At 63.7% G+C, this 57671-nt stretch carries 49 protein-coding genes and 1 tRNA gene (2 of these 50 cut by a window edge); 14 read left to right on the top strand and 36 right to left on the bottom strand.

Annotation, left to right across the window (positions count from 1 at the left end; all coding sequences use genetic code 11):
- The 20 genes from AB4118_RS01780 to AB4118_RS01685 all read right to left on the bottom strand — a co-directional run.
- Positions 1–710 carry the 5' portion of a sigma-54-dependent transcriptional regulator gene (locus AB4118_RS01780; protein ID WP_441488106.1) on the bottom strand. 670 nt of this gene lie to the left of the window's left edge, so 710 of the gene's 1380 nt are visible here — the first part of the coding sequence; its start codon is at positions 708–710; its stop codon lies off the left edge, out of view.
- Entirely contained in the window at positions 707–2437 is a 1731-nt protein-coding gene (locus AB4118_RS01775; protein WP_441488105.1) for a sensor histidine kinase, read from the bottom strand. The genes AB4118_RS01780 and AB4118_RS01775 overlap by 4 nt, the downstream gene beginning before the upstream one ends.
- A gap of 54 nt (positions 2438–2491) precedes the next feature.
- Complete coding sequence (locus AB4118_RS01770; RefSeq protein ID WP_441488104.1) at positions 2492–2923, bottom strand: DUF2147 domain-containing protein; 432 nt, start codon at positions 2921–2923, stop codon at positions 2492–2494.
- Positions 2910–3326, bottom strand: a complete 417-nt coding sequence (locus tag AB4118_RS01765; RefSeq protein ID WP_441488103.1) for an EamA family transporter — start codon at positions 3324–3326, stop codon at positions 2910–2912. Before AB4118_RS01765 ends, AB4118_RS01770 begins: the two co-directional genes overlap by 14 nt.
- Positions 3323–4510, bottom strand: coding sequence for a GNAT family N-acetyltransferase (locus AB4118_RS01760; protein WP_441488102.1), 1188 nt, complete (start codon positions 4508–4510; stop codon positions 3323–3325). The genes AB4118_RS01765 and AB4118_RS01760 overlap by 4 nt, the downstream gene beginning before the upstream one ends.
- Positions 4507–5361: an alpha/beta hydrolase gene (locus AB4118_RS01755; RefSeq protein WP_441488101.1), complete on the bottom strand. Its 855-nt coding sequence runs from the start codon at positions 5359–5361 to the stop codon at positions 4507–4509. Before AB4118_RS01755 ends, AB4118_RS01760 begins: the two co-directional genes overlap by 4 nt.
- A gap of 13 nt (positions 5362–5374) precedes the next feature.
- Complete coding sequence (locus AB4118_RS01750; protein ID WP_441488100.1) at positions 5375–5728, bottom strand: EamA family transporter; 354 nt, start codon at positions 5726–5728, stop codon at positions 5375–5377.
- The gene (locus tag AB4118_RS01745; RefSeq protein ID WP_441488099.1) at positions 5725–6648 is read right to left on the bottom strand and encodes an arginase family protein; all 924 of its coding nucleotides are present in this window, start codon (positions 6646–6648) and stop codon (positions 5725–5727) included. The genes AB4118_RS01750 and AB4118_RS01745 overlap by 4 nt, the downstream gene beginning before the upstream one ends.
- A gap of 17 nt (positions 6649–6665) precedes the next feature.
- Positions 6666–8120, bottom strand: a complete 1455-nt coding sequence (locus tag AB4118_RS01740) for an aspartate aminotransferase family protein (protein ID WP_441488098.1) — start codon at positions 8118–8120, stop codon at positions 6666–6668.
- Positions 8113–8805, bottom strand: coding sequence for an MtnX-like HAD-IB family phosphatase (locus tag AB4118_RS01735; protein WP_441488097.1), 693 nt, complete (start codon positions 8803–8805; stop codon positions 8113–8115). Before AB4118_RS01735 ends, AB4118_RS01740 begins: the two co-directional genes overlap by 8 nt.
- A gap of 353 nt (positions 8806–9158) precedes the next feature.
- The gene (locus AB4118_RS01730) at positions 9159–9884 is read right to left on the bottom strand and encodes an HpcH/HpaI aldolase family protein (RefSeq protein WP_441488096.1); all 726 of its coding nucleotides are present in this window, start codon (positions 9882–9884) and stop codon (positions 9159–9161) included.
- 7 nt (positions 9885–9891) lie between these two features.
- Positions 9892–10722 (bottom strand): carbon-nitrogen hydrolase family protein, encoded by an 831-nt coding sequence (locus AB4118_RS01725; RefSeq protein ID WP_441488095.1) that lies wholly within the window; start codon positions 10720–10722, stop codon positions 9892–9894.
- 78 nt (positions 10723–10800) lie between these two features.
- Positions 10801–12351, bottom strand: a complete 1551-nt coding sequence (locus AB4118_RS01720; RefSeq protein WP_441488094.1) for an ABC transporter substrate-binding protein — start codon at positions 12349–12351, stop codon at positions 10801–10803.
- 23 nt (positions 12352–12374) lie between these two features.
- On the bottom strand, positions 12375–13514 hold the full coding sequence (locus AB4118_RS01715) for a C45 family autoproteolytic acyltransferase/hydolase (RefSeq protein ID WP_441488093.1): 1140 nt from the start codon (positions 13512–13514) through the stop codon (positions 12375–12377).
- Between the two features lie 13 nt (positions 13515–13527).
- Positions 13528–15081: an ABC transporter substrate-binding protein gene (locus AB4118_RS01710; RefSeq protein ID WP_441488092.1), complete on the bottom strand. Its 1554-nt coding sequence runs from the start codon at positions 15079–15081 to the stop codon at positions 13528–13530.
- An 85-nt stretch (positions 15082–15166) separates the two neighbouring features.
- A complete protein-coding gene (locus tag AB4118_RS01705) occupies positions 15167–16012 on the bottom strand; it encodes an alpha/beta hydrolase (RefSeq protein ID WP_441488091.1) in 846 nt (281 codons plus the stop codon).
- 22 nt (positions 16013–16034) lie between these two features.
- Positions 16035–17465, bottom strand: a complete 1431-nt coding sequence (locus AB4118_RS01700) for an NAD-dependent succinate-semialdehyde dehydrogenase (protein ID WP_441488090.1) — start codon at positions 17463–17465, stop codon at positions 16035–16037.
- 34 nt (positions 17466–17499) lie between these two features.
- Positions 17500–18828, bottom strand: coding sequence for an omega-aminotransferase AptA (gene aptA, locus AB4118_RS01695; RefSeq protein ID WP_465248503.1), 1329 nt, complete (start codon positions 18826–18828; stop codon positions 17500–17502).
- A gap of 153 nt (positions 18829–18981) precedes the next feature.
- Positions 18982–19881 (bottom strand): GntR family transcriptional regulator, encoded by a 900-nt coding sequence (locus AB4118_RS01690; protein ID WP_441488089.1) that lies wholly within the window; start codon positions 19879–19881, stop codon positions 18982–18984.
- A 359-nt stretch (positions 19882–20240) separates the two neighbouring features.
- Positions 20241–21122, bottom strand: a complete 882-nt coding sequence (locus AB4118_RS01685) for a hypothetical protein (RefSeq protein WP_441488088.1) — start codon at positions 21120–21122, stop codon at positions 20241–20243.
- A 142-nt stretch (positions 21123–21264) separates the two neighbouring features.
- Between AB4118_RS01685 and AB4118_RS01680 the strand changes: the two genes are divergently transcribed.
- The gene (locus AB4118_RS01680) at positions 21265–21918 is read left to right on the top strand and encodes a rhomboid family intramembrane serine protease (RefSeq protein WP_441488087.1); all 654 of its coding nucleotides are present in this window, start codon (positions 21265–21267) and stop codon (positions 21916–21918) included.
- Positions 21919–21984: 66 nt separating this feature from the next.
- Complete coding sequence (locus AB4118_RS01675; protein ID WP_441488086.1) at positions 21985–22146, top strand: hypothetical protein; 162 nt, start codon at positions 21985–21987, stop codon at positions 22144–22146.
- 110 nt (positions 22147–22256) lie between these two features.
- On the opposite strand, the gene AB4118_RS01670 is transcribed toward AB4118_RS01675, so the two are convergent.
- Positions 22257–23192, bottom strand: a complete 936-nt coding sequence (locus AB4118_RS01670; protein ID WP_441488085.1) for an alpha/beta fold hydrolase — start codon at positions 23190–23192, stop codon at positions 22257–22259.
- Positions 23193–23791: 599 nt separating this feature from the next.
- On the opposite strand from AB4118_RS01670, the gene AB4118_RS01665 reads away from it, so the two are divergent.
- The 4 genes from AB4118_RS01665 to AB4118_RS01650 all read left to right on the top strand — a co-directional run bounded on the left by AB4118_RS01665 (position 23792) and on the right by AB4118_RS01650 (position 28462).
- Complete coding sequence (locus tag AB4118_RS01665; RefSeq protein ID WP_441488084.1) at positions 23792–24985, top strand: serine hydrolase domain-containing protein; 1194 nt, start codon at positions 23792–23794, stop codon at positions 24983–24985.
- A gap of 562 nt (positions 24986–25547) precedes the next feature.
- Positions 25548–26441 carry a hypothetical protein gene (locus AB4118_RS01660; protein ID WP_441488083.1) on the top strand — a complete coding sequence of 298 codons (894 nt, stop codon included), beginning with the start codon at positions 25548–25550 and terminating at the stop codon, positions 26439–26441.
- Positions 26442–26542: 101 nt separating this feature from the next.
- A complete protein-coding gene (locus AB4118_RS01655; protein WP_441488082.1) occupies positions 26543–28078 on the top strand; it encodes a serine hydrolase in 1536 nt (511 codons plus the stop codon).
- Between the two features lie 36 nt (positions 28079–28114).
- Positions 28115–28462, top strand: a complete 348-nt coding sequence (locus AB4118_RS01650) for a hypothetical protein (RefSeq protein ID WP_441488081.1) — start codon at positions 28115–28117, stop codon at positions 28460–28462.
- Between the two features lie 306 nt (positions 28463–28768).
- Here the strand turns inward: AB4118_RS01650 and AB4118_RS01645 are convergent, their stop codons facing one another.
- From AB4118_RS01645 to AB4118_RS01625, 5 genes are all read right to left on the bottom strand, one after another.
- Positions 28769–31645, bottom strand: coding sequence for a hypothetical protein (locus AB4118_RS01645; protein ID WP_441488080.1), 2877 nt, complete (start codon positions 31643–31645; stop codon positions 28769–28771).
- 229 nt (positions 31646–31874) lie between these two features.
- Positions 31875–33503 (bottom strand): GMC oxidoreductase, encoded by a 1629-nt coding sequence (locus tag AB4118_RS01640; protein ID WP_441488079.1) that lies wholly within the window; start codon positions 33501–33503, stop codon positions 31875–31877.
- Entirely contained in the window at positions 33490–33858 is a 369-nt protein-coding gene (locus AB4118_RS01635) for a hypothetical protein (RefSeq protein WP_441488078.1), read from the bottom strand. The genes AB4118_RS01640 and AB4118_RS01635 overlap by 14 nt, the downstream gene beginning before the upstream one ends.
- Complete coding sequence (locus AB4118_RS01630; RefSeq protein ID WP_441488077.1) at positions 33855–35231, bottom strand: sugar porter family MFS transporter; 1377 nt, start codon at positions 35229–35231, stop codon at positions 33855–33857. Before AB4118_RS01630 ends, AB4118_RS01635 begins: the two co-directional genes overlap by 4 nt.
- A gap of 31 nt (positions 35232–35262) precedes the next feature.
- The gene (locus AB4118_RS01625; protein WP_441488076.1) at positions 35263–36600 is read right to left on the bottom strand and encodes a DegT/DnrJ/EryC1/StrS family aminotransferase; all 1338 of its coding nucleotides are present in this window, start codon (positions 36598–36600) and stop codon (positions 35263–35265) included.
- Between the two features lie 140 nt (positions 36601–36740).
- Here AB4118_RS01625 and AB4118_RS01620 point away from each other — a divergent pair, with 140 nt between their 5' ends.
- Complete coding sequence (locus tag AB4118_RS01620; RefSeq protein WP_441488075.1) at positions 36741–38096, top strand: sugar porter family MFS transporter; 1356 nt, start codon at positions 36741–36743, stop codon at positions 38094–38096.
- A 155-nt stretch (positions 38097–38251) separates the two neighbouring features.
- Here the strand turns inward: AB4118_RS01620 and AB4118_RS01615 are convergent, their stop codons facing one another.
- Complete coding sequence (locus AB4118_RS01615; protein WP_441488074.1) at positions 38252–38650, bottom strand: universal stress protein; 399 nt, start codon at positions 38648–38650, stop codon at positions 38252–38254.
- A gap of 135 nt (positions 38651–38785) precedes the next feature.
- On the bottom strand, positions 38786–41572 hold the full coding sequence (locus AB4118_RS01610) for a UPF0182 family membrane protein (RefSeq protein WP_441488073.1): 2787 nt from the start codon (positions 41570–41572) through the stop codon (positions 38786–38788).
- A 288-nt stretch (positions 41573–41860) separates the two neighbouring features.
- On the opposite strand from AB4118_RS01610, the gene AB4118_RS01605 reads away from it, so the two are divergent.
- Positions 41861–43264 (top strand): NfeD family protein, encoded by a 1404-nt coding sequence (locus AB4118_RS01605; RefSeq protein WP_441488343.1) that lies wholly within the window; start codon positions 41861–41863, stop codon positions 43262–43264.
- Positions 43261–44025, top strand: a complete 765-nt coding sequence (locus tag AB4118_RS01600; RefSeq protein WP_441488072.1) for a slipin family protein — start codon at positions 43261–43263, stop codon at positions 44023–44025. Before AB4118_RS01605 ends, AB4118_RS01600 begins: the two co-directional genes overlap by 4 nt.
- A 380-nt stretch (positions 44026–44405) precedes the next feature.
- Here the strand turns inward: AB4118_RS01600 and AB4118_RS01595 are convergent, their stop codons facing one another.
- The 6 genes from AB4118_RS01595 to AB4118_RS01570 form a co-directional block, all read right to left on the bottom strand.
- Positions 44406–44657 carry a GCG_CRPN prefix-to-repeats domain-containing protein gene (locus tag AB4118_RS01595; RefSeq protein ID WP_441488342.1) on the bottom strand — a complete coding sequence of 84 codons (252 nt, stop codon included), beginning with the start codon at positions 44655–44657 and terminating at the stop codon, positions 44406–44408.
- A gap of 325 nt (positions 44658–44982) precedes the next feature.
- The gene (locus AB4118_RS01590) at positions 44983–47367 is read right to left on the bottom strand and encodes an arylsulfatase (RefSeq protein WP_441488071.1); all 2385 of its coding nucleotides are present in this window, start codon (positions 47365–47367) and stop codon (positions 44983–44985) included.
- Between the two features lie 393 nt (positions 47368–47760).
- Positions 47761–48318, bottom strand: coding sequence for a pyridoxal-phosphate dependent enzyme (locus AB4118_RS01585; RefSeq protein ID WP_441488070.1), 558 nt, complete (start codon positions 48316–48318; stop codon positions 47761–47763).
- Between the two features lie 325 nt (positions 48319–48643).
- Positions 48644–49666: a helix-turn-helix domain-containing protein gene (locus AB4118_RS01580; protein ID WP_441488069.1), complete on the bottom strand. Its 1023-nt coding sequence runs from the start codon at positions 49664–49666 to the stop codon at positions 48644–48646.
- A gap of 747 nt (positions 49667–50413) precedes the next feature.
- A tRNA-Glu gene (locus AB4118_RS01575) sits at positions 50414–50489 on the bottom strand.
- A gap of 135 nt (positions 50490–50624) precedes the next feature.
- Positions 50625–51734 (bottom strand): alkene reductase, encoded by a 1110-nt coding sequence (locus AB4118_RS01570; protein ID WP_441488068.1) that lies wholly within the window; start codon positions 51732–51734, stop codon positions 50625–50627.
- Positions 51735–52024: 290 nt separating this feature from the next.
- Between AB4118_RS01570 and AB4118_RS01565 the strand changes: the two genes are divergently transcribed.
- From AB4118_RS01565 to AB4118_RS01545, 5 genes are all read left to right on the top strand, one after another.
- Entirely contained in the window at positions 52025–52738 is a 714-nt protein-coding gene (locus tag AB4118_RS01565; protein ID WP_441488341.1) for a ComF family protein, read from the top strand.
- A gap of 44 nt (positions 52739–52782) precedes the next feature.
- Positions 52783–53040, top strand: a complete 258-nt coding sequence (gene grxC, locus AB4118_RS01560) for a glutaredoxin 3 (RefSeq protein WP_113512981.1) — start codon at positions 52783–52785, stop codon at positions 53038–53040.
- Positions 53041–53141: 101 nt separating this feature from the next.
- Complete coding sequence (locus AB4118_RS01555) at positions 53142–53621, top strand: DUF1178 family protein (protein WP_441488067.1); 480 nt, start codon at positions 53142–53144, stop codon at positions 53619–53621.
- Positions 53622–53801: 180 nt separating this feature from the next.
- On the top strand, positions 53802–54200 hold the full coding sequence (locus AB4118_RS01550) for a MarR family winged helix-turn-helix transcriptional regulator (RefSeq protein WP_441488066.1): 399 nt from the start codon (positions 53802–53804) through the stop codon (positions 54198–54200).
- Positions 54201–54245: 45 nt separating this feature from the next.
- Complete coding sequence (locus tag AB4118_RS01545; RefSeq protein WP_441488065.1) at positions 54246–55565, top strand: MFS transporter; 1320 nt, start codon at positions 54246–54248, stop codon at positions 55563–55565.
- A 192-nt stretch (positions 55566–55757) separates the two neighbouring features.
- Here AB4118_RS01545 and AB4118_RS01540 read toward each other — a convergent pair whose 3' ends face one another.
- Positions 55758–56471 carry an RraA family protein gene (locus tag AB4118_RS01540; RefSeq protein ID WP_441488064.1) on the bottom strand — a complete coding sequence of 238 codons (714 nt, stop codon included), beginning with the start codon at positions 56469–56471 and terminating at the stop codon, positions 55758–55760.
- 120 nt (positions 56472–56591) lie between these two features.
- Positions 56592–57671, bottom strand: the 3' portion of a protein-coding gene (locus AB4118_RS01535) for an aminotransferase-like domain-containing protein (protein ID WP_441488063.1). It continues 165 nt past the right edge of the window; 1080 of the gene's 1245 nt are visible here — the last part of the coding sequence; its start codon lies beyond the right edge, outside the window — the gene reads right to left on this strand; its stop codon occupies positions 56592–56594.

Raw genomic sequence — 57671 nt, 5'->3', positions numbered from 1 at the left:
CCGCCATCGGCGGCGGCGAAGCGGCCGACGCGGTTGGCCAGCGCTCCGGTAAAGGCACCTTTCACATGACCAAAGAGCTCGCTTTCGAGCAATGTCTCGGGGATGGCAGCGCAATTGATCGCGACAAAGGGCTTGTTCCGGCGCGGACTGTTGAAATGGATCGCGCGTGCGACGACCTCCTTGCCGGTGCCGCTTTCTCCGTTGAGCATGACCGTGGCGCGCGTCTCACAGACCTCGGTGACCTGCTCGATCACCCTTCTGAAGGGCGGGCTTGTTCCGATCAGATTTTCGAAGCTGTAACGGCCCTCGAGTTCGCCCCGCAGCCGCTCATTGTCGCGCACCACCTCGGCCAGCCGCAAGGCGCGGCGAATGACGGCTGCGACATCCTCCATCTCGAACGGCTTGGCGATGTAGTCGAAGGCGCCCTCCTTCACGAGTTCGACAGCGTCGCGAACCGTGGCAAAGGCGGTGATGACCACGACCGGAACATCCGGCCAGCGCTTGCGCACCTCCTGTAGCAGGGCGCGCCCATCCATCCCGGGCAGGCGCAGATCGGTCAACACGAGGTCGAACCGTTCCTGCTCCAGACTGGAAAGCGCCTCGCGGGCGTTTTCGACGGCGGTCGCGCGATAGCCGAGATCATCCAGCGCAGCCGCCAGAACATCGGCCAGTCGGGTTTCGTCATCGACGACCAGGATGCTGTGGGTCATCCGGGTGCTCCACGCTCCAGCAGAGGCAATGTAATCGTGAACGAGGCGCCCTGCCCCGGCGAGCTCGCATAATGGGCGCGGCCACCATGCGCAGCAGCGACGGATTGCACCTTCGCGAGGCCAAGCCCCGTGCCCTTCGTCTTGGTGGTGAAGAAGGGATTGAAGATCTCGCCCCTGATCTCGTCCGCCACGCCATCCCCCTGATCGCTGATTGTCAGCGAAATCTCTCCATCGGTCGATGTGAGCTCCGCCGTGATCATTCCGCCGGCGGGCATCGCATCGATCGCGTTCAGGACGAGATTCAGGCCCGCCTGATGGAGCTGGTCCGGGTCGCCCGAGATCAGCCCACCCCCGCTATGATCCCTGATGTCGAGGACGACGCCATGACGGTCAAGCTCCGGCATGGCGATCGAGGCCACCCGATCGATCACCGCGCGGAATGGAAAGACCGTCTTGCTCGGCGCCTTGGGCTGAGCGAAGTCGAGAAAGTCCCGCACCAGCGTCTCGATGCGGCGTACCTCCTCAATCACATAACCAAGCATGCGGTCCTCGGCGGCCCCGAGCTTGGCGCGATTGCGCACCACCTCGGTCGAGGTCTTGATGATACCGAGCGGGTTGCGGACTTCATGGGCAATCACCATCGCCGCTTGCCCAAGGGCCGAGAGCCTGTCGCGACGCCGGAGCTCGGTCTCCAGAGCATGCAGCTTGCCGAGCTGCTCCGCCATACCGTTGAAGCCTGCGGCGAGCTGCGCAATCTCGCGCCCGCCGGTTTCAGGAACCCGTTGCTTGAAATCGCCTGCTGCAATCGCCCGGACGCCGCGCGTCAACGCACGCAGCGGCTTGACCAGGATACCCGACATCGCAGCGCCGACGATGATCGAGATGAGGCTACCGAGCAGGAAGATGCCGATGAAGAGCTGGGATGGTCCAAGCTGCTCGAAGAAATCGGCACCGCTCGGCAGCCCGATGAATGCGACAGCCGCCAGCTTGCCATCGATACCGCGGAAGGCGGTGTAGACCGCACGATAGGCGCCGCCATCGGCCTCGCGGTCAAAGATCGTATCCTCGCCCTTCGCCAGGCGCTCACGGATCGCATCGGGTACCGTGCGCGTATCGTCCGGATGGGTCAGCATGACGGATTCGAGGCCCGCGCTGGTCTCGGCGAAGAGCCGGACATCCAGCGAGGTCACCACCTTGATGCTGCCGAGATAGGAATCATCGAGCCAGGTGCCGACAAGAACGTAAGCCGGCTTGTCATTGACCTGGACGCTCTGCACGGCGCCGGCCATGAGGTGCTTTTCATCCCCGGTCGTGATCTTGAAGATGCCCTGGCTCGTTTCGGTGGGCAGGACAGCCGAGGACGTGAAGTCGCGCGAGGTGAACAGCATTTCGCGCCGATCGTCATAGATCGCGATCAGGTCATAGCCGACCGAACTGAGCAGCGCGAACTCCCGCTCGATGGCCTTGGGGCGGCGAAGATCGCCATGGACCGAAGTCTCCAGGCGGTGGCCGATGACGCTGGAGACGCGCTGCGCCTCCTGTGTCGCCTCGGTCACCTCGAGCATGAAGAAGCGCGAGGTCTCGCCGAGCCATTGCTCGACATTCGCCTCAAAGGCGGAGGAGATCAGCCGTGCCGCGACATAGGCAGAGGTCAGCATCGCCGGGACGCTGACGAGCAGGAAGCCGATCACAAGCCTCAACCGCAGCGACGTCTTGCGAATTGGCATCAAGCCGTCTCCAGGACAATGGAAGGCTGCGTTCTGCCCAAGCAGGACGTCCGCTCAGGGTCGCCTCGTCCAGGTGTCGTCATCGCAGATAAAACCACCCAGCACGCACCCCTTTACGACGAGTGTCCTCTGTGACTGCAAGCTGATCGTGGTCTTGTAAGTGCGACCATCCTCCGGATTATACCCCTCCCCTGCAAGCAGCCCCGCCGTACCCTCAGGCCTGAAGCCAGTCAGGACCTGGACACCGAGCAGCGAGCGCCCGCGCAAATTGCTGTTGGGGTTTGATCGGTCGACCCGCTCCTGCTTGAGCCAGACGATCTTGCCGCAGAGCGCCTGCCCGCAGCGCGCGATCGCAATCTCGGACTCGCCATCGGAATCGCGCCAGCGCCCGACGACCTCGCTCATCGGGTCCGCAGCGGCGGCATGCAGTGACGGCATCGCCACCAACGCGGCGAGAACAAGCATTCTAGCGCTAAGTCTGGCCATCGCCATCCTCCTGATCCTCCCAACCCAAAGCAATGACGCCGGCGACGATCAGGGCGATGCCACCGGCTTGAACGGCATCGATCCGTTCGCCGAGCGCAAGCCAGGCGAGCAGAGGCACCGTGACATAGGCGAGCCCGGTCATCGGAAAGGCGCGGCTGAGCGGCATGTCACGCAGGATCAGCATCCAGACGATGAACGTTGCGGCATAGCCGAGCGCCGCCAGCCAGACGCCCGGCAGCGTCGATGCCCTGATCATCATCTGCAGCCCGAAATCCATGTCGGCGAGCCCGTCCGCCCCCCATTTGAAGGCAAGCTGGGTCGCGGTATCGAGCGCAATGAAGACCGTCCAGATCCAAAGCTGGCGCCATGGCACGGGCTGCCGCGAGGTCTCGATCGTGCTCATGCCGCCTGCTCCCTTTCCGCCTGCTCCCTTGCCGGTGTCCGGCGCAGCGCCCGCAGGTCCGGATCGAACCTGTCGAAGGCGAACCAGGGACTGGCCGATTTCAGGGCCCATTGCAGCGCGGCATTCCGGTGCCTGAAGAAGACCGTTGAAGGCACCAGCCGGCTGCCGAAGCGCAGTTTCGACGCATAGGCTGTCTGGCCGGTCTGCAGCCTGGCGATGCCGCGTTCGAGACAGAAACGAACATTCGTCATCCAGCTCACCACATAGAGGTTGTGCTGGCGGGCGAGCGGGTAGCGCATGCCGAGGAACTTATCGATCACCCTGTCATTCTCGATCAGCAGCAGATTGAAGGCGGCGAGCGTCTGGCCCACCCAATAGAGAGCAAAGACGGCGCGCTCGCCGAGCGCCGCCGAGACAGCCTTGAAGTAACCCGGGGGGAGCACCTCCAGATTACCGTAGTCGAGGCCGCTCTCGGCCCGCGTCGACTCGTAGAGCTCGGCGATCTCGCTCTCGATACCCTCGAGCCCATGCCGCATCTCGACCCGGACCTCGCCGGCCTTCGCCAGCTTGCGCCGGATATCCTTGCGCGTGGCAGCCGAGAGCGAGGCGAGATAGTCCGCCTCGCCAGCGAAGGGCAGATCGAGGACCGCGAACGGCAGGCTGCCGACACCAGCAAATCCCCGCGACAGCAGAGCATCACGCAGATCCGATGCACCCTGCGCGGCAACATCCTTCCAGGCCACGACATCGGCCCCCACGCTTCGGGCGTGCTGGTCGAGAATTTCGCCCAGCGCGGCGAATGCGGACGCGGATTGATCCGATCCAAGCCCATTGCGCACGCAGGCATGACAGCGTTCGGCATAGGGCGAGCCGACACAGAGCACCTTGAGGGAGACGAGACGCGGCGCCAGCCTGAACACCGCATCTCCGAAGCGCCGGAGCCCACCCTGAAATGGCGTATCAAGCCGATAGGTGAACAGGAAGAACGGCGCGATGGCACTGATGCCAAGGGCATCCTCGACACAGGCCGCGCCCATGGCGATCCCGCTGCCGCTTCCGGCCAGCGCCTGCTCGCAGGCGCTGTAATAGGCATGGTTTTCGGCTTCGCCGGGGCAGCAGAGATCCCACGCCTCGGGCGCAATCTCGGCGATCCGTTCGAGGATGCGGGCGCGCGGCGCGTTCATTCCGCCGCAACGGCGCAGAGGCTCGCCGGCTCCCGTCGGACCTTGTCTGGAACGGACAGCCGCGCCGCCAGGGCAAGCGAGCGGTCGATCACGACATCGCGCTGCTGGTCGATGGTCACGAGATGATAGCTGTCATTCAGCACGACGGTATCGACGATTCCGCCAAGGCGCCGCTGGATATAGGCCGCATTGGAGAGACCGGAGATGTCGTCCTCGCGCGCCTGCACGACGAGCGCGGGACAGGTGATCTCGCCCATCCGGCGGCGCGTGTCCTTGATCAGCGCCCACATCTGCTGAAGCGAGCCCGCGGGCGTGCCCAGGAGGCCGGCCTGCGAGCTGTCCCCGCCGCCCATCGCCCCCACGATCATCGCGCGGGTGCGCTCATCCTTGACGCCATAGGGCTCGCGCTCGACAAAGCGATAGCGGCGGCCCATGGGCGTGTTGATCAGCAGCTTCAGCAGAAAGCTGTACCAGGGGATCGACCAGCCATCGTACCAGAGCGTCGGGGCGTAGAGGGCAAGCCCCTGCACGTCGTCGCGGTGGCGTGCCGCGATATGCATCGCCATCACCGCCCCCATCGACAGTCCCCCGACGATGACCGTGTCGCAAATCAGCTTCATCCGTGCGAGCTCGGCCTCGACGCTGGCTGTCCAGTCGCGCCAGCCCGTCGCCAGGAGATCGCCCTCGCTGCCGCAATGCCCTGCCAACTGGGGGCAATGAACGGTGTGACCGGCCCGCGCCAGCGCGCGCGCGACGAGCCGCAGCTCAACTGGCGTGCCCCCCAGGCCATGGATCAGGAGGAACCCGGTCCGGCCACCGGCGAAGCGAAGGCTGTTGTCTTTTGCTGCCACGGAAACGGATCCCTCAGGCGGTGCGGGCGACGATGACGACGCCAAGAGTGATGAGACAGGCGCCGAGCCATTGCCGACGCACGACGCGCTCCTTGAGGAACACGGCGCTGGCAAGCGTGACGCCAAGGAAATTCAGGCTGGCGATCGGGAACGCGATCGAAAGCGGCACTTCGGCAAGAATCCGCAGCCAGACCACGACCTCGACGAGGTAGATCAGGATTCCCCAGCAGATCCAGCTGTCGCGCAGCGCGGCCAGGACGAGCGCCCGTCCGTGTACGTCGGGCAAACGATCAGCCCCAAGCTTGAAGCAGAGCTGGCCTGCGACATCGCAGATCACCGACAAGGCGAACCAGAGCACGAGCGTCATGACAGCACCCGGTCGAAGCAATCCAGCAGGACACCGTTCACGCGCGCATTGACCGCCAGCTCGGCGTCCGTGACCTGGCGTCGCGGCGGATGATCGAAATAGGCGAGCGTCGCCCGGAACGGATCGGCGAAGCGTGGCTCGGAATAGTCGCCGCAGATATCGACGCCGACGATCTCGCACTGCCCCGCCAGCCGCTCGATCGCGTGCAGCAGATTCTCGAGCGGCAGCTCGCCCTGATCCCAGTTGGTCGCGGCGTCGCCCGGGCCAAGAACATCCTTGTCGATCGTCAACCAGATCCGACGGGTCGGCAGGTTGCGGATCAGCTCATCGAGGAAGTCGTCCCAGTTCTCATCCGCGAGATTGCGCCAGTGCAGCGCCCCGGCCTTCTGCGTGTGCCCGCGTCCATCACGATAGCGGCGCCAGACGCGAGAGGGCGCATGCCGCCATGGGTAGAGTTCGATCCGCCCGTCGGAGACCGCGTCCAGATTGGCGAATTGCCATTCCGGCCTGACCAGGTCGCTGCTGCACGGGCCGATCGTCACGACCCGTTTGACGTGTTCGAGTTCGAGGGCGCGGTTGACCCAGGCGCCGCAATTCACGGTCGCCGGAAACCGCACCCAGTCGGGGTGATTGTCGAAATGCACGACCGTCAGCGGCCGACCGGTCTGCGCAAGCAGGCCGGCCGTCAGATGATGGAAGTCGCCTGATCCGTAGAATGTCACGGAAGCCTCGCCTTCGCGCATGGGTTTCGCGCGCAGTCGCTCGTGCAGCAGGCTCAGCGCCCGCCTGCTTGCGACGATACGCAATGCGCTTCCAAGATCGGTCGCATCGATGCGGGTGGCGGCTCCCGCATCGATGCGCCGGTGCAGCGGCTCCTGAACCGCCGCACTGCCGTCGAGGTCGATCACACGCAACTGCACGTCCGACCTCGCCGTTTTCAAACCCTGGCGACGCGCGTGAACAACTGATCGAGCAGCGCAAGCGCCAGATCGATCTCCGCGTGGGTCATTGTCAGCGCCGGAGCCAGTGTAATGACGTTCTTGTGGTAGCCGCCGATGTCGAGGACGAGCCCGTAGCGCTGGCCGTCGACCACCAGATCGGCCTTCATGCCTTCGTCGCACATCAGGTCGACCAACCGCTTCGACGGGGTGTAGCTGTCATGCGGCTCGCAGATCTCGATGCGCAGCGCCATGCCGAGACCATCGACGTCGCCAACGATCCGGTGCCGGCGCTTCAGTTCCTGGAGGCCTTCGAGGAAATAGGCCCCCTTCTCCATCACCATGGTCTCGTAGTCGTCCTCCTCCATCATCTTCATCGCCTCGAGCGCGACGGCGGTGCCGAGCGGGTTCGCGTTGAAGGTCGAGTGGGTCGAACCTGGCGGGAAGATGGTGGGGTTGATCAGCTCTTCCTTGGCCCAGATGCCGGAGAGCGGGTTCAGCCCGTTGGTGACCGCCTTGCCGAAGACGATCACATCCGGCTGCACGCCGAAATGCTCGATCGACCACAGCTTTCCGGTCCGGTAGAAGCCCATCTGGATCTCGTCGACGACGAGCAGGATGCCGTGCTGATCGAGGACCTTCTTCAGCTCGATGAAGAAATTCGGAGGCGGAATGACGTAGCCGCCGGTGCCCTGGAGCGGCTCGACATAGAAGGCCGCATATTCCGACTGGCCGGCCTTGGGATCCCAAACGCCGTTATACTCGCTCTCGAACAGGCGCGCGAACTGCTTCACGCAATGCACGCCGTATTCTTCCTTGCTCATGCCCTTGGGCGCGCGGAAATGGTAGGGAAACGGCACGAACTGGGCCCGCTCGCCGAAATGGCCGAAGCGCCGGCGATAACGGTAGGACGAGGTGATGGCGGAGGCACCGAGCGTGCGGCCGTGATAGCCGCCCTCGAAGGCGAACATCAGGCTCTTGCCGTTGCTCGCATTGCGCACGAGCTTCAGTGAATCCTCGACCGCCTGTGCGCCGCCGACATTGAAATGCACCCGGCCCTTGCTGCCGAATTTCGCCTGCGCATCACGGGCGATCATCGCGGCGAGTTCGATCTTCTCGCGGTGGAGATACTGGCTCGCAACTTGCGGCAGAGTGTCGATCTGGCGCTTCAGCGCCGCGTTCAGGCGCGGATTGGCGTAGCCGAAATTGACCGCCGAATACCACATCTGCAGATCGAGGAAGCGATTGCCCTCGGCATCGAACATGTAGGAGCCATCGCAGCCCGAGAAGATCTTCGGGAACTGCGTGTAATGGACCGTGTCGCCATGGGAGCAGTATTCCGCTTCGAGGGCGAGCAGGCGCGCCTCCTCCTCGGCATGGAGGCTCGTCGGCCGGGATTGCAGACCAGCCAGTACCGGGGAAGCCGGCTCAAGCAAGGCGTATCCGTCATCCATCGATCATATCCTTGAGTTGGTTCTGGGCTCCGCTCGTCACCGGGCTGGCCAGCAGTTCTTCCAGCAGGCCGACGGCCTCGGAAAAATCGGAGAAGGGGTGATGAGGCAGAGCGTTGTCGTGGCAATGCCCGATGAGGCTTTTCTTGGCGAAGACGAGATCCGCCTGGCCGGCGAGACAGAAATCCGAGCGGCCGTCACCGACGAGCAGGGTCAGCGGTCGTCCGAAGCCGTCGGCCACTCGGCATTTGCAGGTGCCGCTCGCGCAATCGCCGGATAGTGCAGCATGCGGCGACGTCAACTGCCAGCGCTCGCCGCCGACCGCAGCGAGGTGATTGGCGATGACGGGCAGTGCGCCGAGCCCGATCCGGCCCAGCACCGCGCGGATCGTGCGGTCAAGGCCGTCGGAGACGACCGTAACCGGGATATCGTGCCGCCGGCAGAGTGCGACGAAGGCGCTGAAGCCACTATCGATCGCAATCGTCTCGGTGAAGCCGTCGAGCACGGCCGGCAGCACGCGCAGCAATTCGACCTGCCTGGCCATGCATTCGCGGGAGCCGATCCGGCCGGAAACCCAGTCGTCCTCGATAGCCTCCCAGCCCGGTTCCGCGAAACGGGCCAGGATCTGGTCGGTCGTGTCTTCACACGTTATCGTTCCGTCGAAATCGACGATGGCCTGCCACAGCATGCTCGGCGCTCATTTGTAGCTCTCGGTGAATGCCGGTAGCGCAAGCGCTGTGCCATCTCGCAATCAATTGATATTGCTACAGATTCAGACGAATTGTCTGCGCCGTCCGCCTCCCATTCGCGGAGCTTCCCTCAAAAATTGGAGCCAAACCCTGCGTCGGCTCATCGGACAGGGAGGCCGATGGCGGCGACCTCATGCAGCGCCGCAACGACGCGGCGTTGCCCGCTTTCTTCACATGAGAAGCCGAGAGGTCCGTCTGGCGGAGGAGGTCATTGCCCCGTCAGCGCGGGGGAGGCCGACATCTCTGCAAGCCCGGAACCGCCCAGTGGTCAGGCGTACGAGGCCGCGCATCGTTACACGGCAGTGCGCGCCATCTGGAGCCCGCTGGCCATCGCTGCCTGCTGCTCCGCGACCACCAGGAGTGACGCGCCGTGTTCCCCGGCGAAAGCTCGTTCTGCTGCGGACCATGCCGGCATGATCCAGGGCTTTTCCGCTGCAGCGCAGGCTGAAGCGATCCGGCCGATATCGCCCCTGTCGGCATCACTGAGGCGATAGCGACCTCTCCCCCGCGTCAGCGAAAGGTCCGAGGGGCCAACGAAAACGCCATCCACGGTCGGCAGGGCGAGAATGGCTTCGACATCGGCAAGCGCCTCGGCCGTCTCGATCATCGGGTAACAGGCGGTTTCGCGGTTATCGTCCTCGAAATAGCTGGCGGACGGCGCGCCATAGCGGACGCTGCGGGCTCCGGCATAACTCCGGGTTCCCAGCATCGGGTATTTCGCCGAACGGCAGATTGCCGTTGCATGCGCCACCGAACCGACATGCGGGATCACGACGCCATTCGCGCCGAAATCGAGCGCCTGCTGGATCGGCTCGGCCTGCGGCCCGGCAACCTTGACCAGAACTTCGAGCTTCAGGGCGCGAGCAAGTGGAATGAGCTTGTCGAGATCCCCAAGCGACAGCGTCCCGTGCTCGACATCGAGAACGAGCGTATCGAATGCCAGGTCCGCCGCGATTTCGACGAAGACCACGTCGGGCGCTGCAAGCCAGCAGCCGATCTTGGGCTGTTTCCGCGTCATCGGATGCTCACCTGACAGAGGCAAAGGGCAGACGGCGGTGGCGCGCCAGCGGGATGCGCGTGCGGGCGAGATCGATCGCGGCAAGATCCAGCCGAGCTGCAACGATGCCTTCGCCCAGGGCGCGCTTGGCGATGACCGCGCCCCATGGTTCGGCGATGAGCGAGTGCCCGTAATTGTAGAGGATCTGCCCATCTTCCTCGAAGGGCCCCTCCTGCCCGGGCGCGAGAATGAAGCACTGGCTCTCGATGGCACGGGCCCGCAGCAGCGGCTCCCAATGCTCCTTGCCGGTGTGCAGGGTAAAGGCTGCCGGCACCGCGATCATGCGGGCGCCAGCGTCGACAAGCGCGCGAAACAATTCGGGGAAGCGCAGATCATAGCAGATCGTGCAGCCGACAGTGACGCCGTCGAGATCGAAGGTCACCAGCTCGGATCCCGCGCCGTAGATCTTGCCTTCGTCATAGACCGTGCCATCCGGCGCGGTGATCGCGAAGAGGTGGATCTTGCGATAGCGGGCGACCTCGCGCCCCATGCGGTCGAAGACGAGGCTCGTGTTGAAGATGCGGTCTCCGTCACGCTCGTTCAACGAGCCGCCATGGATGTAGACGGCGTGGCGGGCGGCAGCCTCTCGCAGCATGGCATAGGCTTCACCGCCCGGGCACGGCTCGGCCGCAGCGCGCTGGGCGTCGGCGTCGCCGCCATAGAGCGTGAAGCACTCCGGCAGCATGACGAGATCGGGCTTCTCTTCGCGGCAGGCCTGTTCGATCAGGCGCTGTGCTATGGCGATATTGGCGGCCTTGTCCTGGCCGGCATTCATCTGGATCAACGCGACTTTCATCATGTCTCGCTTGTTGGGGAATCCTGGCGGACGACAGCTCAGGCGGGCCGCTGGAGGGCGGTTTGCCTGCGCGCCCATCGGTCACTTCTTGAGGCTGACGGCCCAGAGTCTCGGCTTCGGCATGATGGTCGCGGCATAGCCCTGGACGCTCGAGCGCGCCGCGGCGACTTCGACACCGTTATAGAGCATCAGAAACGGCGCCTGCTCGATGAAGAGAGCATGGAGCTTGTCGAACAGGGCCTGACGTTCGCCATCCTTGGTTGACGCCAGGATATCGCGCAGGAGTTCCTCCGCCTGCGGATCGTCCCAGATCCGGTTCGGCCGCTTGTCCTTCGAGCCCATCACCGCGCCATAGGCCAGGGCGGGGTCATAGCGGGCCGAATAGGAGAAGGACTGCATCTGGTAGTTGCCCTTGCTGTAGCGATCGAGCTGCGTCGCCCATTCCAGCACCTCGAGCGTCGCGTTGATTCCGGCCGATTGCAGCATCGCCTGGGCGATGACAGCGCTCTCATAAGTGTCGCGCTCGTTCTTGTTCGCCATCAGCACGATCGACTGGCCGGCATAACCCGCCTCCTTCAGCAGGCGGGCAGCCTTGGCCGGGTCATAGCTATGGAGGCGGGCCTGCTCCTTCGAATAGAAGCGCGATTCCGTCGGGACGACCGAAGCGTTTGGTTGCCCCAGCCCTTCCGATACGGCCTTGACGAGTTCGCGCGTGTCGATCGCGGCGGCGATGGCCTGACGCATCTTGACGTTGGCCAGCAGCGGATCACGGGTCTGCAGCAGGATCGTGTTGAGCATCATGGTCGGCGAGGACGAGACCTTGATCTCCGGCCGCGCCTTCAGCTCTGGAATATCGGCCGCCGCCAGCGACGGCAGGATGTCGATATTGCCACGCAGCAGCGCGGCCTTGGCCGTGGCGTTGTCGGGGATCACCATGAAATTGACGGTATCGACGAGCGCGCGCTTGCCCCCGACATAACCATCCGGCTCGCCGCCACGATCGGTATAGCCGTCGAACCTGTCGAGGCGGACATATTCACCGCGCTTCCATTCCCCGAACTTGAATGGCCCGGTCCCGACCGGCGCCTTGAACGAGCCGTCAGGGTTGAAGGACGAGCGGGCGATGATCGCAGTCTGCCCGCACTGGTTCCGCGCGATGCCCGCGAGAAAGACAGAACTCGGCCGGTTCAGGGTGAAGACGACTGTGTCCGCATCGGGAGCAGCGATCTCGACCTTGAGTATGTCCGATCCGTTGTACTCTCCCGTGCAGAGCCAGCCCGTCTTCGGGTCCATGTAGCGCTGCCAGTTCCAGACGACATCCGCAGATGTCAACGTCGTGCCATCGTGGAACTTCACGCCCTTGCGCAGCTTGAGCGTATAGGTCAGCCCGTCCGGCGACACCTCGATGCTGTCTGCGAGCAGCGGCTTCGGGGTGCCGTTGGCGGAGTAGCCGACAAGGCCCTCGACCATGTGAAGCACCACGCCATCCGTCGTGTCGTCCCGGTTCACCCCGGGATTGACGCTCCGGATATCGGCATTGAGACGCACGCGCAGAGTGTCGGCCTCAGCCTTCGACGCCTGAAAACAGGCAGCGCCCATCATCAATGCGAGTGCCGTGAAACGCATTCTCATTCATTCCTCCCGGGATAGAAATGTCAGGCCGCGAGCATCTTCGGCTCGTCGGCGAGGCTGTATTGAGTGAAGCGGCGATCGAGGGCGGGAAGGGCCGCCACCTCCATCACGCCACTCGCCGGCTCCATCACCACCATCGCGACGGTCGCCGAGAGGTGAGCGTCGCGCAGGCCGGGCCGCGGTGGCCGGCAGACACTGTAGGGCGTGGCGAAATCGTCGAAGAGCGCAGCCTTCACCTCGGTGGCGGACAGGGCGCCACCGCTCTGATCCAGCAATCGGCGCACCCGCCAGTCGCGGTAGACGCTGTCGGGCACGTTGACGAGACCGGTATCCCTGAGCTTGCCGAGAGCAATGGGACTGACCCAGTGATTGGCGTGCACGATCAGCCCGTCGCTCGGATAGATCGCGAAAGCCTCGTCCGGGGCGCATTCGTAATTGACCGCAAACCCCTCTGCGCTCGACAGGATCATGTTGTTCGAGCAGGTCTTCTGCGTCGTCGCGACGGCCCTGATCGCGAAAGCGAGATGGGATTGCTCGAGCACCTTGCGGCGGATCAGGGCAAGCGGCACCCCCTGCTGGCGATAGTCGCGGTCGCTGTCGAGATAATTGGCGGTGATGGCGAGGCCAGCCGCATTCATGCCGGAACGGGCAAGCCCCCCGGCCTCAACGAAGGTCAGGAAATCCGGGCCGTTATCGGGGCGCACCCGCAGCACGATCGCCGTCTCCGCGCATTCGGCGCGCCAGTCCCAGTTCTGGGCGTGGATCAGCCGCCCCGACAGGCTGCGCTCCGGCATGACCACGAGACCGGTGCAGCCATCATCGGCTTCGTCTTGTTCCCGCTGCGGCCCGCTCCGTTCGATGCGGGCCTTGGCGATGACCTCGGTCCTGGCATTGACCATCACGATGTCTTCGAGCGTGACGCCAGCCCCTTCGGCTATCCCGCGCATCTCGTCGATGTAATGGGCTCCGAAGGCCTCGATCTCGCCCGCGAACGCCATGATCAGTTCGGACTGGGCCGCGGCCGAGTAGCCGAACTCCGCGAGCTGGTCGCCATAGAGCCCGACGCTCCGGCGCACGCGCTCCCTGGCGGCCTCGCCATATTGCCGGCCGCGCTCATGCGGGGCACCGGAGATAGAGACGAAGGGAAAGGGCGAGGTCGTCATTGGCATGCTCCTGCTAACGGGTGATCCACACGCCCCAGGCGCGCATCTTGCCGAAGCCGGTGACGCCGATGCCGTCGACGCGGTCGCTCGAGGCTTCGACGAGGGGGGTGTTGTAGAGGCTGACGATCGGTGCCTGGTCGATCATGCGCAGGTGCAGTTCGTCGAAGATCGCCTGGCGTCGGCCGGGATCGAGCTCCGCCGTCGACGAGGACAGCAGCGCGATCGCCTGCGGGTCCTCCCACTGGTTGTCAGGGTCGACATCCTTGGAGCCGACGATCGTCTTGTAGTTCAGCGAAGGTTCGAGCCGTGCCGTGAAGCGGAAGGACTGAAGCTGGAAATTGCCCTTGCTGTAGCGGTCGAGCTGGGTTGCCCATTCCAGCACCTCGAGATCGACATTGAAGCCGGCCTGCTTGAGCATCGACTGGAGAATGATGGCGGTATCGTAGAGATGGGCGAGCTTCTGCGACGTCTGCAGCTTGATCGGCCGCCCGTCATATCCGGCCTCCTTCAGCAGCCTGCGTGCGAGATCGGGGTCGTAGGCATAACCCTTGCCGTGGACGGCCGTATGGGCCGAGCTCGAGTCCGGGATGGCCGAGGGATTGGGCTTGCCGAGCCCGTCCGTCCTGGTTTCCACCAGCGTCTTGAGATCGATGGCATGGGCCAGCGCGCGTCTGACTCGAATATCGGCGAAGAGCGGATCGCGTGTCTGGACGAGCAGCACGTTCCAGCTCAGCCCCTGTGCGGTCGAGACCCTGACGCCCTTGGCCGCTCTCAGCTCGACCACATCCGAAACATCGGTGACGATCCAGTCAATCTGGCCTGCCCGCAGGGCCGTCCTGCGCGTGGCATCGTCGGGCACCACCATCCAGCGCACCTGATCGACATGGGCGAGGCGCGCGCCGGCATAGCCGCTCATCGGCTCGGAACGCGGTCGGTAGCCGGCAAATTTCTTGAGGAGGATGAACGAGTTCTTGCGCCACTCGGCGAAGGTGAAGGGGCCCGTGCCGACCGGCTGACGCCACTCGCCGTTCGGCCCGACCGAATCCTTGTGCAGGATGCCGGTCAGGCATTGGACATTGGCGACATAGTGCAGGAAGAGCGCCGACGGCGCGGCGAGCCTGAAGACCACCGTGCGGGCATCGGGCGTCTCGATCGCCTCGATCTTGGCGTCCTGCGAACCGTCATACCACCCCCGGCACTGCCATTTCGTCGCCGGGTCCAGCAGGCGGTCCCAGCTCCATTTCACGTCCGCCGAGGACATCGGCGCACCGTTATGGAAGGTGATGCCGTCGCGCAGGGTGAAGCTGTAGCTGCGCCCGCCATCGCCGACCGTGTAGGACTCGGCCAGCAACGGCGCGATGGTCAGGTCTTCGCGATAGGCGACCAGAGCCTCGAGCACATGATGGAGGATGGTGTCGCTGTCGCCGCTGCGCCGAACACCCGGCTCGCTGCTCGTGATATCGGTGGAGAGCGCGATGCGCAGCTCGCCACCCTGCTTCGGGACCTGAGCGAGCGCCTGCATCGGGCAGGCGAGCGCGGCCAGGGCCGCAAGCCATGCAACCTTCATGATCTCTCCCTTTCGTTCACGAGCGGCGCCCGGTTTTCCGGTGTCACCGCCCAAATGGCTGGCAGATCGCCGCGCCCTGCCCCCGCTAGAGGTTTTGCCGTTGGGCAAGCGCGCTGGCGAAGAACTCCTTCACCGGGGGGTGCACGAGATGTCCGATATGCTCGACGCCGGGCACGACATCGAAGCGCACCGGGATATCGAGGCTCAGGAAGGCGCGCTCCAGCGAGCGCAGGCGATCGACCCGCGTCACGCCGGTCTCGTTGATGCCCTCCATCCAGTTCGAGGAACTGGGAGCGACGGTGACGTCCCAGGTCTCGATGTCATCGCCGCCGATGACCATCTGGACCGCGACCTTCCGCATCTCGGACAGATCAAGTTCACGTCCGAAGATGCTCTTCAGATCGCCTGTCCCGAGCCACCACGGCTTGTCCGGGTTCGGCAGCGTCACGACGCCGGGAGCGCCGATCGAAACCGCCAGCAGTCGCTCCGGGTGCAGATAGAAGAAGCGGTGCACGAACTGCCCGCCGCCGGAGAAGCCGTGCATCAGCACCTTCTCGGCGTCGAGGCGATAGAGTTCGCCGATCTCCTCGATCATCGCCAGGACTAGGAGGTCGTAACGGATGCCGCGATAGAGGATGCGCTTGTAGTTATGCGTGTCACCCGGCTCCCCGATCCCGCAGGGAAAGAGCGGCACCAGGACGACGCATTGGTTGGCTTCGGCGAAATCGATGAACTGGTCGCGCAGGCTGTCGACCGTGCGGGTGCTGCCATGGATCAGAACGGCCAGCGGATAGCGCTTCGTGCCGTTCTCCTCATAGCCCTCGGGAATATAGCAGCAATAGGAGAAGCGCTGGTCGGCCTGGCAGGCAAAGATCGCCGTCCGTCCGAGCTGGTAATAGGAGAGCTTCTCGCCATGTCCGTTGCGCGTCATCGGTCGTCTTTCTCCGGTCGTCTCACGCTTGGCTGATCGTCTTGGTGACAAGATAGGCGTCGAGCCCCTCGGTGCCGCCCTCGCGGCCGTCGCCGCTATCCTTGACCCCGCCGAATGGGGTTTCCGCCGCAGCGATCTCGAAGCGGTTGATGCCGACCATCCCGGCCTCGATCCGTTCGCCGAGGGCAAGGGCCCGTGCGCCGGAGCCCGTGAATGCATAGGCGGCGAGCCCGACCGGCAGGCCGTTGGCACGACTGATGACCTCGTCCAGATCGCGGAAGCGGGCGATCGGAGCCACCGGTCCGAAGGGCTCCTCGCTCATGATCGCCGCGGCCTCCGGCACATCGGCGAGAACAGTCGGCGCATAGAAGAAGCCACGATTGCCGATGCGCTCACCGCCGCAGACAAGCCTGGCGCCATGGCGTTGGGCATCCTCGATCAATCCATGCACCGCTTCGAGCCGCCTGGCATTGGCAAGCGGCCCCATGCCGATGCCCTGGTCGAGGCCATTACCGACCTTGATCCGCTGGGCGGCCGAGGCGAAGGCGGTGACGAAGCGATCATGCACCGCCTCGTGGACATAGAACCGTGTCGGCGCGACACAGACCTGGCCGGCATTACGGAATTTTCGCTGAGCGCCGAGCGCAGCCACCGCCTCGACATCGACATCATCGAATACCAGGACGGGAGCGTGGCCGCCGAGTTCCAGTGTCGCGCGCTTGGGCCCATGGGCGGCCAGGGCAGCAACCGCACGCCCTCCCGCCGTGGAACCGGTGAACGACACCTTCCGGATGACCGCTGAGCTGACGAGATGCCGCGAGACCGTTGGCGGATCTCCCAGGACGAGATTGATCGCGCCCGCCGGCACGCCTGCCTCGACGCAGGCCTCGACCAGGGCAAGGCAGGTCGCCGGGGTTTCTTCCGACGGCTTGATGATGATCGAACAGCCGGCACCCAGCGCACCGGCGATCTTGCGCGCCGGCGTCAGCGCCGGAAAATTCCAGGGCGTGAAGGCGGCAACGGGGCCGATCGGCTCCCGCACCACGATCATCCGGGCGCCGGCCGTGCGGCTTGGAACGACCCGACCATAGGCGCGGCGCCCTTCCTCTGCATACCATTCGAAGACCTCGGCAGACGCGGCCACCTCGCCGCGCGCCTCGGCGAGAGGCTTGCCCTGCTCACGCGTCATCACCTCGCCAATGGCGTCCTGACGCGCCCGCAGCAATTCGCCGACGCGACGCAGGATACGGCAGCGTTCGAAGACCGAGACCGCGCGCCAGGCAGAAAAGCCCGCCTCGGCAGCCTTCAGCGCGTCGTCGAGATCGACCGCCGATGCCAGGCGCGCCGTGGCCAGGATGTCGCCGGTCGCAGGATCATGGATCTCGATCTCGGCGCCGGAGCCCGCGCGAGCCGCGCCGCCGATATGCAGGGTGATGTCGGGATAGGCGCTCACGTCGCGCAACCTCTTCAAACGGGGATGGGCCAGATCAGGCGATGGTTGCGAGCGCCTTGCGGATGCTGGCGAAGAGGCGGTCGATCTCGTCGGGCTCGATCGTCAGCGGCGGCGACAGCACCAGCAGGTCGGCGCCCGCGCGCACGAGGACACCGTCCTGGAAACAGGCCTCGGCGCATTCCGAGCTGCGCTGCCCCGCTCCGCCAGGCCGCGGTTCGAACTCGATCGCGGCCACGAGACCGATAGTGCGGATATCGATGACATGCGGCGCGCCCTTCAGGGCATGCGCCGCATCCTCCCAGTGGCGCGCGATCCGCCGGGCGCGTTCGAACAGCCCTTCCTCTTCATAGACCTGCAGGGTGGCAAGGCCCGCGGCGCAGGCGAGCGGGTGCCCCGAATATGTATAGCCGTGGAAGAGCTCGATGCTGCGTTCCGGACCGGTCATGAAGGCCTCGTAGATATGCGGCCCGACAATGGTCGCCCCCATCGGCACAGCGCCATTGGTCAGCCCCTTGGCGCAGGTGATCATGTCGGGAACAACGCCGAAAGCTTCGGCGGCGCTGGAGGCGCCGAGCCGCCCGAAGCCCGAGATCACCTCGTCGAAGATCAGCAGGATGCCGTGCTTGTCGCAGATTTCGCGCAGACGCCTGAGATAGCCCTTGGGCGGCGGCAGCACGCCGGTCGAGCCCGCAACCGGTTCGACGATGACAGCCGCGATCGTTGACGCATCATGGATCTGCACGAGCCGCTCGAGATCCTCGGCGAGATCAGCGCCGTGATCGGGCTCGCCGCGCGAGAAGGCATTCCTGGCCAGGTCCAGCGTGTGCGGGAGATGGGCGACACCCGGCAGGAGGGGCCCGAAATCGCGGCGATGCCGGCTGATGCCGGCGACCGAGAGCCCGCCGAAGCCCATGCCGTGATAGCCGCGCGCCCGGCCGATCAGGCGGGTGCGTCCTGCCTCGCCGCGCTGGCGGTGATAGGCCAGCGCGATCTTGAGCGCGGTGTCGACCGCTTCCGAGCCCGAATTGGAGAAGAAGACATGGTCGAGCCCCTTCGGCATCATGTTGGCGATGCGGCTCGCCAGCGTGAAGGCGTCGGGATGCCCCATCTGGAAACAGGAGACGTAGTCGAGCCTGTCGACCTGGGCCTTGATCGCCTCCTTGATCCGCGGATGGCCATGTCCGGCATTCACGCACCAGAGCCCGGCCATGCCGTCGAGGATCCGGCGCCCGTCGGCCGTCAGGTAATAATTGCCCTCGGCACCGACGAAGAGGCGCGGATCACTCTTGAAACGCCGATTGGCCGTGAACGGCATCCAATGGGCATCGAGGTCATTCGGGCGGGCGGCGGCGGAAGCGAGCAAGATTGAACCTCAGGAGCGCTGGATGATATTTTGATCTTTTTGCAAAAATAATACAATGTCAAGCGAACATGATGGCGGCGTTCGGGCCAGCCGAATATCACGAATGTAAAGGCGTGACGCCTTCGGCCCAGCCGCGGGCAAGGAGAGACCGGCTCAGCGCGGCGCGCGCGTCAGATGCTGGCGCATCAGGGTCGCCGCCCAGTTCGTGTCGCCCTGCTCGAGCGCATCCAGGATCGCCAGGTGTTCCCGGCAGGATCGCAGCAACGCCTCCCGATCGAGACCGCCGTAATCGGCGTACTCAGTCAGGCGCCGCAGGGAGTTCTGCGCCTCCATCGCCTGGACGACGAAGCGATTGCCGGAGCAGGCGGCGAGCATGCCGTGAAAGCCGGCATTGATCTCGAAGAAGCGCTCTGCGGACGGCGTATGGTCGAGATCGGCGATGAAAGCATCATGCGCTGCCCGGCTTCGGACAAAGGCCGGCCTGTTGATCCGAAAGCTCGGCTCACACAGCCCCATGCATTCGATCATCATACGGAAGCGATAGCTTTCCTCGCGCGCCTCAGGCGAGGCGAGCGACGGTACGAAGCTCCAGCCGTGACCGCGGCGCCGCTTGATCAGCCCATCCTCCGCGAGGCGCAGCAGAACCTTGCTGAGCGCGCTTCTGCCGATCTGATAGGTCTGCAAGAGGTCGGTTTCGATGAGGTTCTCGGGCAGGCGGCCGGCCTCGCGATCCCGCAGGATGGCATGAATGATGTCCTCGTCGCGCGCGCTCGGCAGGGAGCGCTCTGCGGCCTCGAGATCCTTGCCGTCCCGCGCAAGAAAAAAGCCCTGGTTCGCGCGCGCTTCGACTGCGCCCTGCTCGGCCAGCAGGCCGAGCGCGGCCCGCACCGGAGTACGCGAAACCTCGAAAGCTCGGGCAATCTCGGCCTCCCGCAGGTGGAAGCCGGCCGACCACTGCTTCTCGGCGGCGCAGGCCAGAATTCGCTTCGCGAGAGCGGTATGGAGATTGCTGGGCTTCCGCGATGTCTGGCGGGGAAGCGAACGCTCATTCATCAAGACGACTCCGTGCGCCGCAGCCCTAGCCGAATTGCATTATTTTTTCAACGAGAACAGAACCCTATCACGACCTCTCGTGCAGTCGACCTCGCCGTCCATCAGCGAGCGCCCGCCCCGATCTAGTAGGGAAGGCCGACCCTCACCAAACGCCGTGCTCCGGCCGCGTTTGCGTATCACGCAAGGAGACGATAGCGCCGAGAACCTCGAAGAGTTCCTCGGCGCTATCGTCTCAACTGAATGGCTGTATTCGCCCGCCCGCACCGAGCATCGGATGTGACACGCGGGAATTTGCCCTGTTGCAGAATATGCCATGGGTCATCTGTTGACCTGCGCCGGTCCGAGTGAAACGCGAATATTCAAGCCGAAGCTGGTTGTGCACCGATGCGTCGACCCGTTTCGCCCTTGAAGACTGGCCGAAGATCGATGTCCTGAGGGATGATCACGTCTCGTGCCAGAGACGGAAGGGCACTCCAATCATTCTTCCCCATGATCTGGACGGCCTGGACGATGCGCTGTGTCTTGCAGTGAGGACAGCCACGGAGCGTCGAAGTTGCGAGGATCGTGCCTTCCCGAATCCGCCCTTTGTCCGGATCATGCCCCATCCACTCGGCGAAAGCGGGCCCGTCGACGGGATGGTCAAAGAGATTGTCATAGTAAGTGGCGAAGGCCTCTCGATCGTTGAAGTGCTGCGAGCTCGTCGCCAGTTTGCGCGGATAGCGCGAGCACACGGTGCAAACCGGATGATTTTTGAGGATCAAATAGGTCGCGATACCGCCGAGAATGAACCCAACGAACTGGAAGAAGGCTAGCCAGTATCCAAAGGAGCCGACTGCGCCGGTGTCTGTCTGAGCCCGCCCAATCCGCATGTGAGCCGTCGTCAGTCGGATGTCGAGGTAATCGAAGAAGCCGATCCGATCAGCAACACGGATGCCGTTGTCGAGGACCAGCGTCGAATACTCGGCGTAGTAGATCGCGAACTGCGCGAGCGCCGCCACGATCATGACCTGCACAAGCAGGAACCAATTCGGGCGAGTGTGGAAGAGCAGACTCCCGAAGTAATAGCCGGATGCAGCAGCAGCTCCCGTCAGCGCCGCCCCAACTGGGACGACGACCCAGACGCTCAATGCAAACAAATTGAAGCCTGTCGCGCGATCGATGGCCGTCACTAAGGCCACTGTGATGGCGAACGATAAAATCCCGAAGAATGCCACACCGACATGGCCGCCAAAGTTCTTCATCTCACGCCCCATTCCCCCGGTATCGCATGCATGTAATCTAGCCCAACGATGAAGGCGATAAGCAACAAGTCCAATGTTCCCTTACGGTGACAATCTCACTCATGGTTTCCGGTCCCCCGTCGTTTGGGCTCTGCTGGCTCTGATGATTGCGGTCACAGCCGCCGACGAGCTTTCTGGGCTGCACCGCGCTCTCGTTGCCGAGCTCGGCTTCACGCCGGTGCTGTTTTCCACCCAGCCTTGGCGCCATATGCATACCTTGGTCACCGCCAGCCTTTTGCACGGCGACATGTTCCACTTGGCGGGCAATTGTCTGTTTCTGTGGGTGTTTGGCAGGTCACTAGAGCGCTTGTTCGGTTGGTGGCGTTTCGCCCTGGTATTTCCGTTTTTGGGTGTAACGGGATTTGTCGTGCATTGGTTATTGTCGCCAGCTTCTCGCGTTCCCGTCATTGGGGCCTCGGGTGCGGTCTCGGCTTTGTTGGGCGCCTATCTCGTGCTGTTCCCGTACGCGCGGATGCGCACGATCATTGTCTACCTGCCGTTCTGGAAGCGGATCGCCGTACCGGCCTGGGCTTTTCTGGGCTACTGGGCCGGCCTCCAGGTTGCTTCCCTGGCACTAGGCATGGGCGAGGATGACGGCACAGCCTATGCGGTGCATGTTGGCGCACTCGCTCTCGGCATGATGATCGCCGCGATCTGGAAGACATCCTACCCGGCAGCAGAGGAAGAGCTTGAAGCCTTCGTGGATACGTCCTTCGCGGCTGCCCCGCCCCCTGCTCGGGCGTCCCGACTTTGCTGATGGGCGGCATCGAAACCTTACGGACGCATGCCCGCGTCGCCGACCGCAGCACGTCAGGCGCGGGGGATGCAGATTTCTCTGAAGATGCTTGATGTCCAGGCGGCAGTGGAAGCGTTTGACACGCTGATGCTCTCCTCGCAGCGCGAGGCTTCCAGCACGATGCGGATCTTCTCCTGCGTCGAGAACAGTCGACGTTCCGCGCACCGGCGGCAGACCGGATCCAAGTGACCACGATGCTCCAGACATGGATTCCGACAGGGCTGGCCGGGCCGACCAGTTGGCCGGGCGCATCGCGTAGACGCCCCGCCGGCCAGGCAAGCCAGACCGTGCTGCTGGCGTTACGGCGCCCGGCTGGCCTTGCCGTCACGCGCAGCGTCGACAACGTCGCGGATGGCATCGATCACGAGTTGCGGCCGTTCCTTGTGGATCTCGTGGCCGCTGTCGGTGTGCGTGACATGCCTGGCGCCCGGCACGAGTGCAGCGAGCTTTGCCTGCGCCTCCTTCTGCGCCCTGTCAGTGACGTAGCCGAAATCGGAAGGAATGTCGGCGGGCAGCCGGCCATCGGCGATAAGCCCCGGGACGAGCGGTCCCCAGGGGTGATCCGCGCTCAGCACGGTCAAAGGCATCGGTCGGAGCGGCTCGGCAGCGAGCAGTTGATCGAAGCTGAGATTCGCATCGACTCGCTCGATCGCCGGATAGACTTTGAGGGCTTCAGTCAGGTCGCCATCGAGCAGCACGCGTTGGATCGCCCATTCACGAGGGGCCTGCGCTGCCCGAAGCCCCTCTGACAAGGCATCGAGGAGCACCATCCCATTCACCTCGTCGGGATAGGTCATCGCATAGAGCCAGCTAACGAGCTCGCCATAGGAATGCCCGACGACCACGAAAGGCGTCGCGATGCCGGCAGCGGTCACCAGCGCATGCAGATCGGTGACCGCCGCCCGCGCGGTGACCGGCTGCGAGACCGGGTCGGTGCGGCTCGGCGCTTCGCCGACCGGAGTTCCCGGCCGGTCGTAGGCGCAGACCCGCGTGAACCCCGCCACTGCGGAAAAGACGTTCACCTTGCCTGGCTCGGACTGGGTCCAATCAGCGGCGGAGGCTCTCGCGCCTGCCACGATGACGACGGCAGGAGCCCCCATGCCACGACATCCGAGGTACATCTTGCGGCTGCCGTCGACGTTGACCACGCCTGAGACATCGCCGCTCTCCGCAAGCGCTGAGCCTGATGAGGCAACAAGGCCGATCATCAGGAGGAGGACGCACTGAGGTGACATTGAACGGGCTCTCCGGCGCGGCATTCGGCATCCCTGACTGGGTCAGCGAGCCCACACGGCAAACGCTCGGCCACGGAGGTTAGGCAGCGACGGCTTGCGACGCAAACGAGGGCCTTCCGAAGCAGAACTTCGGCTTCGCCTCACTGGCTGCATTCCAGGCAGCCTCGCCGAACGTGTCGAGATCGACCTTGGAGAGCCCTTGCTCCGGCATGCACGCAGGCCGGCCGATTTGGCCGGTGCACCGAGGACGTTTCAAGAGGCAGATCAGGTCGGCTTCGTGCATTCCCAGCCCATCCCAACTCTCGGCACTTCCACCCGATCAGTCCGGTTCCGATCGCTGCAGGGGTAAGGCCGCTCGGGCGCAGGAACAGGCGGCGATCCCGGACGCGCGGTCATCAAGTTGGGATGTACGGTCATGGTGCCTGGCAACGATATCCCCTTAGTTTCAATCGAAGTTTCCCCTTGTCCCACGCCCGTAGCGACTGCGGCATGCCCCAAAGCTCGCCATCGTCAGCTCCGCGATATCCGTTCGGCGATGATCCTGGCGACGTCCTTCTCGCGACCATTGCCTTCGCAACCCTCAGCTTTTGGGGCGCCAAATGTTCTTTGCGGCTAGGCTCGCTGTCATATTCATGGGCTGCGTCGGCGCATCATGGCCAATCGCGCAGGGGCAGGAACTCGACCTAAGGAGCCTGGACGAGATCCGCTCGATCGCTTCTGCGCAGTTCGAAAAGCACCGCCTGAATTCGCTTCTCTTGCAGGTGCGCATCGACGGCAAGGACGTGACGAGCCTCGCGCTTGGCGAAGCGATGACCGGCGTGCCGGCGAAGATAGATGGGCGTTTCCGCAACGGGGCCGTGGCCCTCACATATATTGCAGCGCTTGCCTTGAGACTCGCGGAGGAAGGCATCGTCGATCTCGACATGCCCATCTCGCGCTGGCTCCCTGATCTGCCCGCCTCAGGCAAGGCGACCATCCGTATGCTGGCGAACATGACGGCCGGGTATCCCGATCATGTCGCCAATGACGAAAAATTCGTGAAGCCCTTCATCGCGGATCCCTTCAGGACGTGGACGCCGCAGGATCTCATCGCGGTAAGCCTGTCCCAGGCGAGGCGCTTCGCCCCCGGAGAAAACTGGGACTATTCCCATAGCGGGTACGTCATTCTCGGGCAGGTTCTCGAGGCGGCCACGGGCAAGCCGATGCATCGCCTGATGGACGAGTACATCCTGACACCACTCAAACTTGGCGGCACCTTCGGATTCGACAACGCGACGATCCCAGAACCCGCCATCCACGCCTTCACAGCAGAGCGCGGCGTGTGGGAGGACGCGACCTACTGGAATCCGTCATGGACGTTGCCTGCCGGTGCGATCCAGGTCACGACGATTGACGACATGGCCCGCAGCTTCGACACGATCGTCGGAAGCGCTGGCTTTCTCTCCGCGCAATCGCTGAAGCAGATGATAGAGCCACGCTTGATCGGCTTCGGTGTGCCGCTCGAAGGCTGCCCAACCTGCCATAGCCTGACAAAGCGCTTCAACTATGGGCTCGGCGCCATGCTGCGCGGCGACTGGGTATTTCAAACCCCTCTTTTCGGTGGCTACGCCTCTGCCGTCGGAACCTTACCGCAGGAGCGCTCGAAAATCGGGCGTATAACCATTGCCGTGGCGGTCACCTTCACCCGCGCCTCTGTCGAGGATTGGAGTGGACGCGCTCCCAATCTTGCCGATGCGACGGTCGCTCTCATCGCCGCCAAACTGGCTCCCGAACACCCTGTTCCATTTCTCTAGGTTCCGACTGCGCTGAACGCGTGGGCTGAAGCCACAAGGGGAGTGGATTTCCTGAAGGCCGCATCGCCGTTGCCGGCGGGATGGCCGTCATCCTCCAAGCCATAATTGGCCCGCCCCGACCAATCAGCCCGCTCCGAGCGTTGTAGACGGCAAGTTCGAGCGGGAGCGAGGGCGGTCGGCGGCCTTGGACGGACGGTCATCAAGTTGAGATGCACGGTCATGGTGCTCGCCCGCGCTTTCAACTTAGCTTCAATCATAGATCCACCGTTTCCAAGGACCGCGGCGGCCGGGCTCCTGACGGGCAGCGCACAGGCGTCGCCTTCTTGGAGCTTGGTCGCCAGTTTCGGCCTGTCGTCCAGAGCAACCGTTGGGGAGCGCGGTGAAGCAATTCAGACTGGATGGTAGCGCGACACGGCCGGCGGACATGGATAGCCAGCCACCGATTGTCCCCGCCTCGCGTCACCTCGCCCTGAAGCTGAGGCTGACGTCACTGGCGCTTGGCTGCTCGACCCACAAGGAACTCTGCGCGCGCTTTGCGGCCAGCAATCGGACGACGCTGTTCGTGCCCCAGAACGCCTATAAATGGCTCAGCGGCAAGGCCGTGCCCCGCGCATCCAGCGTTTATGAGGATTGGGCGCGGGTGCTCGGCGGCATGCTGACCGCTCCGTTCCTCGCCTCGTCTTCCTTCGATGAGTTTCAGGACGCGATCAGCACCCACTTCGCCGTGCCGGAAACCGCGCTCTCGGCGCTGCGGAGCGAGGCAGGCCTACGGTCGGGCTCGCCCCCCGCCCCGACCGTAGTCGAATCGTCGGTAGCCGGGCGAAGTGGGCTGCGCCCCGGCGAGCATTGGCTGGAGGGCCTCTATCTCGCGATCTCACCGGCCTGGTCTCGCATCGAGGCGGGCCGGCTGATCATCGGGACAGTGGCAATCCACGCCGATGCCATGCAGCGCCTGCAGATCAGCTACAGCGAAAACCTGTTCAACCGTCAGGTCCGCATGAGCGGGCAATTGCTGAGCGATGGCCGTACCGCACAGAGTGCCCTCGCCTGCTCCTACACGCAGCGGCTGTTCCTTCTGGCGCTGAACCTGCCCACCCTGCCGGCCAATCTCATCGGCGGCATTCTCAGCGGCGCGGCAGTGCATGATCCCGACGCTCGTGCCGCCGCCTGCCGCATCCTGCTTCTGAGGGCGCATGGCGACCAGGCCCAGGATCTGATCGCACGCACGGGCTATCTCGATGCGGACGGGGCACTGGTCGAGAGTGAATTGGCCGCGCTCGGCTATCGCCTCGATGCGGCAACGGTCGCACTAGGTTCCGGCATCGTTGATTTCCTGAATGCGCCTTCGTCCTCCGGCCTTTGTGAAGCGAAACTTAAAGATTTGGCACCACTTGAGCGGATCATCGATCGAATACCATCTTCTGAATTCTTACAAGAATCAGCATCATGGCATTAGATTCAAACCACCAAATCCCTGCTTCCCAGCCTCCATGGCATTTATGCCAAATATTGGCACCAAATGCCGTGTCAATGCACTTTGCCCGAAAGTGGATAACCATGAAACACTGCGGTAGTCTTGTCGCTGCGGCGCTCTTCACGCTCGCTGCCGTTCATCCTTCCAAGGCGGAAATCACAGGCGAAAGGCTTCAGGCGCTCCTGCCCGGCCTCGAGAAACAGGCTGCTGCCGGGATGAAGGAGTTCTCGGTTCCTGGCATGGCCATCGGCATCGTCTTCGACGACCGGCTCATCTACAGCAAGGGCTTCGGCGTCAAGACGATCGACAAGGCCGACCGCGTCACGCCCGACACCATTTTCCAGATCGGCTCGACGACCAAGGCGTTCCTCGCGACGTCGCTCGCCCAGGCGGTGGATGCCGGCCGGCTGAAATGGGCCGATCCCGTCATCGATCATATACCCACCTTCCAGTTGGCCGATCCATGGATCTCGCGCGATTTCCGCATCCTCGACCTCGCCGCGCAGCGCTCCGGCCTCACCCCTTACGTCAATGACGACCTGACCCTTCTCGGCTTTGACAAGCAGACGCTGATCCAGTCCCTGCGCGTCGCGCCGCAGACGGGCATCTTCCGCTCGCAGTTCGGCTATCTCAACATCCCGCACATGGTCGCCGGCGAGGTGCTGGCGAAGGTGAACGGCTCGCCAAGCTGGTACGAGTCGGTGAAGCGGACGCTGCTTGATCCCCTTGGCATGTCATCGACGACGGCTACCCTGGAAGCCATCACGCAAACCGCCGACCATGCCACCGGCCACAGATTTGCCGAGCGCCCGGTCGCAATCCCGTTCCACGCTGCCTTCCCCTACGCGTACGGCCCCGCTGGCGCCTTCAACTCCAATGTCAAGGATATGGCCCAATGGCTGCGCCTGCAGCTCGGGCGCGGGCATTTCGGAGAGAAGGCCCTGGTCTCCGAGGAGAACCTCGATGTCACCTGGACACCGCGCGTCGCGATGAGCGAGCGCGTCAGCTATGCCGTCGGCTGGGTCGTCAATGCCACGCCAAACGGGCGCGTGATCTGGCATAATGGCGGAACCCCGGGCTTCGGCGCCCATGCCGGCTTCCTGCCAGATGGCAGGACCGGCATCGTGATCCTGACCAATCTCGGCAATGCGGCCATGGCGGATGCGCTCGCGCAATGGTTTTACGACCGGGTTCTCGGCAATCCCGAGGTCGACAACATCGCGCTTGCCGCCGCCGCCATGCGGACAAACCGCGAGCTGCAGCGCAAACAGGCGGCCGCCTTCATCCCAGGGCCGCTTGCTCCCTCTGCCGGCGCACTTGTCGGGAGCTATGTCTCTCCGGTTCTCGGCACGGCAACGGTCGCCGCCGTCGACGGAAAACTGCAGATGACTCTCGAAAAGACCGACGCGGTCGCTTTGCTCGTGTCCAGCAAGGATGATCCGAACCTGTTTTCGGCGCACCTCATGGCGACGGCTGGCTATGAGCCGATCGTGGCCATCGCCGGCAATATTCCCTTCACCCAGATCCGGTTCGAGCGCGACAGTTCCGGCAGCATCGCCGAACTCCGATGGCTGTCTCCGGAACTGCCGCACGTCTTCACACGCCAGCCTGGCCAATAGGCCTGAACCCTTCCGCGCCATTCCAAGGACGAGCCCATGAGCACCCTCTCCCACAAGCTGGCCCGGACTTCGTTGGTCCTGGCCCTGAGCATGGCTGCCGCTGCGGCTTACGCGGCCCCGGTCACTGCTCCCTCTCAGGCCATGAGCGAGCAGCGGCATATCGTGCCAGCCGGCGACATGTTTCGCGGGATCATCGATTTCCTGGGCGATCAGGACAATTACGTTCACGACGATCACTACGACTGGCAGCGTTACCGGGACACGACGTCCCGGAAGGAGCGCATCCGCGATTACTATCAAATGCAGCAGGAAGCGCAGAAGGACTACTGGCGTCACCAGAAGGAGGCGCAAAAGCAGATGATCAAGCAGCAGCGTGGCTGGTAAGACCTGACGACCGCTCCATCATCCGGGGAGCGGCATTAAGCTTACGCCGCCTCGCGTTGGACCGATCCAGCGCGAGGCGGCGACTATGCCCAACCAGGGCCGTGGTTCCAGGGCAGGCCGGACGCCTGAGCCCATCGACAGCCGAACCCGACGCGCCGGAAGCCTTGGTCTTGAAGTGCGAAGACATTCGGCTTCGTGCCGCGTGCCCCCCAGAACCCGACGTCCGGGTTTGCGGAGAGCAAGGTCAGCGATGCCATTCCGCGGCGAGAGACCCCGCTGGCGCACGCCGCAGCCGATCCGCTTCGCTCAATCTTGCCGCTGAGCACCGCCCGCAATGGTAACGGCCCCTGTCGTCACCGTGCGTAGCTTCCAGCCCTCGGATCGGGACCCCGCGAGGTTGAGACGCCCGGCCATGAAATGCAGCCGCTTGGTATCCTCGCTCTTCGAGGTGCAGAAACGGTCCTGAAGGTAGAACGGCGGCATCGCCTGGTAGAAGAGCGTCGCCTCGATGGCAGCTGGCTTACCGTCGATCTCCGGCAGGGCGATGCGATAGAGCGTCGCGTCGCCGCCACCCTCCCGATAGTCGGGATCGTCACCGACCTGCACAGGTCCGGCCTCGTCAGCCAGTTCCGGGCCGGCGCCGAGGGAGGCCGCGAGCTTCACCCGGTCATCGCGCCCGAGATAACCCCTCGGCAGCAGGCGATTGTCCTTCACATTCGAGCAGATCGACAGAAAGCTCGTGGTCAACTGCCCCGCGGGCTGGGAGCCGATGCCACACTGGGCCGGCCCGGACAGCGGGGGGCTCGAAACCAGCTCCTGATAGATTTGGACCTGATCTTGCCGGGTGATCACCTCCCGATGCGGCTGATGCGCGAGCGGATCGAGTCTGGCCGAGCAATCGGCATTCCACCAGACTTCGCCGGCGACGGGCGCGCCCATCCCGTCGGTGATGACGCCGAGTGCGTCAGTGCGCCCCGAAGCCCAGATCGCCTTGCCGCCGGCGTCGAGCACCTTGAACGCGATGAAGGCGCGCCGGAAGCCGACGCCGCTCGGGAATTTGTGCCCAGTTTTGTTGGTGACACGTACCGACGCCTCCAGCGCCGATTCAGTCATCCTGACGCTTTCGACGGCGATCGCGGCGGTGCGTTCCGCAGCCTGGTGGTCGATCGCCTTCTCGGTGAAGAGCAGTGGATCGACGCCTTTCTTCGTCAGCATCGGATCCTGCGTCCGGATTCCCATCAGCTCCGGGAACTGCTGCGCCATCTTGATCAGGAACGAGTTCAAACCGACCAGCACATGGCTGGCGAAGCCGGAGCGCACGGGCAGGTCGATCTCCTCGGGCGGCAAGGTGTGCTCCGCCTGGGGGAAATTTGAATACTCCTGGATGCTGGCAATCTTGCTGCGATACGGGTGTCCGTCCGCATCGCGGCTGGGCATGTGACAGCCCTGGCAGGTTTCGGGGCTTTTGCCGGCGCCGAATGGCAGCGCCCCGTCGGGCGAGTGGCCGGTGCGGAAGTCGCTGAACGCCCATTCCGCATAGGTCGTCTGCTCGTAGGTGTGTCCGATGACCTTGCCCTTGTCGAGCACAGGCAGGTGAACGGTGTGGCAGCTGCCACAAACCTCTGAGCTCTTGATGGCGGGGTTTTGCACCGGCGTCATGCCGAGTGCATTCTCCATCGGCTTCGCCTTGGGGCCCTCGAATGGCCCCTTCATCTCGGTCATCGCGCCCATCAGGAAGCTGCCGGTGAAGGTCCTGGCGAAGCCGGTATTCTCGGGATTGAGCCGTTCCTGGCGCTCCTCGACGCAACTGTTCTGCGGCTGCGCCTTGACCCGGCTCCGTTCGGCCTCGCTCAGCGCCATGGCGTGACAGGTTGTGCAGGAGACGCCGTCGCGGGCGAGCGCACCGTGCCGGGCCTCCAGGCCGGAGTGACCGGCGGGCCAGGGCGTGGCGGCGACGGCGGCACGCGAGAACGAGGAGCAGCCCTTGCCCGTTGCTTTCTCGTCGATCTTCAACTGCCGCTGCCCCATCACGCCATGGCAGCCGAGGCAGGTATCCTGCACGAGCTCGGCGGCTTCGGGATGGAAGGTCTCCGTCTCGCTTGCGAGCTGGGCGAAGAAGACCGGGTCGCGTCCGGCCAGGCCCATGGGCGACGAACTCCAGGTGCCATAGGGCGAAAGATTGAGGAAGCGGCCGTCCGGCCCCGGCAGCGTCATGTCGAAATGCAACCCGGTTGACCCGGCATCGTGGCAGCCGAGGCACTGGTCCGAGGTCAGGAACTGCTGCTGGGCCTCGCGCCGGTTCGCACTGGCCCACACCACGTCATAGGTCTGGGATGGCATCCGCATCACCTTGTCTGCGGTCGGATGCGGAAACGGGATGCCGTAGAAAGTGGTGAACTCGGGCGCAGGGCTTTCGCGGGCCGGAGCGCCGAGCAGCGTGATGTCGTCGGATTCCTGCACGATGCGCAGGTGGTTGAGCATCGCGGACAGGTCGTCATGAGCTTGGGCGGAGCGGTCGGTGAAAGCATTCTGGCTCAGGAAGACCAGCGGGCGCCCGGGCTCGCCCTTGATGTTCTTCAGGTCAGCGAAGGTCGCGTTGGCCTTGGCACTGGCGTGGCAGTTCACGCAGTACTGACCGAAACCCATGTTCGGGTAGCCGTTTCCGGGCCCCGCCGGCCAATCGGGCTTCCAGTCGCTCCAGCCGAACCAGCCCCAGAACCAGCCGTCATGCGAGGCCTTCGCGTCGCGCACCATCACGGCCGCACCGCTCGTCGGCAGCAGCCGCAGCGGATCGACATCGCGGCACAATGCGGCAGGCGCCGGGAACATCTCCTTGATCATCATCGCCCCGTCAGGCACGGGGGGCTCCGTTGTCCCCTCATGGGCCTGCGTCCGGTTGGCCTTCAGCCAGCCGAACATTTCCGGCGAGTACCAGATGACCACCGGTGCATGGGTGCCATGGTAATTGCCGCTGGTCTTGTCGTTGCGCAGGGTTGCGGTGAACGGCCCGGTATCGCGAACCATTTTGTCGACGCGCCACCCCGCGGCGAGGTTGCGGTGGCAGAAGGCGCCGAGATAGCGGCCGAGCTTTTCCTGGTAGACATCGAGAGGAAAGGCACCGGGCCTGCGCATATCCCGGTCGAGCGCAGCGCAAAGGGCAGCGTCGGCCGGCACAAGCGGCATCGGGCGTTCAGCGGGACACTGGGACGCGAATGCAAGTCCTGGCACCAGGGCCAGCAAGACAAATAGCGCGATCGTGCGGAGCATGAATCAACCCGGGCGACATTCCGTTTGAGGCTGCGCACAAGATGAGCAGAGCGCAAGCGCATCCCTCCTACTCACCGCGCAGCCTCATTCTGATCGGAGGAGCAGCGGCTCCTGTCCCCGATTTCTCTCGCCACGACCTCGGGCGTCACGCCGTGACCTGCTGCTGCTTCGCGACCTTGACCAGATGGCCAGCCAATCTGTCGGCCAGCGCCATGATCGTCAGCGTCAAGTGTTTGTCGGGGAGCTCAGGAATGACCCCGCCATCGCAGATATAGAGGTTGTCGATGTCATGGCTCTTCAGGTCGGCATCGACAACGCCGCGTCGCGGATCCTGCGCAATGGCCGTGGTGCCGGCATAATGGATGCCGGTGCCGCTGTTGTCGCGGCTGGCGTAGATCATCGTGGCGGAGGCCCGCCGCAGCACGCGCCTGCCCCAGACTGTCATCGCGTCCATCATCTGATGGCTCGCTGCAGGAATGGTGAAATCGACCTCGACCTGCCGGACACCATAGGCATCGACGCTCCGGCCCGGACGCACCCGGTTTCCGGGCGTCGCCTCGCCCTGGCAGAACAGGCCGAGCGTGACGTAGCTGTGGAACATCATCCGCGCGAGCCGTTCCTTCAGGAAGGGCGGAAAGCCGCGCATCGCGGTCAGATAATGCGGCACGTCAGGCGCGCTGTGGATGGCATGGCCGATGAAGGGGAAAGGCGCGCCATTCGCAAGCTTGCCCTGCGACAGCAGGATCAGCAGATCGCCATAGCCGAGGTCGTAATCGCGGCGCTTGCCCCAGAGCTTCAGCAGGGAGGTGGAAAGCACGACCTTGGGATTGTCCTGCAGCCCTGCCCCGACGCGCCCATGCCGGTTGCCGAGGCCGGCGGGATCGGCGTCATCGGCCGAATTGAACAGGATGCGCGGCGTCTCGAGCGCTCCCGCGGCCAGCACGACGACGCCGGCACGCAGAAGCCGCCGCTCGCCGGTCGCCAGGTCGAGATACTCGACCCCATCGATCCGCCGGCTGCTGCCATCGCGGAGCAGGCGAACCACCTTTGCCTGGGTCCGCAGCTCGTAGTTCGGCAGGTCAATGATCTGCGGCAGCAGCCGCGTCGAGAATTTATAGACCGCGCCGACCGGGCAGCCCGAGGTACACATCCCCGTCGAGATGCAGGATGTCGGGGTTCCAGCCCGGGTGTTGATCGCCTTGCGGTTCGGAATGGCATGGGAATGCGCGTCGTTCAGCGACTTGACCGCGTTGACGACCAGCCGGTCGGCCGGGCGCAACGGCTTCGGTGGCAGATAGTCGCCGTCCGGCAGATCCGGCAGGCCCTCCTTCGTGCCGCAAACGGCGATCAGGCGCTCGACGGCGCCGTAATGCGGGGCCAGATCGGCATAGGAGAACGGCCAGGATTTGAAGTCATCCGCCGAAAACCGGACGCTGACGCCGTTCCAGAGATTCTGCAGCCCGTTGACGGCCAGGACCTGGAAATGCCGGAACCCCTCCTTCGGCCGTGCCGTCGAGCCAACAGTACCATCGGCAAAAAGCGGGTGGACGAAGAGGCTGTCATGCGGATCGCTGGGCCAGGTCGTGCTTGGATCGATGCCGAAATCCCTGGTCACGCCGGGCGGCAGTGTCGTCCTGAAATGGTCCTCCGGCAGCATCGCGCCATGCTCGAGCGAGATGGTGCGCAAGCCGGATTTGGCGAGCTTATGGGCGAGAATGCCGCCGCCGGCCCCGGTGCCGACGACCACGACATCGCAGAATTCAGCCTCGGTCACGCAGGCCTCCCACGGGCCATTCCCCGACTGAGCGCAAGAAATCCGGCGAGGCGAAGCGGATGTACTCGAGGAAGCCGAAGAGCGCGGTCCGGTCGGGGCCGAGATCGGCGCGGCGCAAGCGCCCCGTCTGCGCGAAATCGGCGCGCTGCTCGACCGCTACGAGCGCCGCCCCGATCTGCCGGTTGGCTCGTGCAATCCGCGTGATGTCGGTCAGAAGCGGAAGCAGGACCGCGCGATAGGGACTGAGCCCGATCAGTGCGGCCATCAACCGCTCCGCATCTTGGGAGGCAGCCTCTCCGGCTGCATCGACGTGCTCCTGCGGCTGCCTGTCGAGAACCGGCGGCATGAGGCTCATGCCGTCACGATCCGAACCGGGGCCGGATCGAGCGTCCGGAACGGCCGCCCCGATTCCAGATGTCGCTCGATCTCTTCAAGCGAGACACCATTGGTCTCCGGGACCAGCAGATAGGTGAAGACCAGCCCGGCCGCGCAAACCAGCGCATAGACCGCGAAAACCCCGCCAAGACCGAAGCTGCTGACGAGCATGGGGAAGGAGAACACGACCAGGAAGTTGAAGGCCCAGTTGGCGAGCGAAGCCACACTCATGCCGAGACTTCGGACCTTGAGCGGGAAGATCTCGGACATCATCACCCAGGGCAAGGGACCGATGCTGGCTGCGAAGGCCGCGACATAGAGCACGAGGCCGATCGTCGCGAGGATATCCAGCGCCTCCGCGTCGGTCGCCGCCGCGATGGCGATCATGCCGAGGCTGAGGGCCGTTCCGGCAAAGCCGATGAAAAGCAGCCGACGCCGTCCGATCCGGTCGATCAGATACATTCCGACGAAGGTCATCGCGACATTGACGATGCCGATCCCGACCGTCGCCAAGATCTGGGTCGAGGTCGAGTTGAAACCCGATTCCTTGAAGACCGTCGGCGCATAATAGATCACGGCATTGATGCCGCTGAGCTGCTGCAGGAAGAACAACCCCATGCCGACCACCAGCGCCGGGCGAACCGACGGGCTGAGCAAGTCCGCCCAGGTGCCGGGCCTCGTCCGCTGCTGCACCGCCTGCCGGATGCTCGCCAGTTCGGCATCGACCGCGGGATCCTGAGGCGCAAGGTCGCGAATCCGCGCGATCGCCAGACGCGCCTCTTCGGTGCGGCCCTTGAGGGCGAGCCAGCGCGGCGTGTCGCCCATGCGATACATGCCGATCAGCAGGGCGAGCGCAGGCAGGACCCCCATCAGGAACATCAGCCGCCAGGACTCCGCGAATGCGAAGTCGACGACATAGGCACCGAGAATGCCGAGCGTGATCGCCAGCTGATAGATCGAGACGAGCATGCCACGCTTCTCGGCAGGCGCGCTCTCGGAAATGTAGAGCGGCGCCACCATCGCGGCGATACCGACGGCCAGACCGAGCAGCAGACGCGACGCCGTCAGCATCCAGACCGCGCCAGCCGCGGCTGAGAACAGCGCCCCCGCAGCAAACAGCACCGCGGCGACCAGTAGCAGGGCACGGCGGCCATAGGTTTCGGTGGTGCGCCCGGCCAGCAGCGCCCCGCCCAGCGCGCCGAGCGGGACGGCAGCGGTCATCAGCCCCTCGTCGAACGGGCTGATCGCGAATTCGCCGCGCAGAAGATGCAGCGCGCCGGCGATGACACCCTCGTCGAAGCCGAACAGGAATCCGGCAATGCCTGCGATGGCGGCTATGAAATAGATCATCATCTCGGCCTTGGTTGATCTGGAATGGCGCGCATCAGGGCAGCAGGCCGTTCGCCACCTTGCGGAATGCAGTGACGATGTCGCTTTCGTCGGCTTCGGTCAGCGTCGAGCCGATGGCGAGCAAGGCGCCGCGCGCATGGAAATCGTCGCATCGCGGCAACGCCCCAACGCCGTAATCATAGGCTTCGGCGAAGGCATTGGCGGGGTGTGTCCAGGGGAAGCCGTCCCGGCTGTTGGACCGGCGCTGGACCAGACTTGGAATGTTGAAATACCAATGCATGCCCCATTCCTGCATGGTGATGCAGGCGAGGCTGCCGGGCGGCCCGGCGATTCCCTCGGCGCGCAGCGCATCGACGAAGCGTCGCGCCAGGTCGGCATCGGGCAGCAGCATCAGCAGGAACGGACCGGTATCTCCGGCCGGGTCCGGGATATGGCGGAAGCTGATGCCGCGCAGATCCGCAAGCTGCTGGCGAATGCGCCATTTCGAGCCCCGCATCGCGCCGGTGATGCGCGACAATTTGCGCATCTGCGCCAGCGCCATCGCGCCTGCGAGCTCCGACATACGCGCGCCCATGCCCCAGAGCTGGCAGGCCTCGTCGGATGCGTCGAGCCGGCCCTTCTCGTTTCGGGGATAGCCGAGGTCGTGCAGTGCCGCGATACGCCGGAACAGCGCGTCATCTTCAGCGACGATCATCCCACCATCGCCAGAGGTCATGTTCTTGTTCAGCTGGAAGCTGAAGATGCCGATATCGCCGAAGCGCCCGACCGCACGCCCGCCGACATGCGCGCCGGCCGCCTGGGCGCAATCCTCGACCAGCCCCAGGCCATGGGCGCGACAGATCTCCGCGATCTCGGTAATGCGGCCTGGCGCTCCGCTCATATGCACGCACAGCACCGCGCGGCTCTGGGGCCCGATCTTCCGCCGGAGATCTTCGGGATCGATGCAAAAGGTCTCGTCGATATCGACCAGGCGGGGAATGGCGCCGACCCGCACCACGGCCGAGAGGCAGCTCACCCAGAGATAGCCGGGCACGAAGACCTCGTCGCCCGGGCCGACCCCAAGCGCCGACAGCGCAATCGTCAGAGCGGCCGTCCCCGACGACACCCCGAGCGCGTGGCGATGTCCGAAGGCTTCACACCATTCGCGCTCCAGAGTCTCGACCATATGCTGCGGATCGGGCCCGTAGAAGCGGAATGGGCTGCGCGCGCGTACGACGCGATCGACCAGTTCGCGCTCTTCTTCGCCGATCCAGTGCACCCCAGGCAGTTCCCAGGGCAGCGGCTCGCGCCGGACCGGAACACCACCGTCGATCGCGAGCCGATTGGCCCGCTCCTGACCAATCCGCGATCCTGTCTCGGCCAGATCGGTCATGAATATCTCCTGTAGGCAGCTCGTCGGCCTTGGGGGCGGCCAGACCATCAAATCCGGGAAGATGTTGATCTCGCCAACGCACCGCTTGTAGCATGAAACAGAAGAACAAATCCGGCATTTAATTCTGGAAATAATTCGAAATGATTAGAAATATTTGGATTTACAGATTACGAGATCCAATATTCTTGATTTTGATGCTCATATTCGCCAGCGGAGCTGCTTTCGGCTTCGGTATAGCATCTGTCTCCGGCGTTCTGGATCTTATAAAGGCAGAGTTTGGACTTTCGGAACGGGGGGAACAGCTCGTCGTCGGGATCCTGGTACTCGGCTGCTTCGTCGGCGCCGCCATGGCCGGCCCCATCTCGGCCCGCTGGGGCAGAAGACGGACGATCATGCTGGCGGCTGCGCTCGGCGGGCTCGGCTATACGCTGATCCTGGCCAGGTTCGGACTTGGCGGATTGCTGGCAGGACGCAGCCTTGCAGGGCTGTGCATCGGCCTGTTTTCAATGGTGGTACCGATGTACGCGGCCGAGACGACGCCGGCGCGCCGGCGCGGCGCGGTGGTCTCGATGTTCCAGCTCGCAATCACCCTTGGCATTCTCGGTGCCTATGGCGTCACGCTCGCCTACGCAGCACGCGTGCCCTGGCCGATCCTGCTCGGCGCCGGCATCCTCCCCATTGGCCTTTGCCTGCTGGCAATCCTGCTGCTGCCCGAAAGCCCGCGCTGGCTGGCGGCGCGGGGTGACCACGCAGCGGTTCTGAAGGCGGCGCGAACGCTCGGCCTCGCCGATGAATGGCAGGAGACCCCGCCGGCCCTCTCCCATGCCGGCGCCAGCAGCGGCGCCCTGCTCCGGCGCGGCAGCACTGTCGCTGTGCTTCTGCTGTGCAGCGCCCTCTTCGTGCTGCAGAACCTGAGCGGCATCGACGGCATCCTCTACTACGCCCCCCGCATCTTCCAGGAGCTCGGCTTCTCCGCCGGAACCGCCGCACTGGCCGCGACCTTCGGCCTTGGCCTTGTCAATGTCCTCGCCACGATCGCGGCCATCGCCATGGTCGATCGCCTGGGCCGCAGGCCGCTGCTGATCTTCGGCTCGGGTGCGATGGCGATCGGGCTCGCCGCGGTCATCGTCGCCTCCCAACTCGGCTGGCCCTGGGTCGGCCTCGCAGGGCTCGCAGTCTTCATCGCGGCCTTCGCGCTGAGCCTCGGCCCACTGCCCTATGTGCTGATGTCGGAGCTATTCCCGACAGCGATCCGCGAATCCGGCATCGCCATGGCCTCGGCGACGAGCTGGCTCTTCAACGCCTTGATCGCCTTCACCTTCCTGTCGCTTGTGGCAGCGATCGGCCTCTCCGGCGCGATCGCGCTGTTCCTCGTGGTCTGCCTGCTCTCGCTCGGTTTCTGCCTGGCCTTCACCCCGGAGACGCGCGGTATCCGGCTCGAAGAGATCGAGGCGGCCGTGCTGGCTGGACGCCCCTTGCGGCGTATCGGCGGCTGAGGCGGCGGCGACCCGATCCAGCACGCCCTGACGCATCGATAAGTCCGGGCGCGATGACGGTGCTCGCCAAGACAAGCAGTTGAGAGGAGACCCGACGCGGCTCCTGGCCGTCTCACCGATTTTCTGGTCGCGGCTCTCGGCGGCGATCCGAGCGCTCAGCGATAAACAAGAACGGGAATCTTGGAATGGGTCAGAACCTTTACGGTCTCGCTGCCGAGCACAATCGCTGCGATGCCGCGGCGGCCGTGCGATGCCATGGCGATCAGGTCACAGCCTCGCGCAACAGCGGTGTCGATAATGGCCTGATAGGGGTGTTCGTTCTCGACCTGAATGGCGTCGCAACGTATGTCCGCGGCCGTAGCCTTCTCTTGGGCGGCGGTGAGATACTGCTGGGCTCGCGCTTCGGTGAGCTCTTGGTAGTCCTCCAGCGTCGCGACCGCCCTGCCGGGTTCAGAGGCGAAGATGTGAAAGGGCTCCGTTACAGCGAGCAATGTCAGTCGGGCCCTGACGGACTTGGCAAGCTGCGTGGCCTGCTCGACGGCTGCGGCGGACAAGGGTGAACCGTCAGTCGGAACCAGAATGTGTTGATACATGGCGTCCTCCCCGCAGCAGCCAGGTGCGCGACCTCCGCGTTCGCAATGTCCAATGCTCCGGGCCGAAGCCCACGCAAAAACAGCGAATTCGAAGCATTAGTGGCCGGTGGAATCCCGGTTCATTTCCTCCAAAATCCCGCGCATTGCATCGAACTGGGTACCGAAACCTTTCCAATCTCCGGACTTCAGTCGCTCCATTGCTTGATTGTAGCGATCAAGCGCCTCCCGTGCTTGACTTGGCGCTGGCCTTGTCCCGGGCATCCCCTCTGTCGCGCGCGAAGCTGCCGGCGCAGCACCCGGCTCTATGAATAGCGCCGACAAGGCCTCGGCGAGTGTTTCCTTCATCACCACGTGTTCACCGTAGGCTGCGATCACACGTTTCAGCTCCGGCAGATGTCCGTGCTCCGCTCGCAAATAGAGTGGCGATACATAAAGGATCGAGTTCTCGATCGGGATTACGAGCAAGTTCGCACCGCGGATCACCCGCGAACCCATCTGGTTCCACAACGTGATTTGTTGGGAGATCTCGGTACTCTGATTGATCCGCGCTTCGATCTGGAACGGCCCGTAGACAAGCTTCTCCTTGGGAAATTCGTAAACGATCAGCTTGCCATAGCCCGGACCATCGCAGCGCGCGGCGAGCCACGCGATCATGTTGTCGCGGCGGCTGGGCACCATCGGGAGCATGAGGAAAAACTCAGCATGCGATTCTCCGGGCAGCCTCATGATGATGTAATAGGGCGTCATCATCGCGGTGCCGCCGCCCCCCGGTTGCAGGGGGAATTGCCAAAGATCTTCGCGGTTATAGAAAACGTCGGCCGCCTCCATGTGGTAGGTTTGATAGAGCCGCGCCTGAACCAGGAACAGGTCCTCCGGATAGCGAATATGCTTCTGCAGGTCTGAAGGCATGGCCGCGAACGGCTTGAACAGGCCCGGAAAGATGCGCTGGTAGGTCGCGGCAATCGGATCACCGGGATCCATCAGGTAGAAATCGACGGCCCCGCTGTAAGCATCGACAACAGCCTTCACCGAATTTCGAATGTAGTTGAGATCGCCATCTTGCGCAGGCTGCGCATAGGGGAAATAGGAGCTCGTCGTGTAGGCATCCTGCATCCAGAGCATCCGCCCATTGCTGATGACCAGATAGGGATCATGATCGAGCCGGAGAAACGGAGCGATCGTTCGCACCCGTTCCTGGATGTTGCGGCGGATCATGATCCGGCTATCGGCAGTGATATAGCTTGAGAGGAGCAGGTTCGGGTCGTTGAAATAATAGGCGAACAGCATTCTGCTCGCCATCGCTCCGATCGGAACGCCACCGGTGCCGTCATAGGCTGCATAGACATTGTCTTTGCCCTTGGGATAATCGAACTCCGGTGTGCTTCCCTTGACAATGACGTAACTGTCGCTCTCCTCGCCGTAGTAGATGCGCGGCTCGAGGATTTTGGGACCTCCGTCTGCGACGGGTGGGATATCCCGCAAATAGAGGACGGGTAGTCCTTCGGTACTCTTTCGGGTGACCGGGCTCATCACCGCGCCGTTGCCGTGAGTAAACAGCACGTGGCGGTTGACCCATGTCTGGGCATTCGGCGGCAGCAACGAGGGTCGTAGCTCGCGAGCCGAAAGCATCACGCTTTGGTAGGAACCATCGAGCCAGTAGCGATCAACGTCAGGATCATGGAATTTGTAGTAGGTGCGAATCTCCTGCAGCTGCGCGTAAGTATCCGACAAGGGCAGTTGGTCCCACAGCCTGATATTTTCGATTGTCGCCTTGTTGGCCGCTAGCGTGTCGAGAGATAGCTTCTGTTCCGCGGCAAACGGCTTGGCTGCGATCTGATCAAGATTATAGGCCTGCCGTGTGAACGCGATGTTGCGTTCGATATAAGGCTTCTCCAGCTGCAACTCGCTTGGTCTGACGAAGAACTGCCGGAACAGCGCGGGGGCTGCACCTGACAGCACGACTGAGCCGATGGCAACGAGCATGAACGCTGTGGCAGGAAGCCAGTAGGTACGCATCCAGAGGTTTACCCACGCGGCGAACGCCGCGATGATCGAAAACCCGATCAAAAGCCACAGGCCCGGTAGCCCCACATGGACATCGGCGTAACTGGCGCCGACGACCACGCCGTTATCGCCATAGAGCAGCAGATAGCGGTCGAGACCATAGGACCAAGCCTTCACCGCGAAGAGAAGACCGAGCACTGCCGAGCCGTGAGCGATCACTGTCGGCGATATTGATCGCCGCGGCACGTCGTATTCGATCTCGCCGTGCACCCAGTAGATCGTTCCGGCGAAGAGCGCGCTCAAAACAAGCGTGAGCAACATCCAGTTCTTGAGGAGGAAATAGGCAGGCAATGAGAAGAGATAGAAGCCGATGTCCTTGTTGTAGAGCGGGTCGTCTGCGCCATATGGCACCTGATAGAGAAACCGCAGGAAGATGCCCCAATTGCCGGCTTCCGCCGCGGCGACGAGCAGCGCGAGCAAACCAGCACCGCCTGCAACAACCCAGGGCCAGGGCAATCGATCGCGCGCGAGCGCGAGCAGATCGGGCAGCAGCACGGTGCCCGGGGGTTGCCACGTGAGGCCGGCGACAGCCTGTATCGGCGGCCGCCGGGCAAAACGCACGGCCAGCCATCCGTTGAGCCAAAGAACGACGGCAGTCGCCGTCCAGACAGCAAAGAAGACGACAGCTTCAGCTTCGATTGTTGTCCAAAAGACCTGCAGATAACCGATCGAGGAAAACCACAGCCAATCGACCAGCCAGTCACTCGCGAGCCCGAGCAGGACAAGGCAAACCCCGACGACGACGGCCGCAATGACGAGCCTGACCACGGCGTTCTGCCGTGGCGCCTTCCGTCCGGGTCCGGCGATCCCGATCGTCATGGTCCAATTATAGCGGAAATGAGGGACGCCTGCCGCTTGCTTCGTGATCAGGATCGCGCGTCAAGGCGACGCGACGCGGATGCTCAAAGCTCTGTCGCCGGGACCGTGGAACGAGTGAAGCTGCTTCGAACTCTTGGGAGCAGACCCGGATCAGCCGATCGCGCCGCCTGTCATCTCCAGCGGCTCTCGCGTCCGCTATCGGCCGGCGAACTGCGGATTGGCAATCGCGATCATATTGAGGTCGTCGGAGACATCCCCCATATCACTTTGATTAAGGGAGTCCTTGCTGTGCAGACGGTACAGGCGACCCTTGTCGCGGCAATTGCAGCCGCCGCTTTGGCCTTCTCTCCCCTTTCCGCCGCGGCGACGGGGGAAAACAGCAGAGCTGCATTGATCATTTCCGTCGACGGCGCGATCGGACCGGCGACGGCCGGTTACGTGAAAGACGCTCTGGCCAAGGCAAACGAACGACGCGCCGAAGTTGTCATTCTGCGTCTGAACACACCGGGCGGCCTCGCGACCAGCATGCGCGAGATCATCGCAGACGTGCTGGCCTCGTCCATTCCTGTCGTCGGTTACGTCTCTCCTTCCGGCGCCCACGCGGCCAGCGCGGGCACCTATATCCTCTATGCGACGCACATCGCAGCAATGGCGCCGGGCACCAATCTCGGCGCGGCGACGCCGGTACAGATCGGCAGTCCGGTACCCGGTCTGCCGAGCAAACCCACCGACAAGGACGGCAAGGACAAGAAAGATAGCGCCCAGCAAACAGAGCCGACGGATGCGATGACGGCGAAGATGACGAACGATGCCGTCGCCTCAATCCGCAGTCTGGCCGAGTTGCGCGGACGCAACGCCGATTGGGCCGAGAAAGCTGTCCGCGAGGCAGCCAGCCTTTCCGCCAGCGCTGCGTTGCAGGCGAATGTCATCGATCTCATCGCGCGCAACCCGACTGAGCTGCTCAAGCAAATCGATGGTCGCGTCGTGGAAATTGCGGGTGGCGAAACCCGGCATCTGGCGACGAAGGATGCAACGATCGGGGCGCTCGATCCCGGATGGATCTCGCAATTTCTGTCGGTCATCGCCGACCCCAACGTCGCCTTCATTCTTCTGCTGGTCGGCGTCTACGGTCTGATTTTCGAATTCGCGTCTCCCGGCGCCATCGCGCCGGGGGTGGTCGGCACGATTTGTCTGCTGCTGGGTCTCTATGCCCTCAACATGCTGCCGATCAACTATGCCGGCCTCGCGCTGATGCTGCTGGGGATCGCACTCTTCACGATCGAGGCCTTCACTCCGACTGCGATCGTCGGCATCGGTGGGATCATCGCTTTCGTGCTCGGAGCGATGATGCTCTTCAAAGTCGAAGCACCGGGATATCGCTTGTCATGGTGGGTCATTGGCATCGCGGCGGCGATGTTCATTGGCCTGATTGTCGTCATATTCAGTTCGCTCAGGCGAGCCCGCAAAGGTCCTGCACGTGTCGGTGCACAAGCCATGCGCGGCCTGTCCGCCGAGGTCCTCGACTGGGCTGACAGAGAAGGCCACGTCTTCACACAGGGTGAGCGCTGGCAAGCACGCAGCGCGGAAGCCTTCAGACCAGGAGAGATGGTCGAGGTGGCTAGCATCATGGATCTGACGCTGATGGTGCGTCGGCGGCCGGGACTGACCGCCGGCGAAGGAGGTGCGCGGTGATGCTCGATTATTTGATCTATGCACTGCTCGCGATCGCCGTGATCGTATTCTTCTCTTCGGCCATTCGCATCCTGCGGGAATACGAGCGCGGTATCATCTTCACGCTCGGACGCTTCTCCGGCGTGAAAGGCCCGGGCCTCATCATTCTGATTCCGTTCGTCCAGCAGATGGTGAAAGTCGATCTCAGGGTGATGGTTCAGGACGTGCCGCCGCAGGACGTGATTTCCCGCGATAACGTCTCCGTCAAGGTAAACGCCGTTCTATACTTCCGCATCATCGATCCCGAGCGCGCAATCATCAAAGTCGGAAATTTTATGATAGCGACCAGCCAGCTGGCACAGACCACACTGCGCTCGGTGCTTGGAAAACATGAACTGGACGAGATGCTCGCGGAGCGGGACAGACTCAACGCCGACATCCAGGAGATTCTCGATCAGCAAACCGACGCCTGGGGCATCAAGGTCACCAACATTGAGATCAAGGATATCGATCTCAATGAAAACATGGTGCGCGCCATCGCCAAGCAGGCCGAGGCGGAACGACTTCGGCGCGCGAAGGTGATCAACGCGCTGGGCGAGCAGCAAGCCGCCGAGAAGCTGGTCGAGGCAGGTCGGATACTTGCCCAGGAACCGCAGGCGATGCAGTTACGCTATTTCGCGGCGCTTCACGACATCGCGGGAGAGCGATCCTCGACCGTGGTCTTTCCTGTACCAATGGATCTGCTCGACCATCTGAAGCCGCAGCGGAGCGGAACAACGTGACCTTGGTCATCGCGTTGGAGAATGGCGCGCCAATCCAGGTGGTTTCTCAATGGCAAGGACATCGCCAACCGCAGCGTAGACTTTGTCGAGGGCTGCCGTCTGGACGAACCGCTGCAGCATCGTGATGTGCGGGCGGTGCGTTGCATCCAATGCGTAGCCCTTTGGGAAAACCTCGCGTAGGCGGGCATTGGCAGCCTACGCGTGTTTGACCATTGTTGCGTCCGGTTCCAGCGCGATGCCGATGGCCGTGACGGGATTTTCCTGCGCCGCCCCTGGGCCGGCCAGCAATCCTAAGCCTGTTACTAGCGGGCCATGAAGTTCAGATATTTATGCATTTTACTTCTTCCGCTTCAGACCGATGTGCTCGAGCGCGGCACGACCTAACGGATCACAATCGGCCGTCGATCAATGACGACGGGGCGCGGGCGAACGACCGTGCGAGGAGCGACCACAACGGGCGGGGGAGCAACGACGACCGGGCGAGGAGCGACAACCACGGGACGCGGCGCAACGACGACACCCCCACCAACCCGGACACAGCCGCCGAGCGGCCCCCGATAGTAGCCGACACCGCATCCGCCCGCGACCTTTGTGACGCCGTAAGCCCTTGCCTGTGAAAGGGCGGATGACATCGGCATGGCCTGCGCCCCGAACGATGTCAGGGCGAGGAACGCGACACTCATGGAGGCCAGAACCATCTTTACGAGCATTTTAGTCGCTTCCTGTCCTTTGAATATATGGGCGCTCAATTCCGTTTGGGCCGGGGCCAGCAGCGTCGAAGGTGCAGCGGCAAAAACAAAAGCAAGTCGTCTCATCATCGAATTTCCCGTTCGTGAGTCAGCAGCGGCTTCGGCCAGAATGTGCCTCCGCCCGGCTCTGGAGAGTGGAGTTTCCGCGCTGTCGGAACTTGAAAGGAGGCGGCGAAGATCGTGTTCGCCGCCTCCAGCTGGTCGGCGCTCAGTCCAGATAGTCGACCTTCAGATGCCGGATCGTGCCATTGAAGGCGAAGGGCTTGCGGTCGAAATACGCAAATGAGACGGGGGAATAGCTGTCCCGGCCGACGTCAAAGGCGTCATTGGCGGTAAAGGTCAGCGCTGCCGAGCGTGGAACACGCCCCTTGCTGACCTCCTTGCCGTCCACGCGGATGATGATGTCGAGAGGCGCAGGACGGACACCGCTGGCCTTGCGTGTTTCGACCTCGATCTTGACCTTTCCGGTCGGGAGCGGGGCGGACGTTTCCAGCCGTGTCCGTTCGATCTCGAACAGGTTGTACTCGTAGTTGAGCTTCCCGTTCTCGACCCACAAGGCGACACCGCCCGAGATGGCGCCGAGCGCGTAGAGCACGCCCTTCGAGCCGGGCTGCAAATCCGCATCGATGGTGACGAGGCTGCTGCGCGATCCGAGCCGCGGTGCGGTGAACTCGGGAACGCCGATGACCTCCTGCGTGTAGTTGAACGACTTGGCGGGATTGGACGGTGCGTCTTCCGGGTGGAAGATCACGGACCATAGCCCGCCGCCAACCGGATCGACCTTGTTGTCTTTCGCGCTCACCTCGAAAGCCTTCTTCAGCTCATCGAGCTTGCCGGGATGAGCGGCGGCGACGTCCTTCGCCTGCGAGAAATCCTTTTTGAGATCGTAGAGCTCCCAAACATCGTTCTTCGGCGACCATTTCATGATCGAAGGATCGACGCCTGTTTGCCAGGGCACTCGCGGCCCGAATGTCGAGGCGATCCACCCGTCCTTGTAGTAGGCGCGACTGCCCATGACCTCGAAATACTGCTCCTTCTTGCGGTCCGGCTCTGTCGGGGAGGCGAAGGAGTAGGTCATGCTGGTGCCGTCGACCTGATCCTGGCTGATGCCGTCGACGAGCTTCGGCGGCGTGATGCGCAGGATGTCGTAGATCGTCGGCACGATATCGTTGACGTGATGGAATTGCGGACGCGGCGTCTTGTCCGCCTTGATCCTGCTTGGCCAGGACACCGCGAGCGGCGTGCGCGTTCCGCCAAAATGTGCGGCGATCAGCTTCGTCGACCGATGGGGCGTGGAGCCGGCCCAGGCCCAGCCGGCATGATACATGTTGTCCACCTTGGGCGACCCGAGCACATCCAGGCCGCCGAGCTCGTTCATGGTGCGGATATGGTCCTTGACCTCGGAAGGAATGCCATTCTGCGCCAGGAGTTCGCTGATGGTGCCGTTCTGGCCTTCCGCACTGGAACCGTTATCGCCCCAGATGTAGAAGACCAGCGTGTTGTCGCGGATGCCGAGCTCGTCCAGGGCATCGATCAACCGGCCGGCCTGCGCATCGGCATGTTCGGTGTATCCGGCGAACACCTCCATCAGCCGACGCTGGAATGGCTTTTCGTCCTCGGGAATGTCGGCCCATGCGGCAAGGGTCTTCGGCCGCGGCGTCAGCTCGGTGTCTTTCGGGATCCAGCCGAGTTCTTTCTGGCGGGCGAAGACGCGCTCGCGCATGACGTCCCAGCCTTCGTCGAACTTGCCCTTATATTTGTCCGCCCATTCCTTGAAGATGTGATGCGGACCATGGGAGGCGCCGGGGGCCCAATACATGAAGAACGGTCGATCCGGCGTCAGTGCGTGGACCTGCTTCATCCATGAGACAGCCTTGTCGGTCATGTCTTCGGTGAAGTGATAGTCCTTCTTCCCTTCGGATGGGTTCACCCGGACCGTGTTCTCGACGACCGCAGGCTCCCATTGCGAGGATTCTCCGGCAAGGAACCCGTAGAAGTAGTCGAAGCCGATCCCCTGCCCCGCCGGCCAGTTCGTATAGGGGCCGACGGCCGTGGTCTCGTTGGCGGGCGTATTGTGCCATTTTCCGAAGGCGCTCGTCGCGTAGCCATAATAGCCAAGGACCTTCGCTGCGGTCGCCGACGTGCGCGGGATCCGGCCTGAATAGCCATCCCAGTCATTCGCCAGTTCGGCGATCTGGCCGTAGCCGACGCGATGGTGATTGCGCCCGGTCAGCAGCGCCGCTCGGGTGGGTGAGCACATCGCGGCATTGTGGAAGCGGTTATAGGTAATCCCGTCTCCGGAAACCCGGCTCAACGTGCGTGTATCGATCACGCCGCCGAAGGTGCTCGGAAGCGCCGGGCCGACGTCGTCGAGCATGATCACGACGATGTTCGGCGCATTGGCAGGGAGATGCGACTTCACCGACAGGGGGCTGTAGGTCGACTCCGCGATCGTCGGTCCGGCTTTGCTGCCCGAGGGCGTTGGCGGAAACGGCAGCGAGTCCTGGGCTGCCACGGGCGATCCCAACATCAGAAGCGTCGTGCTTACGCCCAACCAGCGGGCTCTGAATTGGTGACTAAGAGGCCGTTTCATTCAATTCTCCGTTCCGAACGACACATCTGAACGCGACATGGCTTGTCGACGTATCGATCGCCTCGGCAGCGCAATCTGGCATCGCGCTTGCCCGCGTCGCGTTCACTGCATTCACCTCCGCTTTCGCGGCCTTGCGATCGGCGAGGAAGGCCGGATCGGTCTGCGATCAGCAGGCGAATTCCGTTGCGAGCATTTCGGGCATGGGCAGCCTGCCCGTCTTGCCATTTCGCGCCAGTCGCAACCGGCAATGGTCCGTCACCGCCCATCACGAATCCCCTCGGGATTCGGCCTTGCAAAAAGCAACAATCCGGTGATCGCCGGCGCTTGTTCCGTGGGAAACGGCTCCAAGATCGCTGGAAACGAACTCAGCGCTAAATCAAGCCGGGGCGACCGTCATGCCTCGGAAATCATGCTGATGAATCGCTCCCTATCCAAATTCCGACCACTGGCGACTGCAATTGAGGCGCGGCCTTGCAGCAGACTTGGTTCGGCAAGCAAGGCAGCTACCGATAGCGCTCCGCCGGGCTCAGTCACCAAGCCGAACTCCGCATACAATGCGGATACTGCGGCGCGGGCGTGATTGTCTGCGACCACGGCCACTTTGGTTCCTGATCGCATATGAATGTCGAAGGGCAACGCGCCTGTCATCGGGGCAAGCAGAGCATCGCATATCGATGTCGCGTGGCCCTCTATGGCCACCCGACGTCCAGCAGAAAGGCTTCGCGCGAGCTCGTCAAAGCCGAATGGTTCGACCGCAAGCATGGTGGAACCGCTACCAGCGATCGCGAGCGCGCAGCCCGCCGATAGGCCTCCGCCCGATGCGGTAGCGATAAACAAGTCGGGAACCGCGCCGAGAACAGATGCCTGCTCCATGGCTTCTGTTGCAACGGTCGCGGCTCCAGCGATGATTCGCCGCCTGCGATCCCTTCGGGCTCGGCGCAGGCGGAACAAGCAAGACGGCCGCGGCAAGTCACCTGGAGAACACAATTGGCCTGGCCAAGTCTGTAACGGCCCTGAACCACGCCGAACGCCAGCGCGACCTGGAGCCCATCGAGGAAGTCGATCCCCTCGACATGCCGCCGCCGCGCTTCGGCTCTGGGACTTGGACCGCTGCGTCGCGCTCCTACGCCGTCATTTTATCGACGATCGGGCGGGCACGCACCTGCGTTGAATTCGCGCGCCGCGATCCGCTGGAAGGAATCGGCTTCGCGTGGCAGCGATCCTATGCGCTTTCCGCCCCAGCGGGCGATCGGTGGTTCGGGGATGCAGAGGACGGTCACGCCATTTTTTCCAGAATGTCGCGAAGACCGTTTATTCTCTGCCTTGGCAAACCCTGCGGGTTAAGACTGCTCATTGAATGCATAGATTGGGTGGCTCGAACCTCTGACGGGCTCATCCCGAACTCCTTTTTGAACGCTCGGGTGAAACCTGAGGGGTCTGCAAACCCCATTTCCTCGCCAATAGCTGCGATGGGGCGGAGATTGGTGCCCCTTGATAGCTCGGAATAACATTTCTTGAGACGCCGCCGCTGGATATAGTTCTTTACCCCGCCTTCGGCTTCCAACAGGCGATAAAGCTGGGAACGCGACACACCTGCTTCTCGGCACAGGAAGTCAGGACCAAAAGCGAGCCTATGGAGATTTTGATCGATTATTTTTCGAACGCCATCCTTACGCACAACTGCGATCGGGGTGGCCGCCTGGACAGCACTGTCTTTTGACGGAGCAATACAGGCAAGCACCATCCCCCGGACTGCGGATTGTAGAGCCGGCGCATTCGCTCCGGAACAAGCCGGTGCATTCCTCGCCAACAACACCAGGAAGTCCCCTAGTAGTTGGCCCATCGCTCCTGGAATCGCTCTTCCATCCATCCCGTCCAGGACGGCCGCGAGCTCCGGAAAGCTATCTCGTGGGAGATAAAGCTGAACCCGCTCATCATCGTCTCTGGCGCTCGTGAGCGTCCGCCCCAGCGAGGAAACGTAAGGTACTCCGGCAGGAACATCGATAGCACGATGACCGCCCACCTCTCCCGCTGTTCGCTTTCTGCCGACCGCGATGTTCCAATGGTCGATCGGATTTTGGCGAATAAGGCCAGCGCTTCTAATGGCTTGCAACCTGGGAGCTTGAACCCGGCTTAAGCCAAACCCGCCGAAGTTCCAGGTTTCACAGGTAGCCACAAATCCTGCTTCGGGCTCGTCAATGACCGCATTGAAAACAGTTCCGAACCATCCGCGCCAAGCGTCGAACTGCTTATTCGGAGAAAGCTCTTCCGTAGAGAATGATACATGGACAACATTCATCCAATTTCCGTCCATCATTAACAAATTATTCTAGGAAATAATTATCCGACCTTCCTATACCCTTACGTTAATCGTGTCAGTAAAGCAACGCTTTGATCGAGTTTATAGGACACTAACGCCTTGGGATAGAAGAGATTTTCAACAGACGACTCTCCAAGAAAGGATGCCGAATTGCGCACCACCGTAAAGTGAGTTCCCGGTCACCCGCAAACGCGACCGCGTGATCGTCGAGCGCGGCGGGCGGAAGATGATCGTCTGTGACAACGGCAGCAAGTTCACCAGCGATGCCAAACGATGCTGATCGTCACCCTGCATCAGGCTTCACGCGCACACGCTCCGCTACGAATCTTACTTGGGAACGATCCAGAACCGAGATCCGGTGCGGCTGCGCAGTTCAGCGAAGATGATCTCGCCACTGTCCAGGCGCGCAATGTCGACGTCACAGATGGGTACAGCGCTCAGGGTTCATGAATGTCCGGTGAAAACCCACAGTCGCACCCTACGGACTGCGCAAGGCCATCTTCGCGCGGCTGGCAGAAAGCCAGGCCATTGCCCACGAACTCATGCCCATTACAGGGCATCGGACGCTTGAGGAGGTGGAGCGATACACCCGCGCAGCACGTAAGCCGCAGATGGCGGATTCAGCGATGAAGAAGCTTCAGGCTGGCTCGACAATCGTCCCACCGAAAACGGAAGCGGGACAAGAGAAGGAAAAGAGCCTTATAAAACAGGCTCATTTGGCCGTATTGGCGCTCCCTAGGGGACTCGAACCCCTGTTTTCGCCGTGAGAGGGCGACGTCCTAGACCGCTAGACGAAGGGAGCAGCGCGGCACGGGCGGTGTTTAGTCGGGCTTCCGCGCCGCTGCAACTGTTTTCGTGCACAAACCGTGGGATAAATCGAATGAGGGCGAACGATGGACGCGCCCGCCCTCATGGCTCCATGTGTCAAAGCGGCCGATCAGGCGGCCTTTTGCGCCAGCGAAGGGTAGTCCGTATAGCCTGCGGCATCGCCGCCATAGAAGGTCGCGACATCCGGCGCATTCAGCGGTGCATCCTGCTGCAGCCGCTCGACCAGATCGGGATTGGCGATGAACAGCCGGCCAAAGGCGATGAGATCGGCCCGGTCCTCGGCCAGCGTCTCGATCGCAAGTTCGCGGGTGAAGCCGTTATTGGCGATATAGGCGCCCTTGAAGGCCTTGCGCAGCGCCAGATAATCGAACGGCAGATAGTCGCGGGCCTCGCGCGTCGCGCCTTCGACGACATGGATGAAGGCGATACCGGTTTCGTTGAGCCGCTCGACCAGATAGCCGAACAGCGCCTGCGGATCGCTGTCGCGAGCATCATTGGCCGGGCTCACCGGCGAGATGCGGATGCCGATGCGGCCTCTCGGAAATACCGTTGCGACGGCCTCGATCACCTCGAGAACGAGCCGCACGCGATTTTCCAACGAACCACCATAGGCGTCGCTGCGCCTGTTGGAGCCGTCGCGCAGGAACTGGTCGAGCAGATAGCCATGCGCACCATGAAGCTCGATGCCGTCGAAGCCGGCCGCCCTGGCGTTCTCCGCCGCCCGGACATAATCGGCGATGATGCCTGGGATCTCGTCGGCAGCGAGCTCGCGCGGCTCGGAGACCGCTGTAAAGCCGCTTTCGATATAGGTCTTGGTATTGGCCGGGATGGCGGAGGGCGCGACCGGCGCCTGCTGGCCGGGCTGCAGCGAGACATGGCTGACGCGCCCGACATGCCAGAGCTGCGTGATGATCTTGCCGCCGGCCGCATGGACCGCGTCGGTCACCTGCCTCCAGCCGGCGATCTGCTGGTCGTTATAGATGCCCGGCGTCCAGACATAACCCTGGCCCTGCTGCGAGATCTGCGTGCCTTCGGTGACGATAACCCCGGCGCTGGCGCGCTGGCGGTAGTACTCGACATTCAGGGCATTCGGGGCATCGCTGCCCCGCGTCGCGCGGTTGCGCGTCAGCGGCGCCATGACGATGCGGTTCCTGAGTTCGATCTCGCCGAGACGGAACGGAGTGAACAGGGAGGCAGCGTGATCACCGGACTGGCTCATCGGATGGTTCCTCTTAGCTCGCGGCCCTTGCCATGAAGCGATTGAAAACCGCATGGCATGACAAGTCACCTCGCCTTGCCATGCGTTGGACGCAAGAGGAGATAAGACTTGCGTGCGGAATTGGCAGGGCCGCAAATGCTGGCATGGGATGAAAGCAATGCAGCCACTCATTCCGGGCCGGGATCGACACAGGTATGGTCGCGCAGGGAACCGACGATAGAAAATCCTTCTCCCTGGCCGGCACCGGCTCTCGCTGGCTGAACGCTGTCGGGACCGCCTCCCGGCTTGGGATGCGCAGTGCGATCAGCCTCGTCTATCCGCCGTCCTGCGTTGCCTGCAAGGGAGCGACCGCTGAGGCCCAAGGCCTTTGCCCGGCATGCTGGAGCGGAATTGGCTTCATCGAGCGCCCGTATTGCGAGCGCCTCGGCACGCCCATCGCCATCGATCTCGGCGATGGCATCGTCTCGCCTGCGGCGATCGCCGAGCCGCCGGCCTTTGCCCGCGCCCGTGCCGTCTGCCGTTTCGACGGTACGGCGCGCGAGCTGGTTCACCGGCTGAAATATGGCGACCGCCTCGAGCTCGCGATCACGCTCGGCCGGATGATGACGCAGGCTGGCCGCGAAATCCTCGTCGAGGCGGATTGTGTCGTTCCAGTGCCGTTGCACCGCACACGCCTCTGGCGCCGCCGCTTCAACCAGGCCGCGGCACTTGCAAGGGTCGTCGCGCGCCAGAGCGGCGTCGCCTTCGCTCCAGAGGCACTGACGCGCGTCAAGCGGACGAAACAGCAGATCGGCCTGACGCGTCCCCAACGTATCGAGAACCTGCAGGGCGCCTTCAAGGTCCTGCCGGCGATGAGGGCCACGATCGCGGGCCGGCGCATCCTGCTGGTCGACGATGTCCTCACCACCGGCTCGACCGTCAATGCTGCCGCACGGGCCCTGCTGCGTGCCGGCGCCAGCCATGTCGATGTCCTCACCTTCGCGCGGGTGGTGACGGATGCCTGATGGCACACTACATGATGTGTCAGAACAGTATCGCCGGAACCGTCATGCCGCAGATCACGCTCTACACCACCAGCTGGTGCCCCTATTGCACCGCCGCCAAGTCGCTCCTGAAGAAGAAGGGCGCGGCCTTTGAAGAGATCGATGTCGACGGCAAGCCGGAGCTGCGCCGCGCCATGAGCGAGAGGGCCGGCGGCCGCAGCTCCGTGCCGCAGATTTTCATCGGCAACCGTCATGTCGGCGGCTCCGACGACCTGCATGCGCTCGATGCCCGCGGCGAACTCGACACGCTGCTCGCGGCATGAGGCCGCATCATGAGGAATGACAGAATTGCCGGGCGTCCGCGCCAGGTGGCGCGGCGACGGTCCGGGTGTATCGCGGCAGCCAGCCGCCTCATGAGTCAACGATGATCCGCTATTCCCTTCTTTGCGACAGCGCCCATGAGTTCGAAAGCTGGTTCGCGAGCTCCACCAGCTTCGAGGAGCAGTCGCGCCGCGGCCTCGTCTCCTGCCCGGTCTGCAACAGCAGCAAGGTCGAGCGCGCCATCATGTCGCCGAGCGTGACGCGGACAGATCGCGGACCGCGCGCCGAGGCGCCTGGTTCGGAGGCTCTCCCTGCCCCGGCAACGCCTGCACCAGCCCCCGTCGCCCTGATGGGCGAGAAGGAAATCGCCTTCCGCGAAATGCTGACGGCTCTGCATAAGCACGTCACCGAGACCGCCGAACATGTCGGTCCCCGCTTTGCCGAGGAAGCTCTCAAGATCCATCACGGCGAAGCCGATGACCGCGCCATCTATGGCGAAGCGACGCCCGACGATGCCCGCCTGCTGCACGAGGAAGGCGTCGAGTTCATGCCGCTGCCGCGGCTGCCGGGCGGTCGAAACTAGTTTTTCCCACCAGTCACCCGGCACGCCCGGGCTATCCACGCGCTTGTCGCCCATTAGTCCAAGACGGGATGCTCCCCCTGTGATGTGAGCATCCCGGAGGGCACCTGCAGGAAGCACCGCAGCGCGTGCCCATTCCAGCACCCCTTGTAATTTCATGATTGCGGGCATATACCCGCACTCATGTCCAGCCCCTGTATCTGCACGACCCTGCGTTCGGCCTCTCGCCGCATGGCTGCCTTCTACGACGAGGCCATTGCGCCGGTCGGCGTCAATATTGCGCAGTTCAGCCTGATGCGGACGATCGCGCGCTCCGCCCCCGTCACCTTGACCGAACTCGGGCGGTTGACCGAACTCGACCGCTCGACGATCGGCCGCAATGTCCGCGTGCTCGAGAAATTGAAACTCGTGGCGCTCGGCCGCGGCAGGGACCAGCGCGAGGCCACGGTCTCGCTCTCCGATGCGGGCCGAAAGGTCCTCGAAGATGGCGCTCCGCTCTGGGATGCAGCGCAGAAGGCGCTGCATGACCGGCTCGGTGCCGAGGCCATGCGGAACCTTCGCGCGGCGCTCGATTCACTTTGATCTCTCGCACCAATGCGGGCATATACCCGTAACTAGGAGACTTGCATGCCCACTGACGCTCTCGCTCCCGCGGCCCCGACCGGGCTTGCAGCGCTCTTCGCCCGGCGCGGCGTGCATTATGGCTGGGTCGTTGCCGCCGTGACCTTCCTCACCATGCTGGTGACGGCCGGCGCGGTCGGCGCGCCGGGCGTGCTGATCGGACCTCTTCAGAAGGAATTCGGCTGGGCAACCTCGGAGATTTCCTCCGCTCTGGCGATCCGCCTCGCCCTGTTCGGCCTGATGGGCCCGTTCGCCGCCGCGTTCATGAACCGCTTCGGCCTGCGGCCCGTCGTCGGCGTCGCCCTGACCTTCATCGCCGCCAGCGTGCTCGGCTCCTTCGTGATGACGCAGCTTTGGCACCTGATGCTGCTCTGGGGCATCGTCCTCGGTCTCGGCACCGGCATGACAGCGATGGTGCTCGGCGCCACCGTCGCGACGCGCTGGTTTGCGCAACGGCGCGGCCTGGTGGTGGGACTTTTGACGGCAAGCACCGCTACGGGGCAACTCGTCTTCCTGCCCTTGCTCGCGGAACTGACCGAGCGCGTCGGCTGGCGCTCCGCCATGGTCTTCGTACTGGCCATGATCGTGATCGCGGCCGTGGCCGTGCTCCTTTTGATGCGCAACCGGCCCGCCGATGTTGGCCTCGCCCCCTATGGCGAGACCAGGATCGAGCCAGCGCCTGTGGCTCCGACCAGCCTGCTGACCATGCTGGCCTCTCCGCTCGTTGCGCTCCGCGAAGCGGTGCGCACCCAGACGTTCTGGGTGCTGTTCGGAACCTTCTTCATCTGTGGCGCGAGCACCAACGGCCTGGTGCAAACCCATTTCATCGCGCTCTGCGGGGATTATGGCATGGCGGCGGTCACGGCGGCCGGCGTGCTCGCAGTGATCGGCATCTTCGATTTCGCCGGCACGGTGGGCTCAGGCTGGCTCTCGGATCGCTATGACAGCCGCTGGCTGCTGTTCTGGTATTACGGGCTGCGCGGCCTCTCGCTGCTCTACCTGCCCTTCAGCGACTTCTCGTTCTACGGCCTGTCGCTGTTTGCCGTGTTCTACGGCTTGGATTGGGTCGCAACCGTACCGCCGACCGTGAAGATCGCGGCGGACCGCTTCGGCGACAAGACCAACCTGGTCTTCGGCTGGATCTTCGCCGGGCACCAGCTCGGCGCAGCCTTCGCCGCCTATGGCGCCGGCTTCAGCCGGACCGTCTACGAGAGCTATCTCCCGGCCTTCTTCATCGCCGGAGCCTTGTGCCTGTTCGCGGCTGCCTTTGCCATCACGCTCCGCGGGACCAATGCCCCGCTGGCGAGCGCCAGGGCTACTGCCTGAGAGATCAGCGCCAGCAGCGCGATCCAACGCTCACAATTGCCGGCTGAGAAAGCCGGCTGCGGCCCGGCGCGGGTTGGCACCGCGGCGTGGAGCTTAGATCATCGGATCGGATATCGTATCCGGCCCGATGATCTCGGCTTCTGTGCGCGCTTCGGCGTTCCCGAAAACCGCGGCCCACATTTCGGGCAGGCTTCAGAGTGGCTCGATTGCGGGGACCTTGAAGACCTCGACCGTCGACTTGCCGCCCGCCAAGACCCTCTCCCATTCCACTTCGGCGCGGACGCGTGCAAGGCAGGGCTCCAGCTTCGCCTCGGCCAGCGCATGCGGCACGAAAACGAGCCCGTCATCATCGCCGATGACGAGATCGTTCGGCTGCACCGCGACACCGCCGAACACGATCGGGCCGTTGACGATGCCCCGTTCCATCGAGGAGGGGCCGCGTGGCATCACCCAGCGCGAGAACATGATGAAGTCGGGCCATTGCGAGACCGGCCCGACATCCCGCACCGCCCCGTCGACGACGACGCCGGCAATGCCCTTGAGGCGCGCGGCACCGCCGAGCAGATCGCCGATCATCGCCGCATCTCGCCGCCCGCCTGCCGCGACCACGACGACATCGCCGGGACCGGCAATCGCGATCGCATGATGCACCGGCCCGTAATCGGCCGGCTCGCACCAGGCCGTCACGGCCGAGCCGGTCAGCCGCGTGCCCGGCGCAAAAGGCCGGATCGGCCGGATGCGCGGATCGGCATGGCCGACACCGCCGAGTTGGTCGGCAATGACCGAGCTCGGGACCGCGCGCCAGGCGTCGATCAGGCCATCGGGAAGGCGGGAATTGCGCGGATTGTCGAGGCGGGTCGGCATGGTGATGGCCTTTTCTGGTAGCGGTTCAGAAACTCGGTTCACGCCCCGCCCTCCCCGGCGACCGGAGGAAGGCTTGGTGCTGGACCAGGCAGGAGGGGTTGAAGGCAGAGAACCCAGATCGTCGCTTTGCTCTGTCCGGGCGGGCATTCAATGAGCGCGAGCTCAGGCCGCCCGTCCCGAACGCCTGCCAAGATAGCGCTGAACAGCCCGCTCCAGCCGGCGCACGCCCTCGGCAAGAACCTCTGGCGAGGAGCGCGTGAAGTTGACCCGCATCGCGCTGTTGAGCGCCCCATCGGGATCGAACACGCTACTCGGCACGAAGGCGACCTTGTCCTCGAGCGCGCACTTGTAGAGTTCGTTGGTGTCGATCTCGCTGGACTTCGCCCGCAACCAGACGAACATGCCGCCAGGCGGGATATCCCACTCGAACCATTCGCCGAGATGGCGCGAAGCGGCGGCACAAAGAGCATCGCGCCGCTCGCGATAGGCTGCGACGATGCGCGGAATATGGGTGGCCTCAAAGCCGCTTTCGAGCAGTTCGAGCGCAACCGCCTGGGTGAACATGCTGCTGCTGATGTCGGTCGACTGCTTGGCGAGCGCCAATGTCGCGATCATCCCGGCTTCGGCCACGATCCAGCCGACGCGCAGGCCGGGCACGAGGCTTTTGGACAGCGTTCCCAGATAGATCACAGGGCCATCATAGGCCCCATCCGGATAGCGCGCGGCATGGGCGGCGAGAATGCTGGGCCCGGCCTCGCCATCGAGCTGCAGCGGCAGATAGGGATCGTCCTCGACCAGCCAGGTGCCGGCCTCGAGAACCTTGTCGAGCAAGGCCGCACGCTCGGCCTGGCTGACGAGCACCCCAGTCGGGTTGGAATAGTTCGGCACGGTATAGACGAACTTGGCCTGGCGCAGTGCCAGGTCGAAGCCGGGCCGTTGCAGGCACCAGTCCAGCCGCTCATAGCGCGGGTGGCGCGGTCGCCAGGCATCGAGCGCGCCGAGATAGGTCGGGAATTGATTGACGATCAGCTCGCCCGGATCGATCAGCGCCTTGCCGATCAGGTCGAGCCCCTGCATCGCCCCTGTCGTCAGCAGCACATTCTCCGGCCCGAACCGCCTTCCCGTGCTGGCCATGACGCGCTCGGCGATGGCCTGGCGCAACGCCGGCAACCCCTCGACCGAGCCGTATTCGAGCGCGACGGCGCCCCAGCGTTTCAGCGCCCGCTCGCTTGCGGCAGCGAT

It is taken from the genome of Allobosea sp. 2RAB26 (assembly GCF_052115465.1).
Lineage (GTDB): Bacteria > Pseudomonadota > Alphaproteobacteria > Rhizobiales > Beijerinckiaceae > Allobosea.
This window is presented reverse-complemented; position numbering and strand designations above follow the sequence as displayed.

Excerpts from the sequence above, each read along its gene's own strand:
- AB4118_RS01775 (WP_441488105.1), bottom strand. The coding sequence starts at position 2,437 with ATGCCAATTCGCAAGACGTCGCTGCGGTTGAGGCTTGTGATCGGCTTC.
- AB4118_RS01770 (WP_441488104.1), bottom strand. The coding sequence starts at position 2,923 with ATGGCCAGACTTAGCGCTAGAATGCTTGTTCTCGCCGCGTTGGTGGCG.
- AB4118_RS01765 (WP_441488103.1), bottom strand. The coding sequence starts at position 3,326 with ATGAGCACGATCGAGACCTCGCGGCAGCCCGTGCCATGGCGCCAGCTT.
- AB4118_RS01760 (WP_441488102.1), bottom strand. The coding sequence starts at position 4,510 with ATGAACGCGCCGCGCGCCCGCATCCTCGAACGGATCGCCGAGATTGCG.
- AB4118_RS01750 (WP_441488100.1), bottom strand. The coding sequence starts at position 5,728 with ATGACGCTCGTGCTCTGGTTCGCCTTGTCGGTGATCTGCGATGTCGCA.
- AB4118_RS01740 (WP_441488098.1), bottom strand. The coding sequence starts at position 8,120 with ATGGATGACGGATACGCCTTGCTTGAGCCGGCTTCCCCGGTACTGGCT.
- AB4118_RS01735 (WP_441488097.1), bottom strand. The coding sequence starts at position 8,805 with ATGCTGTGGCAGGCCATCGTCGATTTCGACGGAACGATAACGTGTGAA.
- AB4118_RS01730 (WP_441488096.1), bottom strand. The coding sequence starts at position 9,884 with ATGACGCGGAAACAGCCCAAGATCGGCTGCTGGCTTGCAGCGCCCGAC.
- AB4118_RS01725 (WP_441488095.1), bottom strand. The coding sequence starts at position 10,722 with ATGATGAAAGTCGCGTTGATCCAGATGAATGCCGGCCAGGACAAGGCC.
- AB4118_RS01720 (WP_441488094.1), bottom strand. The coding sequence starts at position 12,351 with ATGAGAATGCGTTTCACGGCACTCGCATTGATGATGGGCGCTGCCTGT.
- AB4118_RS01715 (WP_441488093.1), bottom strand. The coding sequence starts at position 13,514 with ATGACGACCTCGCCCTTTCCCTTCGTCTCTATCTCCGGTGCCCCGCAT.
- AB4118_RS01710 (WP_441488092.1), bottom strand. The coding sequence starts at position 15,081 with ATGAAGGTTGCATGGCTTGCGGCCCTGGCCGCGCTCGCCTGCCCGATG.
- AB4118_RS01705 (WP_441488091.1), bottom strand. The coding sequence starts at position 16,012 with ATGACGCGCAACGGACATGGCGAGAAGCTCTCCTATTACCAGCTCGGA.
- AB4118_RS01690 (WP_441488089.1), bottom strand. The coding sequence starts at position 19,881 with ATGAATGAGCGTTCGCTTCCCCGCCAGACATCGCGGAAGCCCAGCAAT.
- AB4118_RS01685 (WP_441488088.1), bottom strand. The coding sequence starts at position 21,122 with ATGAAGAACTTTGGCGGCCATGTCGGTGTGGCATTCTTCGGGATTTTA.
- AB4118_RS01680 (WP_441488087.1), top strand. The coding sequence starts at position 21,265 with ATGATTGCGGTCACAGCCGCCGACGAGCTTTCTGGGCTGCACCGCGCT.
- AB4118_RS01675 (WP_441488086.1), top strand. The coding sequence starts at position 21,985 with ATGCAGATTTCTCTGAAGATGCTTGATGTCCAGGCGGCAGTGGAAGCG.
- AB4118_RS01670 (WP_441488085.1), bottom strand. The coding sequence starts at position 23,192 with ATGTCACCTCAGTGCGTCCTCCTCCTGATGATCGGCCTTGTTGCCTCA.
- AB4118_RS01665 (WP_441488084.1), top strand. The coding sequence starts at position 23,792 with ATGTTCTTTGCGGCTAGGCTCGCTGTCATATTCATGGGCTGCGTCGGC.
- AB4118_RS01655 (WP_441488082.1), top strand. The coding sequence starts at position 26,543 with ATGAAACACTGCGGTAGTCTTGTCGCTGCGGCGCTCTTCACGCTCGCT.
- AB4118_RS01650 (WP_441488081.1), top strand. The coding sequence starts at position 28,115 with ATGAGCACCCTCTCCCACAAGCTGGCCCGGACTTCGTTGGTCCTGGCC.
- AB4118_RS01645 (WP_441488080.1), bottom strand. The coding sequence starts at position 31,645 with ATGCCGCTTGTGCCGGCCGACGCTGCCCTTTGCGCTGCGCTCGACCGG.
- AB4118_RS01635 (WP_441488078.1), bottom strand. The coding sequence starts at position 33,858 with ATGAGCCTCATGCCGCCGGTTCTCGACAGGCAGCCGCAGGAGCACGTC.
- AB4118_RS01630 (WP_441488077.1), bottom strand. The coding sequence starts at position 35,231 with ATGATGATCTATTTCATAGCCGCCATCGCAGGCATTGCCGGATTCCTG.
- AB4118_RS01625 (WP_441488076.1), bottom strand. The coding sequence starts at position 36,600 with ATGACCGATCTGGCCGAGACAGGATCGCGGATTGGTCAGGAGCGGGCC.
- AB4118_RS01620 (WP_441488075.1), top strand. The coding sequence starts at position 36,741 with ATGATTAGAAATATTTGGATTTACAGATTACGAGATCCAATATTCTTG.
- AB4118_RS01610 (WP_441488073.1), bottom strand. The coding sequence starts at position 41,572 with ATGACGATCGGGATCGCCGGACCCGGACGGAAGGCGCCACGGCAGAAC.
- AB4118_RS01595 (WP_441488342.1), bottom strand. The coding sequence starts at position 44,657 with ATGTCATCCGCCCTTTCACAGGCAAGGGCTTACGGCGTCACAAAGGTC.
- AB4118_RS01590 (WP_441488071.1), bottom strand. The coding sequence starts at position 47,367 with ATGAAACGGCCTCTTAGTCACCAATTCAGAGCCCGCTGGTTGGGCGTA.
- AB4118_RS01580 (WP_441488069.1), bottom strand. The coding sequence starts at position 49,666 with ATGAATGTTGTCCATGTATCATTCTCTACGGAAGAGCTTTCTCCGAAT.
- AB4118_RS01570 (WP_441488068.1), bottom strand. The coding sequence starts at position 51,734 with ATGAGCCAGTCCGGTGATCACGCTGCCTCCCTGTTCACTCCGTTCCGT.
- AB4118_RS01565 (WP_441488341.1), top strand. The coding sequence starts at position 52,025 with ATGCGCAGTGCGATCAGCCTCGTCTATCCGCCGTCCTGCGTTGCCTGC.
- grxC (WP_113512981.1), top strand. The coding sequence starts at position 52,783 with ATGCCGCAGATCACGCTCTACACCACCAGCTGGTGCCCCTATTGCACC.
- AB4118_RS01555 (WP_441488067.1), top strand. The coding sequence starts at position 53,142 with ATGATCCGCTATTCCCTTCTTTGCGACAGCGCCCATGAGTTCGAAAGC.
- AB4118_RS01550 (WP_441488066.1), top strand. The coding sequence starts at position 53,802 with ATGTCCAGCCCCTGTATCTGCACGACCCTGCGTTCGGCCTCTCGCCGC.
- AB4118_RS01545 (WP_441488065.1), top strand. The coding sequence starts at position 54,246 with ATGCCCACTGACGCTCTCGCTCCCGCGGCCCCGACCGGGCTTGCAGCG.